The organism is Streptomyces sp. CNT372 (assembly GCF_000377145.1).
This window is the reverse complement of sequence record NZ_KB897784.1, coordinates 1-41,843: the sequence shown is the minus strand read 5'-3', so window position 1 is coordinate 41,843 and position 41,843 is coordinate 1. Positions and strand designations below refer to the sequence as shown.

Below are 41,843 nucleotides of genomic sequence, written 5' to 3'. Positions count from 1 at the left end.
CGATACTGGGATTGAACCAGTGACCTCTTCCGTGTCAGGGAAGCGCTCTCCCGCTGAGCTAATCGTCCGTGGAGGTGGAGACGGGATTTGAACCCGTGTAGACGGCTTTGCAGGCCGTTGCCTCGCCTCTCGGCCACTCCACCCGGAGTGCGGGGGTCCGGGAAGATCCCCCGTTTCTCGAGCGGACGACGAGATTCGAACTCGCGACCCTCACCTTGGCAAGGTGATGCTCTACCAACTGAGCCACGTCCGCCTGTCGTTTCCCGGTCCGCTTGCGCGTCCCGGCGACGTGTTGAACTCTAGCGGATTCCGGGGCCAGGACAAAAACGCGTTTGTGCAGCGTGCTGAGGTATGTGCCCGTCACGGCAGCTCACGGGCCGCCGCACCGCCCGCGCCCGACCCCCGCGTTCCGCCCGGTCCTACACTCGCAGACGTGCACGACCTCGCTCCCCTCGCCCGCTTCGGGCCCCTCGTCGCCACGGATCTCCGGGACGTCACCAGCGACCCCGCGGCCCTGGACTCCGCCGGTTTCTGGGCGGTGTCCGCCGACTTCGAGGGGCGGCTGACCTGCGCCCGCTTCGGCGATGTGCGCCGCGCGCCGGTGCCCGAGCCCGTCCCCGGCCGCTGGCGCGGACCCGCCGCCGAGGACTGGGTGTCGTCCCTCGACCGCGCCGCGTACACGGCGGGTGTGCGCCGGATCCGGGAGCACATCGCGGCCGGCGAGGTCTACCAGGCCAACCTCTGCCGCATCCTCTCCGCCCCGCTGCCCGAACCGGAGCGCGCGGACGTCGACGAGCTGACCGCCCTGCTCGCCCGGGGCAACCCGGCGCCCTACGCCGGAACGATCCGCCTCCCCGCGCACGGTGTGGAGATCGCCACCGCGTCCCCCGAGCTCTTCCTCCGCCGCACCGGCCGCACCGTCGAGTCCGGCCCGATCAAGGGCACCGGCCGCACCGCGGGGGACCTGCTGGAGAAGGACCACGCCGAGAACGTGATGATCGTGGACCTGGTCCGCAACGACCTCGGCCGGGTCTGCGCCACCGGCAGCGTCACCGTCCCCGCCCTCTGCGCCGTCGAGGAGCACCCCGGCCTCGTCCACCTGGTCTCCACGGTCCGCGGCGAGCTGGCCGCCACGGCCGGCTGGCCCGGACTGCTGGCCGCCGCCTTCCCGCCCGGCTCGGTCACCGGCGCCCCCAAGTCCAGCGCCCTGCGGATCATCGACGCCCTGGAGACCGCCCCCCGGGGCCCCTACTGCGGCGGCATCGGCTGGGTCGACGCCGACCGGGGAACCGGCGAGCTGGCGGTCGGCATACGCACCTTCTGGCTCGACCGGACCGCCCCCGGCGGCCCCGCCGTCCGCTTCGGCACCGGCGCCGGGATCACCTGGGGCTCCGACCCGGACCGTGAGTGGGCCGAGACCGAACTCAAGGCGTCCCGGCTGCTCGCGATAGCGTCGGGCGCGTACCGGGCGAGCGGAAGGACTGCGGGATGAGGATCTGGGTCGACGGCGGGCTCAAGGACGCCGGGAACGCCCTGGTGTCCGTGCTGGACCACGGCATGACCGTGGGCGACGGCATCTTCGAGACCGTGAAGGCGGAGCACGGGCGGCCCTTCGCTCTCACCCGCCATCTGGAGCGGCTCACCCGCTCCGCCCGGGGCCTCGGCCTGCCCGAGCCCGACCACGACGAGGTCCGCCGCGCCTGTGAGGCCGTCCTCGCCGCCAACCCGGTGCCGCTCGGCCGGCTGCGGATCACCTACACCGGCGGGCTCTCCCCTCTCGGTTCCGACCGCGGCACCGCCGGTCCCACCCTCGTGGTCGCCGTCGGCGGGACCACCCGCCGCCCCGACACCACCGCCGCCGTCACCGTCCCCTGGACCCGCAACGAGCGCGGCGCCCTGACCGGCCTCAAGACCACCTCGTACGCGGAGAACGTGGTCGCCCTCGCCCGCGCCCATGAACACGGTGCCTCCGAGGCCCTCTTCGCCAACACCGTGGGGCGGCTCTGCGAGGGCACCGGCTCCAACGTCTTCCTCGTCCTCGACGGCGAACTGCACACCCCGCCCGTCGCCTCCGGCTGCCTCGCCGGTATCACCCGCGCCCTGACCGTCGAGTGGACCGGCGCCCGGGAGACCGACCTCCCCCTGGACGCCCTGTACGCGGCGGAGGAGATCTTCCTGACCTCCACCCTGCGCGACGTCCAGGCCGTCGTCCGCGTCGACGACCGCGAGCTCGCACCCGGGCCCGGCCCGGTCACCGCCAAGGCCATGCGCGTCTTCGAGGAACGCGCCGCCGCGGACCCGGACCCGCGCTGACCCGAACCCACCGGGTGGTGTCAGGCGGGCCCCGGGCAGGTAGAAAGTCCTCGATGACCACAACTCTGCGGCCCACCGGGCCGATTCGGCAGGACCCGGTCGGCGGCCGGGCGCGCGACTACGACGTGTGCGTGAACGGCCGCCGGGTCGGCGGCGTCTCGCTCGCCGCCGACCCCGCTCCCCGGGGGCGCCCCCTCGGCCGCGTCCGGGACCTGCGGATCGACGAGCCGGACCGGCGCCGGGGCCGGGGCACGGTCGCGGCCCTCGCCGCCGAGGAGGTGCTGCGCGGCTGGGACTGCCCCGAGGCCCGCGCCACCGTGCCCGCCGACGCGGAGCCCGCCCTGCGGATGGCGGTCGCCCTCGGCTGGACCGAACGCGGCCGCACCATGGTCAAACAGCTCACCGGCCCCGCCCCCGGCCTCCCCGCCGGCACCGAGGCGCGCCCCATGGACCGGGCCGCCTTCGACCGCTGGCGCGCCCACGCGGTCCGCCAGTACGCCCGTGACTGGATCTCCGCCGGCGTCCCCGAGGACGAGGCCCTCGCCCGCTCCGAGACGGTCCACGCCCAGCTCCTGCCCGAGGGTCCCGCCACCCCCGGCGTCCGCCTCCACCACCTCCACGCGGACGGCGCCGAGGTGGGCCACCTCTGGGTCGCCGACCGCGAGACGGAGGCGGGGGAGCGGGAGGCGTACGTCTACGACGTCGAGGTGGCCGAGGCCCACCGCGGCCGGGGCCACGGGCGGACCCTGATGCTCCTCGCCGAGCGGATCGCCCACGAGGCGGGCCACGGCGCCGTCGGACTCCATGTCTTCGCGGGCAACACCCCGGCCGCCACCCTGTACGCGTCCCTCGGCTACCGCACCACCCACCGCAACTTCACCAAACGGCTGCTCTGAGTCCCGGCGGTGCGCCGGGGGGCCGGCTACGGCTGCCCGGCGCCCAGCAGCCGGTCCACGATCTCCTCGATCCGGGCGCGCAGTCCCTCCTGGCTCTTGCCCCCGTCCAGCCGGACCCCGTCGACCTCGTACGTCGGCGTGCCCGTCACCCCGATCGCCTTGCCCTCGGCCTGGTCGGCGTCGACCGCCAGGATGTGCCGGCCGTCGATGAGCGCGGTGTCGAACTCCTCCGCGTCCAGGCCCAGTTCACGCGCGACCTCCAGCAGGACCGGCTCCCCGTGCTCGCCCAGCTCCGCCGTGCGCGCCAGCACCGCCTCCGCGTACGCCCAGCCCTTGCCCTGCTCGGCGGCCTCCTCCGCGGCCTGGGCGGCGGCGAAGGCGTGCTTGTGCTTCACGAGGGGGAAGTGCCGCAGCCGCAGCTCGATCCGGTCGCCGTACCGCTCACGCAGCGCGCGGACGTCGTCCAGGGCGCTGCGGCAGTCGGGGCACTGGAGCTCGCACCAGACGTCGACGACGACGGGGCGGGCGGTGGTGGAGTCGCTCATGGCCCCAGTCTTCCAGCAGCGCGGGCGGCCGCCGAACGAGGACCCTGCGGGGCCCCTGAGGAGGAGGCCGCCCCGGAGATCCCCCTGAGCCGGGCCCCGGCCGTGGCCCCGAGCGGGCCGGACGGTGCAGGATGGAGAGGACGACGCAGGGACGGCGGGGTGCGGCCGCACCGCAGCCGCACCCTCGCCCGCCGAGCCTGGAGGACCGGATGCTTGCCGAGACCATCTTTTCCGCGGTGTCCGCCGCCGGCCTGGGCATCGCCGCCGTGACGGCCTACCGCAGGCGCTTCCTGGCCGCGACCCGGATCGCGGCCTACTCGCTCATCCCCGTGGGCCTGGTCCTCACGGGCGCCGTGCAGTGGGCCTTCGACACGGCCTTCAGCGTCTCCGCGTGGGTGGGCTTCGGCCGGCTCGGCGGGGCATGGCTGCTCTTCATGACCACCCGCCTCGCGGAACGCCGGCGCGGGGTGCCGACCCGCAAGGAGCGCCGGGCCGCCGCGGCGGGCGGCGGGAACGAGGCCGTCGAGCCCCGCGCCTCGGCCCCCTCCCTGGGCACCGGCGCCCGGCCCGCCACCCCGCAGGCCCGCCCGCAGACCCCCGAGAAGCAGCAGGCCGCCGCGGACGACGACTTCAGCGACATCGAGGCGATCCTCAAGAAACACGGCATCTGAAGGCCCGTCCCGTCGGTCGCCTACGGCAGGAGCTTCAGGCCCTCGGGCGGGTCGATCCCGAACCCCTCGGCCACCACCCGCCGGGCCTCCTCCTCGGTCGACAGCTCCCGTGTCACCACCCGGCCGTCGGCCCAGGTCTCGGTCAGCCGCCGCCCGTCGAGCGCCCGGTGCACCTCCTCGGCCGTGTGCTGAAGATACGGGCGGTTGCTGAACGGCGACCGGGGGTTGGTGGCCACATGCCAGTTGATCACCTCGTAGTCCGGCCGTTCGAAGGGCTCCACGGTGAAGGCGTACTGGTTCTCCCAGGACCCGGCGCCGGCGTCCCGGTGCTGGAGCACCCAGAGCGTCAGCGGTCCGTCGTGCGGGGCGTGCACCAGCCGGTGGCGCCGCCGCCCCGAGGAGAACTCGGTGTCCGGGACCAGCGGCACCGCCTCCAGCAGCGAGCCGGGCGCCCCGAAGCCGACGTCGGCCAGATACGGGTGCTCCTCCCCGGGCACCCGGACCAGCAGCGCCATATGCGTACGCGGCCTGCTCTCCAGGGTCTCGGCGCCCATGACCACCCGGGCCGCCAGCCCTGTCACCCGGAAGCCGATCGTCTCCAGGGCGGCGGCGTAGAGGGTGTTGTGCTCGTAGCAGTAGCCGCCGCGACGGCTGTCCAGCAGCTTGGCCACCAGGTCCGGCATGGCCAGCGAGGGGGCGGCGCCGCCCAGGGCGTCGAGGTTCTCGAAGGGCACGGCGTGGATGTGGGCGCGGTTGAGGCCGCGCAGGGTCGCGGCGTCCGGCCGGGGCGGGGCGGTCCACCCGATGCGGGCGAGATAGTGGCCGAGATCGAATTCAGCGTTGGCGGGCATGGGAGCCACGCTAGGCATCCGCCCGGACGCGGGCACCCGTCCCCGGTCGGGGTTCGTCTGGTTCTCCGGACCTCCGCCGACGGTCCCGGACCCGCTCCGGGGCCCGCCGGGCCGGCCCGGGTCCACATCGTGGGCTCGCGCTCGAACGCCGACCGTTCGCGCTGCGGAAAGTGGTGAACCGCCTCGCCGTGAGGGCGTTTTGGGGGATTTCGCCGCCTCCGGCTGCGCCATCATCCCCTGGAGATGCTCGATACCTCACGGGGGCAGCCCCCCGCACCGACCCCGGAGCCCCGCGGATGCCTGTTCGCGCTCTCCCAGCCGCCCCTGATGATCTTCCTGACGGTGATCGGCGTCCTGCTGCTGATGGCCGCCGTGCACGACCTGCTGCTGCTCTAGCCCGGTCTTCAACCCGTGCGGCGGGGGGTCAGCCCGCCGCGGCCTCCCTGCGCCGTGCCCGGTAGGCCGCGACATGGAGGCGGTTGCCGCAGGTCCGGCTGTCGCAGTAGCGCCGCGAGCGGTTCCGCGACAGGTCCACGAAGGCCCGCCCGCAGTCCGGCGCCTCGCAGCGCCGCAGCCGCTCCTGCTCGCCGGCCACGACGATGAACGCCAGGGCCATCCCGCAGTCCGCCGCGAGATGGTCGGCGACGGAGGCGCCCGGGGCGAAGTAGTGGACATGCCAGTCGTAGCCGTCGTGGTCGGTGAGCTGCGGTGTCGTACCGGCGGCGGCGACGAGCTGGTTGATCAGCCGGGCGGCGGTACGGCTGTCGGGTGCGGCGAACACCTCGGCGAACCGGGCGCGGACCTGCTGGATCGCCTTCAGGTCCCGCTGTGCGAGCTCGTTCACATCGCTGACGTGGTGGCTGCGGACGAATTCCTCGAGCGCCCTGATGTCCGGGAGTCCGTCCTCCCGGCCGTCCTCGGGCGCGGTGTTCACCAGATCGACGACGGTGTCGAGGGCGATACGGGTGTCGTGGGGAATCAGCACGATTCGCTCCCTGGGCTGCCGCGGGCCGGTGCCCGCCGAATTGCGCCGACTCTAGCGGTTCGTGCCCCGAACGCAGCAGCGCCGCCATCACGGTGGATTCCGTGACGGCGGCGCCCGCCGCGTCCTACAGGGGACTTTCCGCGCGGCGCCGTCTCCCCGAGACGGACGGCGCCGTGCGGCCCAGCGCCTGGCTCAGCTTTCGGCCAGGATGTGCGAGAGCTCGGTGTCGAGGTCGAAGTGCCGGTGTTCGGTGCCGGGCGGCACCGCGGCGTCGGTCCGCTTGAGGAAGGATTCCAGGGCCCGCGCCGGGGCCTCCAGCAGGGCTTCGCCTTCCGGGGAGCTGAGGGCGATGCAGACGACGCCCTGACCGTGGCTGCGGGACGGCCAGACACGGACGTCGCCGGTGCCGGTGGGGCGGTGCAGCCCCTCGGCGAGAAGGTCGCGGGCGAAGACCCATTCGACCGTCTCTTCGGCTCCGGTGTGGAAGGTGGCGTGCACGGCATAGGGATCGGCCGTGTCATACCGCAGGCCCGCGGGTACAGGCAGTGAGGACTCGCTCGATACAACGAGGCGCAGGTGCAGCTCGCAGCTGACCGTGGTGTTCATAAGCGCCAGGGCCTTTCGCTCAGTGTGCGCTCGGGGATTCGCACGTCGGCGAAATCGACATGCCACCTACGGTGCCGTTGTAAACCCCTCTGCCCGTTTTGTGATCCTTCAAGTCGCCCGTACGGCGGTGTATCACCTGGCGTTATTCGGCCATACCGGTGATCCCGCCGGATCCGGTAGGTTGGGGGTCATGCATGCGGAGAGTAACGAGCGGGCAGGGGCCGTCGCGGGGACGACGGCCACCGGCACCGTGACGGGGGACGTGACGACGGGACCGGCGCGGCCGGCGGACCCGGCGGGGGAGACGGAGGCCGAGAGGCCGCTCGGTTCGCGGGCGCCGCACTTCATCAAGCGCTCCAGAACCCTGCACATCAGCTGGCAGGTCGGCGTCTTCGTGGTCGGCCTCGCGGTCGTCTGCGCGGGCGCGGCCATGCTGGTGCTGCCCGGCCCCGGCTGGGTGGTGATCTTCGCGGGCATGGCGATCTGGGCGACCGAGTTCGTCTGGGCGCAGCTCGTGCTGCGCTGGACCAAGCGCAAGGTCACGGAGGCCGCCCAGCGTGCCCTCGATCCCAAGGTCCGCCGCCGCAACATCATCCTCACGAGCATCGGCCTGGTGATCGCCGGAGCTCTGTGCGCGCTGTACTTCTGGAAGTTCGGACTGGCCCTGCCGTGGAAGATCGACGAGTGACCGACCGCTGATCGCGAAGTGGTGCTGGGCACCCGCTGACATGCGGTAATGTGTGCGGTGCGCCCGGGCGATTAGCTCAGTGGGAGAGCGCTTCGTTCACACCGAAGAGGTCACTGGTTCGAACCCAGTATCGCCCACCCGGACCGAGGGCCCCGAGGACATCGTCCTCGGGGCCCTCGGCGTTCCCCGGCCGCCCCGGCTAGCGCATGCCGGCGAGGGTCCGCCGCAGCCGGCGGGCGTCCCGCAGGCGCCGCTCGTAGGTCGCGCCGACCGCGAGCAGCAGCAGACCGGCGAGGGCCGGGGGCAGCCAGCGGGGGAGGACGCCCACGGCCTGGACCACGTACGGGGCCAGCTCGTGCACCCCCACCAGGGCCAGCACCGTGCCGCCCACCAGCAGCGGGGCCCGCAGCCGCAGCCGCGCACCGGCGAGGGTGACGGCCAGGGCCGCCACACCGAGCAGCAGTGGGCGCTGCCAGTCCTCGTCGCCCCACACCCGCAGCAGGCTCGGCACCGCTGTGACCAGCAGTCCCGGGGCGTACGCGGTCCACGAGGAGGCCGCCGGGTCGCGGCGCATCCGCAGGTATCCCACGGCCAGAGCGGGCACGGTCACCGGCAGGGTGTACGCCTCGGGCGCGGTGACCTCGGAGTCGTACAGCCGGAACCAGGCAGCCGCCAGGAACAGCGCGGCGGCGGTCCACCCGGCGACCGGGCGGCGTTCCGGGCGGACAGCCGTGCCCGCCGCGATCACCCCGCACAGTGCCAGGACGAGGGCGAGGGGGGCGGGGCCGCCGCCCGCGGCCAGTCCGACCGCCAGGACGGCGGCGACCACCGAGGCGCCCTCGACGGTGACGGCCACCGGGTTCCCGCCCAGCCGGGCGCCGGCGAGGGCGGCCAGGACGGGGACGGCGAGCAGCACGAGCGCGCTGCCCGTCGCGGCGAGCCCGGCCGCTCCCGCGACCGCTCCCGCCAGACCGGTCGCCGCCAGGACGGCCGCGCCGGCCGCCACGGAGGAACGCCCGGATCCGGACGCACGGACCGCTCCGGCGGCCAGCGCCGCGACCAGCGTCCCGAGGACGGCGAAGGTGGCGGGCCGGGTGCCGAGCGCGAGCAGGGCGGCGCTCACGCAGGTGGCCAGCCCGCACACCAGCGCGGCGACGGTGGGGGCCGTCGCCCCGAACGGGGTCGCCGCCCGGGCGACCCCGGACCGGCCCAGGCCCCACGCGGTCGCGGCCAGCGCGACGATGAGCTGCCACACCACGGCGCTTGCGTAGCCGAGCCCCGCGACCGGCGGCACGACCAGCGCGGCCGCCCACCCGAGAGCGACGGCCCCGGCCGCCGCGGCGTTCTGGAGCGCGGGCCGGCGCTGCGGCGCGGGAGGGACGGTGTGCGCGGCGGGCGCGCCGCCCGGGTGCGCGGGACCGGCTGCGCCGCGCGGCGGCACCGGCGTGGCGCCCCGGTCCGGCCGGGCGGCCCCGTCGCCGGGCGGCGCCCATGCCGGGAGGGCCGAGGGGCGGAGGGACAGCAGGGCGCAGGCCGCCGTCAGCAGGAGCAGGACCACCAGGACGGACGCGGTCGAGGCCGAGGTGAGGGGGATGCCGAGGGCCGAGGCCGCGCGGGCGTCGCGGGGAGGGCCCTGCCAGACGGAGGCGAGGCGGGAGGCCGGGCCCACCAGGGCGAGGAGGGTCAGGGGGAGGGCGGTCAGGGCGGCCGCCGCGTGGATCACGGCCGAGGCGAGACCCAGGCCGCGCAGGACCCCGCGCGGCAGGACGGGCCGCGCCGCCGCGAGCAGCGCCGAGCCGCAGAGCAGGTACACGACCACCGGCCAGCCGTCCGGCAGACCGGCGCCAGCGATCCCGCCCGCCGCCGTGACCGCGGCCAGCCCCGCGGTCGTCGACAGGGCGACCGCGGCCGCCCGTATCCGCCACGCCGTGAACAGCGCCAGTCCGGCCGCGCCCAGCAGCAGCGCGCCCGGCTCGAGCGCCGCCACCGGAGCGCCGGCCGCCACCGAGGTCGCGCCCCCGATCAGCAGGACCAGCACACCCCACACCGCCGCGGCCGTGCCCGCGACCCCGCGTACCACCACCGGCCGCGCCCACAGCACCACCGCCACGTCGAGCGCGGCCGTCGCCAGCAGCGCCCACTCCACCGGCGGGCCCGCCACCGCGTCCGACAGCGCCCACAGCGGCAGCGCGAACTGGCCGGCGCACGCCGCCGCCGGCAGCGGCGTGCGCAGCCGGGGGAACGCCAGCCCCTGCGCCGTCCACAGCGCCGCCAGCACCGCGCACGCCCACGCCGTGTACGCGAGGCCGTCCGCGTCCGCGAAGGCCACCCGGTGCAGGGCGTACGCGTCGAGCAGTGACAGCACCAGGGCCAGGACGCCCACGGCCTCGGCCGTCGAGGTCAGGCCCCGGCGCAGCAGCGCGGCGGGGGTGGCGAACGCGGCCAGCGTCACCGTGCCGAGCACGGCCGCGCGCCCGCCGATCCCCAGGTGGCCCCAGCTGACCAGCGTGAACGCGATGGCCGCGACCGCCAGCAGCACACCGCCCAGGGTCAGCAGCACATGCTGGGCACCCGGTCCCGAAGCCGGCCGGGCCGCCGCCTGAGTGCCCTGCGGCGGCCACGGGCCGCGCGGCGGAGCGGACGCGCGGGGCGGGCCGTACGGCCCGGGGGCCGCCGGGCGCGCGGCGGCCGCCTGGCCCATCGCGGCCAGCAGCCAGGCACGGCGGGCGAGCAACTGCGCCCGGCGTGCGTCCAGTCGGCGCAGTTCGCCGTCGATCGCCGACAGTTCCTCGGCGGGTGGTGGTGCGTGTCCCATGCGCCGAAGTGTGGACCCGCACACCCGTGCGGTCATGGGGCGGAGTACTCACTTCCCGCATGAGTACGGGGCGGGGCGGGGCATCCGGCCCCCCGCACCCGCACACTGGGGGCATGGACTGGTGCCGCTACCGCTTCCGCAGCGTCTGGGACCTGCCCGCCCCGCCGCCGGCGGTCTACCGGGTGCTGGAACGGCCCGGGGAGTACCCCCGCTGGTGGCCCGAGGTACGCGAAGTCGCCCCCGCCGACGCCGAGTCCGGCACCGCCCGCTTCCGCTCCCTGCTGCCCTACGACCTGTACGTCACCGCCCGCGCCCGGCGCCGCGACCCCGGGGCGGGGGTCCTGGAGGTCGCCCTGGAAGGCGATCTGGAGGGCTGGTCCCGCTGGACCCTGACCCCGCACGGCGGCGGCACCCGGGCCCTGTACGAACAGGAGGTCGTCGTCCGCAAACCGCTGATGAGACGCCTCGCTCTGCCCTGCCGGCCGCTGTTTTGGGCCAACCACGCCCTGATGATGCGCAGCGGGCGGCGCGGACTCGCTGCCTGGCTCGAAGCGGTTTGAACGAAGGGCTCGCGGCCCTGTATGGTTCAGTGCGTTCCCGGGCGATTAGCTCAGCGGGAGAGCGCTTCGTTCACACCGAAGAGGTCACTGGTTCGATCCCAGTATCGCCCACCAGCCGAGAGGCCGGTCCGTCCCACGGACCGGCCTCTCGCACGTTCGCGGGCCCGTGAGGCGGCGCTCACGCCGCGGCCGGCAGCTCCGGGCGCAGCGGCCACGCCGTGTCCACCGGCTCCGGTGTCCCGCTGCGCGCGAACCACGCCTGGAGGCCCCGCGCCTGGGCCGCGTGCCACACCGCCTGGAGGGTGTGGAGCTCCGCCGTCGACAGCCGTTCCAGCCGGCCCGAGAAGCGCCGTCCGACCGCCCGGACGACCTCCATCGCCGCCAGCGCGTCCGCCGCCGCGTCATGGGCGCCGTCCAGCACCACCTCGTACTGCGCGCACAGATCGGTCAGGGTGCGCCGGCCCTTGCGGTACCGGTCCAGATGCTTGTCCAGCACCCGGGGATCCAGCACGCACAGCGGCGCGTGGTCCAGATAGCGGGCCAGCGAGGACGCCCGGTGACGGCGCAACTCCCGGTCCAGGATGGTCAGATCGAACGGCGCGTTCATCACCACCAGGGGACGCGAGGCCGCGCACTGGTCCGCGAGCGCCCGCGCTATCTCCTCCATCACCGGGGACGGCCAGCGGCCGTTGCGCTGCAGATGATCCTCCGTCAGCCCGTGCACCTCCGTCGCGGCGGCGGGTACGGGCACCCCCGGGTTGACCAGCCACCGTGTGATGCGCGGCCGTCCGCCGGGTGTGTCCTGGACGACGACGGCGGCCGACACGATCCGGTCCTCCTCGACGTCCACTCCGGTTGTCTCCGTGTCAAATGCGGCCAGCGGGCCGTCGAACCAGTGCGTCATCGCCGAACTCCTCGCACACGCTTGGCAGATGGGAGCGAACCTGCCCGAAGCGGTGATACCCGGACTGTTTGCGCCTCACGCCGGCCGGTCACAACACAGGTGACGGGGAAGGACATTGACATGGCGCTCGCCCAGCCCGAACCGGGAGGGCCGGCACCCGCGGGCGGGAGGCGCCCCCAGCCGCAGCGGGCCGCCGCGCCCCTGCGCGGAGCACTCGCCACCACCGCCTGCATGGAGACCCTTCAGGTGGGCTATCTGCACGCCGTCGCCGCCGCGGCCGGCTGCTCCCTCTCCCAGCCGTTCCCGGACAACGGCATCGACTGGCACGTCAGCCACGGCTCCGCCGCCCACCTCGTCGACGACGAGGTCACCATCAAGGTCCAGCTCAAGGCCACCTACCAGCTCCCGCCCCACCCGCCCGGACCCGCGTTCTCCTTCACGCTGGACAACGACCACCTGGTGAAACTGGCCCGCACCCCGGTCTCGGTCCACAAGATCCTCGTCGTGATGATCGTGCCGAGGACGAGGGAGGAGTGGCTGCGCGCCGGACACGACCGGCTCGATCTGCGCCACTGCTGCTACTGGACCAACCTCGCCGGGCATCCCGTCACCGGCGCGCGCCGGACCACCGTGCGCGTCCCCACCTCGCGGATCTTCGACGACCGGGCGCTCTGCGAGATCATGACGCGCGTCGGCGCGGGAGGGAGACCCTGATGCACCGGCCCTTCGACGAGCACCACCGCCGCGCGCCTGCCCCCGGCCGCTTCTCCGTACCCCCGCCCGGCCGCCCGCACCCCGCCGGCGCCCCCGGCCCCTGGGGCGACCGCACCGCACCCGACCCCGCCCAGATCGACCCCGCCGTCCTCGGTGCCCTCCTCGACCGGCACGGCTGGCGGCGGCGCGGGGGCGCCCCCGGCCGCTACAGCCGCTGGACCCCGCCCGGCCCCGCCGCTAACGGCACCAGCCTGCTGGTCCCCGAGGACCGCGCCTTCCCCGACTGCGAGGACCTCATCGGCGAGGCCCTCGCCGCCCTCGCCCGCTGCGCCGCCCCCTCCGCCCGGGAGGTCCTCGTCTCCCTCGCCGTCCCGAGCGACGAGATCCGCTGGTGGCGCGACATCCCCGAGGGCCCCTCCGGTACGGTCTCCTGGACCGCAGAGGAGCAACTGCGCACGGCGGTACGGCAGATGCTCATGGCCGGTGCCCTCGCCGCCCGCGGACCGGCCGGCTATCACGGCGCACGCCACCGCAGAGCCGCGCTCGCCACCCTGTCCGGCGTCCTCGTCCAACCCGCCACCGGTGGCCGCGCACTCACCGCCTTCGTGCCCGTCCGCTCCGGCCGCGCCGTCGCCGTCCGCCTGTGCCACGCCCTCCAGGCCGCCCGCGAAGCCGTCGACTACCGGCGGGCTGCCGGTGGCATGGAGGCCTTCGACGCCGCCGTCCGGGCCGGGGTCAGCAGGGAGCTGACCGAGGCCGTGATCGCGCTGGTGCGCGGCACGGAGGGCGCGCGGATCGCCGTGGACTGGGCGCCCGCGGCCGGGGTGCCCCGGGGCTGTGCCGCCCGGATGGAACCCGTCGAGTTCTCCGCGGGCGACCTCGCCACCCTGCGCGCGGCGTCGGCGCGCTACCTCCAGGAGGAACCGTCCGTCCCCGTCCGGCTCACCGGCACCGTCGTCCGGCTGCGCCGCACCGACCCGCGCGGTCCCGGGACCGTACGGCTGCGGGTGCTCGCCGGGGCGGAGGTCTCCCACGTGCGGGTCGTCCTCGACGACGACGCCTACCGCGCCGCCGGACGGGCCCACCTCGCCGGGCTCCCCGTCCGGGTCGCCGGGCGGCTGGAGAGCAGCGGCGGCTTCCGGCGGCTGGCCGACCCCGGCCGGGTCACCGCCGTCCGCGTGGACGAGGCCGAACGGGACCGGCTGATGAAGGCCCTGCGCGAGCACCCGGACCCCGGCCCCTACGGCGAGGACGCCGGCCACGACCCGGACGACGGGGACGACGCGGACGGCCCGGACGACGGGGACGACGGGGACGACGCGGACGGCCCGGACGGCGATCACCATGGCCGGGGCGCGGGCGCGTAACCGTTTCGCGGGCGCCCCCACCGGCTCGGTACGATTCCAGGTGCGCGAGCCGTACCCGGCCGCGCACCAGCCTTCAGTCAGGAGAGACCGGTGTCAGACGTCCGTGTGATCATCCAACGCGATTCCGAGCGGGAAGAACGCGTGGTGACGACGGGCACTACCGCCGCCGAGCTCTTCGCGGGCGAGCGCAGCATCGTCGCCGCCCGGGTCGCGGGCGAGCTGAAGGACCTCACCTACGAGGTGCGCGACGGCGAGCAGGTCGAGCCCGTCGAGATCACCTCCGAGGACGGCCTGAACATCCTGCGCCACTCCACCGCGCACGTCATGGCCCAGGCCGTGCAGGAGCTGTTCCCCGAGGCCAAGCTGGGCATCGGCCCGCCGGTCAAGGACGGCTTCTACTACGACTTCGACGTCGAGCGGCCCTTCACCCCGGAGGACCTCAAGGCCGTCGAGAAGAAGATGCAGGAGATCCAGAAGCGCGGCCAGCGTTTCTCCCGCCGCGTGGTCACCGACGAGGCCGCGCGCGAGGAGCTGGCGGACGAGCCGTACAAGCTGGAGCTGATCGGGCTCAAGGGCTCGGCCTCGTCCGACGACGGCGCGGACGTCGAGGTCGGCGCGGGCGAGCTGACCATCTACGACAACCTCGACGCCAAGACCGGCGAGCTGTGCTGGAAGGACCTCTGCCGGGGCCCCCACCTGCCCAGCACCCGCGCCATCCCGGCGTTCAAGCTGATGCGCAACGCCGCCGCGTACTGGCGCGGCAGCGAGAAGAACCCGATGCTCCAGCGGATCTACGGGACCGCCTGGCCGTCCAAGGACGAGCTGAAGGCCTACCTCGACTTCCTCGCCGAGGCGGAGAAGCGCGACCACCGCAAGCTCGGCAACGAGCTGGACCTCTTCTCCATCCCCGAGGAGATCGGCTCCGGCCTCGCGGTCTTCCACCCCAAGGGCGGCATCATCCGCCGGGTCATGGAGGACTACTCGCGCCGCCGGCACGAGGAGGAGGGGTACGAGTTCGTCTACACCCCGCACGCCACCAAGGGGAAGCTCTTCGAGGTCTCCGGGCACCTCGACTGGTATGCCGAGGGCATGTACCCGCCCATGCAGCTCGACGAGGGCGTGGACTACTACCTCAAGCCCATGAACTGCCCGATGCACAACCTGGTCTTCGACGCGCGCGGCCGCTCCTACCGTGAACTGCCGCTGCGCCTCTTCGAGTTCGGCACGGTGTACCGGTACGAGAAGTCCGGCGTGGTGCACGGCCTGACCCGAGCCCGGGGCTTCACCCAGGACGACGCGCACATCTACTGCACCAAGGAGCAGATGGCTCAGGAGCTGGACCGCACGCTCACCTTCGTCCTCAACCTGCTGCGCGACTACGGTCTGAACGACTTCTACCTGGAGCTGTCCACCAAGGACCCGGAGAAGTTCGTCGGGTCGGACGAGGTCTGGGAGGAGGCCACCGAGACGCTGCGCCAGGTCGCCGAGAAGCAGGGCCTGGAACTCGTCGCGGACCCGGGCGGCGCCGCGTTCTACGGCCCGAAGATCTCCGTGCAGGCGCGGGACGCGATCGGCCGGACCTGGCAGATGTCGACCGTCCAGCTCGACTTCAACCTGCCCGAGCGCTTCGGCCTGGAGTACACCGGTCCGGACGGCACCAAGCAGCGTCCGGTCATGATCCACCGCGCGCTCTTCGGCTCGATCGAGCGCTTCTTCGCGGTCCTGCTGGAGCACTACGCGGGCGCGATGCCGCCGTGGCTGGCCCCGGTCCAGGCGGTCGGCATCCCGATCGGCGACGCGCACGTGGAGTACCTCCAGGCGTTCGCGGCGGACGCGAGGAAGAAGGGCCTGCGGGTGGAGGTGGACTCCTCCTCGGACCGGATGCAGAAGAAGATCCGCAACCAGCAGAAGCAGAAGGTCCCCTTCATGGTCATCGTCGGCGACGAGGACATGAACGCGGGCACGGTCTCCTTCCGCTACCGCGACGGCTCCCAGGAGAACGGCATCCCGCGCGAGGACGCCCTCGCCAAGCTGGCCGACGTGGTGGAGCGCCGCGTCCAGGTCTGATCCGACCCGTCCGTACCGAGGGGCGGCCCTGTCCGGGGCCGCCCCTCGGCACGTACCCGTGACGAATATGCTGGCCCGCATGACGACTGAGCCGGAGCAGCAGATCGGGGTCGGGACGCCTGACGCGTTCCAGCGCCTGTGGACGCCTCACCGCATGGCGTACATCCAGGGCGAGAATAAGCCCACCGGCCCGGGGGCCGGGGACGGCTGCCCGTTCTGCTCGATTCCGGAGAAGTCCGACGAGGACGGTCTGATCGTGGCCCGCGGTGAGCGCGTCTACGCCGTGCTCAACCTCTACCCCTACAACGGCGGGCATCTGATGGTGGTGCCCTACCGCCATGTCGCCGACTACACCGAGCTGGACGAGGCGGAGACCGCCGAACTGGCCCTGCTGACCAAGCAGGCGATGACCGCGCTGCGGGCCGCGTCCGGCGCCCACGGCTTCAACATCGGCCTCAACCAGGGCGCGGCGGCCGGCGCCGGGATCGCCGCGCATCTGCACCAGCACATCGTGCCCCGCTGGGGCGGCGACACCAACTTCATGCCGGTGATCGGCGCGACGAAGGTGCTGCCGCAGCTCCTGGGGGACACCCGGGCGATGCTCGCCGCCGCCTGGCCCCTCTGACCGGCCCCGACGCGACGCGGTGCGGCGGCCCGCCGGGCCACCGCACCATGAAGGTCACGCGTCGTACACGTCCGCCTTGCCCGGGGACGCTTCCTGCACCGCGCCGCTGACCGTCAGGGAGCGGCTGTCGAAGCGCGAGGTGTCCACGCCGTTCTCCTGGAGGACCTTCAGGGCGGCCGCGTGGGCCACCCGCAGTACGGGGGTGGCCGCCCGCAGCGCGTCGTCCGCCATGAAGCGGTGGCGCCACGGCTTCTCCGCCCAGGCGTGCCGCAGTCCGAAGGGCTCCGGGAGCACCAGCTTGCCGCCGAGGAAGTCCAGCAGCGGCGGGTACCAGGTGAACGGGGCCCGCACCGCGAGGCGGACCACCTCGGGGGTGTCCACCAGCGGCAGGGACCGCTCCGTGGTCTCCCAGAAGCGGACCGTCTTGCTCACCGTGACCGTCTTCGGCGCGGGCTTGGTGGTGAAGAGGGAGTGGACGGGGCCCAGCGCGTGGCCGGTGACCTCGACGCGCAGGGTCTCGTGGAGGACGGTCACCGTGATCAGCATGGTGATCACCAACTGGCCGTCCCAGAGGGTGAACTGCACGCCCAGATAGTGCCGGTCGCCGCCGCCGAACTGCTGGTGGTTGCAGATCCGCTGTATCTCGTGGCCGCGGACCTGGAACGCCTCCACGTCCTGGCCGTCCGGGCGGGTGACGGCGGCCGCGTTCTCGCCGACGGGGGAGACGATCCAGTGCTTGACCGAGGGCGGCGGGAAGCCGCCCGAGTTCAGCGGGCCGCGCTCCAGGAGCTTGAGCTTGTCGTGGATGGCACGGATGACGTCCCAGCTCCGGAACTGGTTGATCTCCTTGGCGGGGTCGGCGGAGACCAGTTCCTCGGCCATCTGCCAGCTCCCCCAGCGGGTGCCCATGCCGAGTATCCCCTTGGGGCCCGCGTAGAAGACCACGTTGGAGTGCTGTTCGGCGGTGAGCTTCTGCAGGCCCTGGCGGAGCTGCTCGCGGGCCGCGTCGTCCGGGTTGCCGGGGACCGCGTCGGGCACCTTGGCGCCGACGCCGCCGCCGGAGAGCAGGCTCTCCCAGCGTTCCCGCAGGTCCTTGGCGCTCGCCTCGCAGATCCGCTTCGCCAGCACCCAGCCGATCACAGGCGCGACGATCATGCCCCGCAGGTAGTAGCCCCAGAAGCCGGAGAACGGCAGCCGCCAGAGCATGATCACCGCGAGCGCGCCCAGGCCCACCAGCAGGGCGGTGCCGACGGCGCCGGCCCGCTTGTTCTGGCCGCCGGCGAGGGTGCGCCGCAGCTGGAACACGCCGATCCAGAGCAGCAGGCCGGGCAGGAAGAGGAGTCCGCACAGGGCCATGACGGCGGTCAGCCGGCCGTCCCGCTCGCGGCGGATGCGGGTGGCGGCCAGGCAGTGCTCGACCACGCTCTGCGGGTCGGAGCCGAAGGACTGGATCAGCGAGCCGCGTGCCCCGCCCAGCATCCGCACCTGCACGGCGCGGGAGAAGGCCTCGCCGAGGTTGGGCTCGAAGAGGGAGAACTTGCCCTTCTTCACCTCGGACTTGTGCCACTCGCTGTTGGCCTTGAGGATCTCGTCCACCGGGCTGTCCCGGTAGGCGGCCGAGGCGAGGGCATGGGTCGCCGCGGTCTGTCCGGCCGACCCCATGAGCGGGACCTGTGCCCCGGGTGTGAAATCGAATCCGTCTGCCACTGCCGCCCCCATCGCCGCATACCCGTGCACTGCGGCCTGTTCCCGACTGCCGCGCCCCGCACACCTGGTGAGCTGGGCACCTCAGGGTATCGGGGGAGGGGGGCCTGCGGCAGGGCACTTCGCGCCGTGCCCCACCGGACGGGTGCGCCGGCGGGGCACGGCGGGCTCAGCGTGCGCCCGTGCCCGCCTCCGCGCGCATCCGGTCCGCGACCTGCGGCGGCATGGGTTCGTGGCGGGCGTAGGAGCGGCTGAAGCGGCCCGTTCCGTGGGAGAGGGAGCGCAGGTCGACGGCGTACCTGCCGATCTCCAGTTCCGGTACCTCGGCCCGTACCAAGGTGCCCGCGTCGCCCGTCTGTTCGGTGCCGACGACCCGGCCGCGGCGGCCCGAGAGGTCACTCATCACCGCGCCCACGTAGTCGTCGGGGACCAGGACGCGCACCTCGGCGACCGGCTCCAGCAGTTCGATCCGGGCCCCGGCCGCGGCCTCCCGCAGGGCGAGCGCGCCGGCGGTCTGGAAGGCGGCGTCCGAGGAGTCGACGGAGTGGGCCTTGCCGTCGCGCAGGGTGACCCGGACGTCGACCAGGGGGCAGCCGGCGGAGACGCCCCGGGCCGCCTGGGCGCGGACGCCCTTCTCGACGGAGGCGATGAACTGCCGCGGCACCGCCCCGCCGACGACCTTGTCGACGAATTCGAGGCCGGAGCCGGTGGGCAGGGGTTCCACGTCGAGTTCGCAGATCGCGTACTGGCCGTGCCCGCCGGACTGCTTCACATGCCGGCCCCGGCCGGCCGCGCCCGTGCCGAAGGTCTCGCGCAGCCCGACCCGGTGCGGCACCACGTCGACCCGGACCCCGTAGCGGCCGCCGAGGCGCTCCAGGACGACCTCGGCGTGGGCTTCGCCCATGCACCACAGGACGACCTGGTGGGTGTCGGGGTTCTGTTCGACGCGCAGGGTCGGGTCCTCGGCGGCCAGCCGGGCCAGACCCTGGGAGAGCCGGTCCTCGTCGGTCTTGCTGTGTGCCTCGATCGCCAGGGGGAGCAGCGGGTCGGGCATGGTCCACGGCTCCATGAGCAGCGGGTCGTCCTTGGCGGACAGGGTGTCGCCGGTCTCGGCACGGGAGAGCTTGGCCACGCAGGCGAGGTCGCCCGCGACGGCGTGCGGCAGCGGGCGCTGCTGCTTGCCGAAGGGGGAGGTCAGCGCGCCGACGCGTTCGTCGACGTCGTGGTCCTCGTGGCCCCGGTCGGTGAGGCCGTGGCCGGAGACGTGCACGGTCTCGTCGGGGCGCAGGGTGCCGGAGAAGACGCGGACCAGGGAGATCCGGCCGACATAGGGGTCGGAGGCGGTCTTCACGACCTCGGCGGCGAGCGGCCCGCCGGGGTCGCAGGTGAGCGCGGGGCGCGGGCTGCCGTCGGGTGCGGTGACCTCGGGGCAGGGGCGTTCCAGCGGAGTGGGGAACCCGCGGGTGATCAGGTCGAGGAGTTCGACGGTGCCCAGGCCCTGGCCGGCGCCGTCGGCGGCGGGCGCGGCGGCGAGGACGGGGTGGAAGGTGCCGCGGGCGACCGCCTTCTCCAGGTCGCCGACGAGGGTCCCGAGGTCGATCTCCTCGCCGCCGAGGTAGCGGTCCATCAGGGTCTCGTCCTCGCTCTCCGCGATGATCCCCTCGATGAGCCGGTCGCGGGCGTCCCGGATCAGGGCGGACTGGGCCTCGTCGGGCGGGTCCTCCCGGCGCTCGCCCGTGGTGTAGTCGAAGATCTTCCGGGTCAGCAGCCCGACCAGGCCGGTGACGGGACGGTGGCCGTCGGCGTGCTCCGCTCCGTACTGGGGGAGGCAGAGGGGCAGGACCGCGTCCGGGTCGTCGCCGCCGAAGATCCGGGCGCAGACGGCGGTGAGTTCGTCGAAGCCGGTGCGGGCGGTGTCCAGGTGGGTGACCACGATCGCGCGCGGCATACCGACGGCGGCGCACTCGTCCCACACGGCGCGGGTCGCCGCGGCGACCGCGTCCGCCTCCTGCGCGGCGGAGACGACGAAGAGGGCCGCGTCCGCCGCGCGCAGACCGGCCCTGAGTTCACCGACGAAGTCGGCGTATCCGGGCGTGTCCAAGAGGTTGATCTTGCAGTCGCCCCAGGCGAGGGGGACGAGGGAGAGCTGTACGGAACGCCGGCGGCGGTGTTCGATCTCGTCGTGGTCGGAGAGGGTGCCGCCGTCCTCGACCCGGCCGGCCCGGGTCACCGCTCCCGCGGTGAGGGCCAGGGCCTCGACGAGGGTGGTCTTGCCCGATCCGCTGTGGCCGACCAGCACCACATTCCGTACCGCTGCGGGGTGGTCGGCCGTTACCGCTCTGCCGGCGGCTCCGGGGTGTCCGCGTGAGGTGTCGCCCATGATCGTGCCTCCCGATCCGGTGCACGGAGAGGTGGAGGGAGCCGCGGGCGCGGGGTCCGGGGCTCCGGTCGGGCGCCCGCGGTGGTGGTCCTTCGAGCTTTCCACCGTCCCCGCGGCGCGTCCATACGGCGGACGGCCCGGCGCCCCTGGGCCCCGCGCCCCTGTGCCGGGCGGGGCGGATGCGGCGCCCTTGTGCCGGGCGGGGCGGATGCGGCGCCCGGGTCCCGCCACTGCGGCCCGCGGGGCGTGACTACGATGGGCCACCCGGTGGCCGTTGGGGCCACGCGGGACACCGGACCTCGGGAAGACCATGCTGAACAAGTACGCGCGTGCCTTCTTCACGCGTGTCCTCACACCGTTCGCCGCGTTCCTGCTCCGCCGGGGAGTCAGCCCCGACGCGGTGACCCTCGTCGGCACCGCCGGCGTGATGGCGGGTGCGCTGGTCTTCTTCCCCCGTGGCGAGTTCTTCTGGGGCACGATCGTCATCACGCTGTTCGTCTTCTCGGACCTGGTCGACGGGAACATGGCCCGCCAGGCGGGGACCTCCAGCCGCTGGGGCGCCTTCCTGGACTCCACCCTGGACCGGGTCGCCGACGGCGCGATCTTCGGCGGGTTCGCGCTCTGGTACGCGGGCACGGGCGACAACAACATGATGTGCGCGGTGGCGATCTTCTGTCTGGCGAGCGGCCAGGTGGTCTCGTACACCAAGGCGCGCGGCGAGTCGATCGGCCTGCCCGTGGCCGTGAACGGTCTCGTCGAGCGGGCCGAGCGCCTGGTGATCTCCCTGGTCGCGGCAGGTCTGGCCGGGCTGCACGGCTTCGGCGTCCCCGGCATCGACGTGCTGCTGCCGATCGCGCTGTGGATCGTCGCCGTCGGCAGCCTGGTGACCCTGGCCCAGCGGGTGGTGACCGTGCGGCGCGAGTCCGCCGAGGCGGAGGCGGCGGCCGCGCAGGACGGCACCGCCGCGGCGCCCCGGAACGGAGCCGATGCCTCGTGATCCGCGACCGTCTCACCGACTCCCTCTACGGCCTCGGCTGGAGCGCCGTGAAGAAGCTCCCCGAGCCGGCCGCCGTCCGCCTCGGCCGGACCATCGCGGACACCGTCTGGAAGCGGCGCGGCAAGGGTGTGCTGCGGCTGGAGTCCAACCTCGCCCGGGTCGTCCCGGACGCGACGCCCGAGCGCCTGGCCGAGCTGTCCAAGGCGGGTATGCGCTCCTACATGCGCTACTGGATGGAGTCCTTCCGGCTGCCCGCCTGGGACCAGGAGCGCGCCCGCAGCAGCTTCGACCCCAAGGACGTCCACCACCTCACCGAGGGCCTGGACCGGGGCAAGGGCGTGATCCTGGCCCTGCCGCACCTGGCCAACTGGGACGTCGCCGGGATCTGGGTGACCCGCGCCCTCGGCGTCCCCTTCACCACCGTCGCCGAGCGCCTCCGGCCGGAGAGCCTGTACGACCGGTTCGTGGCCTACCGGGAGAGCCTCGGCATGGAGGTGCTGCCGCACACCGGCGGGGCCGCGTTCGGCACCCTCGCCCGGCGGCTGCGCGACGGCGGGCTGGTCTGCCTGGTCGCCGACCGGGACCTGTCCGCCTCCGGCACCGAGGTCGAGTTCTTCGGCGCCACCGCCCGGATGCCCGCGGGCCCCGCGCTGCTCGCCCAGCAGACCGGCGCCCTGCTGCTGCCCGTCACCCTCTGGTACGACGAGACACCTGTGATGCGGGGCCGTGTCCACCCGGCGATCGAGGTCCCGGAGTCGGGCACCCGGGCCGAGAAGACGTCGCGGATGACACAGGCCCTCGCGGACGCGTTCGCCGGGGGCATCGCCGAGCACCCGGAGGACTGGCACATGCTGCAACGGCTCTGGCTGGCAGACCTGGAGGAGCGCCCCGCGTGAAGATCGGCATCGTCTGCCCGTACGCGTGGGACGTGCCGGGCGGCGTCCAGTTCCACATCCGCGACCTCGCCGAGCACCTGATCCGGCTGGGCCACGAGGTCTCGGTGCTCGCGCCGTCCGACGACGACACCCCGCTGCCGCCGTACGTGGTCTCCGCGGGCCGCGCCGTGCCCGTCCCGTACAACGGCTCGGTCGCCCGGCTGAACTTCGGCTTCCTCTCCGCCGCGCGCGTCCGGCGCTGGCTGCACGACGGCACCTTCGACGTCATCCACATCCACGAGCCGGCCTCGCCCTCCCTGGGGCTGCTGTCCTGCTGGGCGGCGCAGGGGCCGATCGTGGCCACCTTCCACACCTCCAACCCGCGCTCCCGGGCGATGATCGCGGCCTATCCGATCCTCCAGCCGGCCCTGGAGAAGATCAGCGCCCGGATCGCGGTCAGCGAGTACGCGCGCCGGACCCTGGTGGAACACCTCGGCGGTGACGCGGTGGTCATCCCCAACGGCGTGGACGTGGGCTTCTTCGAGAAGGCCGAGCCCAAGAGCGCCTGGCAGGGCAACACCCTGGGGTTCATCGGCCGCATCGACGAGCCGCGCAAGGGCCTGCCCGTCCTGATGAAGGCACTGCCCGCGATCCTGGCGGAGTGCCCGGACACACGGCTGCTGGTCGCCGGCCGCGGCGACGAGGAGGAGGCGGTCGCCTCCCTGCCCGCAGAGATGCGCTCCCGGGTGGAGTTCCTGGGCATGGTCAGCGACGAGGACAAGGCGCGGCTGCTGCGCAGCGTGGACGTGTACGTGGCGCCGAACACCGGGGGCGAGAGCTTCGGCATCATCCTCGTCGAGGCGATGTCCGCGGGCGCGCCGGTCCTCGCCTCCGACCTGGACGCCTTCGCCCAGGTCCTGGACCAGGGCGCGGCGGGCGAGCTGTTCGCCAACGAGGACGCCGCCGCCCTCGCGGACGCCGCGGTCCGGCTGCTGCGCGACCCGGCGCGGCGGGAGGAGTTGCGCAGCCGGGGGAGCGCGCACGTGCGGCGCTTCGACTGGTCCACGGTCGGCGCGGACATCCTCGCCGTCTACGAGACCGTCACGGACGGCGCGGCCTCCGTCGCCGCCGACGAACGCACCGGCCTGCGCGCCCGCTTCGGCCTGGCGGCCCGCGACTGACCCGGGGGGCGTGCCAGGGCCGGGCCCGGGTCCGAAATCAGGGCCGGGGCCCGGGACCCGGGCCGGTGCCCGGCCGCCGCACGGGATGGGGCGTCGGCCCCTCCGGTACGGCCCCCGCACGGGAGCCCCGGTCCCGCACGGGATGCGGCGCCGGCCACCGGGTACCCGGCCCCGGTACGGCCCCGGTACGGCCCCCGCACGGGAAGCGCCGGTCCCGGGGCCCGGCCCCGCGCCGGAGCCGGCCCCGCCGTGAGAGGTAACGTTGCCGCCCGTGAGCACCCTGATCTGGATCGTCGTCGCCCTGGTCGCCGTCGGCATGTACCTGAGCTGGACCGCCGGGCGTCTCGACCGTCTGCACGCCCGGATCGACGCCGCCCGCGCCGCCCTCGACGCCCAGCTGCTGCGCCGCGCCTCCGTGGCGCAGGAGCTCGCCACCTCCGGCGTCCTCGACCCCGCCGCGTCGATCGTCCTCTACGAGGCCGCCCATGACGCCCGGCAGGCCGAGGAGGAGCAACGGGAGGTCGCCGAGAGCGAGTTGAGCGCCGCGCTGCGCGCGGTCTTCGGCGAGACGGAACAGGTCGAGGCGGTGCGCGCGGTGCCCGGCGGCGAGGACGCGGCCGACGAACTCGCCCAGGCGGTACGGCGCGTCCCCATGGCCAGGCGCTTCCACAACGACGCCGTGCGGGCCGCCCGCGCCCTGCGCCGGCACCGCACGGTGCGCTGGTTCCGGCTGGCGGGCCACGCCCCGTTCCCGCTGGCCTTCGAGATGGACGACGAGCCCCCCACCGCCCTCGCCGACCGCCCGGCCTGAACCCGTCACCGGCGGCCCGACACCCGGCCGCAACGCCCCCCTCGCCCGCTCCGCACCTGCACAGCCCGGAAAAACGATCCACCGCCTCACCATTGGCCCTTGATGTGGACTGGTCCCGCCCGGTTCCATCGGTGACGCTCCACACCGTCGTCACCGAATGAGGTCCCCCGTGTCCGTCAACCCCACCCCGCAGTCCACCGAAGCCCCGGCGACCGGCACCTCCCGCGTCAAGCGCGGCATGGCCGAGCAGCTCAAGGGCGGCGTGATCATGGACGTCGTCACGCCCGAGCAGGCGAAGATCGCCGAGGACGCGGGCGCCGTCGCGGTCATGGCGCTGGAGCGGGTCCCGGCGGACATCCGCAAGGACGGCGGCGTGGCCCGGATGTCCGACCCGGACATGATCGAGGGCATCATCGAGGCCGTCTCCATCCCGGTCATGGCCAAGTCCCGGATCGGCCACTTCGTCGAGGCCCAGGTCCTCCAGTCCCTCGGTGTGGACTACATCGACGAGTCCGAGGTGCTGACCCCGGCCGACGAGGTCAACCACTCCGACAAGTGGGCCTTCACCACCCCGTTCGTCTGCGGCGCCACCAACCTGGGCGAGGCCCTGCGCCGGATCGCCGAGGGCGCGGCCATGATCCGCTCCAAGGGTGAGGCCGGCACCGGCAACGTCGTCGAGGCCGTCCGCCACCTGCGCCAGATCAAGAACGAGATCGCCCGCCTGCGCGGCTTCGACAACAACGAGCTGTACGCCGCCGCCAAGGACCTGCGCGCCCCCTACGAGCTCGTCAAGGAGGTCGCCGAGCTGGGCAAGCTCCCCGTCGTCCTCTTCTCCGCCGGCGGTGTGGCCACCCCCGCGGACGCCGCCCTGATGCGCCAGCTCGGCGCCGAGGGCGTCTTCGTCGGCTCCGGCATCTTCAAGTCCGGCGACCCGGCCAAGCGCGCCGCCGCCATCGTGAAGGCCACCACCTTCTTCGACGACCCCAAGATCGTCGCCGACGCCTCCCGCAACCTGGGAGAGGCCATGGTCGGCATCAACTGCGACACCCTCCCCGAGGCCGAGCGCTACGCGAACCGGGGCTGGTGATGACCTCACCGCTCATCGGCGTCCTCGCCCTCCAGGGCGACGTACGCGAGCACCTGATCGCCCTGGCCGCGGCGGACGCCGTGGCCAGGCCGGTCCGGCGGCCCGAGGAACTGGCCGAGGTCGACGGCCTGGTGATCCCCGGCGGCGAGTCCACGACCATGTCGAAGCTGGCCGGCCTCTTCGGGATGACCGGCCCGCTGCGCGAGCGGATCGCCGCCGGCCTGCCCGTCTACGGCACCTGCGCCGGCCTGATCATGCTCGCCGACAAGATCCTCGATCCCCGGTCCGGCCAGGAGACCTTCGGCGGAATCGACATGATCGTCCGCCGCAACGCCTTCGGCCGCCAGAACGAGTCCTTCGAGGCGAGCGTCGAGGTCACCGGCGTCGGCCCGGTCGAGGGCGTGTTCATCCGCGCCCCCTGGGTGGAGTCCACCGGCGCCGAGGTCGAGGTGCTCGCCGAGCACGACGGCCATGTCGTCGCCGTCCGCCAGGGTCGGCTGCTCGCCACCTCGTTCCACCCGGAACTCACCGGCGACCACCGGATGCACGGCCTCTTCACGGACATGGTGCGCGCCGCCGGGTGACCCGATCCCGGTAGGATCTCTCGGGTTCGTTCAGTAAAGGGTTACGCGAAGGAGACAGGCAGATGTCCGGCCACTCTAAATGGGCTACGACGAAGCACAAGAAGGCCGTGATCGACGCCAAGCGCGGCAAGCTCTTCGCGAAGCTCATCAAGAACATCGAGGTCGCGGCGCGTACCGGCGGTCCGGACCCGGAGGGCAACCCGACGCTGTTCGACGCCATCCAGAAGGCGAAGAAGCAGTCCGTCCCGAACAAGAACATCGACTCCGCGGTCAAGCGCGGCGGCGGTCTCGAGGGCGGCGGCGTCGACTACGAGACGATCATGTACGAGGGTTACGGCCCGAACGGCGTCGCGGTCCTCATCGAGTGCCTCACGGACAACCGCAACCGTGCCGCCTCCGACGTGCGCGTCGCCATGACCCGCAACGGCGGCTCGATGGCCGACCCGGGCTCGGTGTCCTACCTGTTCAACCGCAAGGGCGTCGTGGTCGTCCCCAAGGGCGAGCTGACCGAGGACGACGTCCTCGGCGCGGTCCTGGACGCGGGCGCCGAGGAGGTCAACGACCTCGGCGAGAACTTCGAGGTGCTCAGCGAGGCCACCGACCTGGTCGCGGTCCGCTCCGCCCTCCAGGAGGCCGGCATCGACTACGACTCGGCCGAGGCCAACTTCGTCCCGACCATGCAGGTCGAGCTGGACGAGGAGGGCGCGCGCAAGATCTTCAAGCTGATCGACGCGCTGGAGGACAGCGACGACGTGCAGAACGTCTTCGCCAACTTCGACGTCTCCGACGAGGTCATGGAGAAGGTCGACGCCTGACGCGCCCTCAGGGCGCCGCGTCTGCCGTGCTGTGGGACGGGCCGGCGGGGACACACCCCCGCCGGCCCGTCCGCGCGTTGTCGGTGCGAGCCGATAGCCTGCACGAACAGAGGAGCGGACAGCGGGTGAGCGGTCCGCGACCGCGCGGAAGGAGGGGGCCGTCGTGCGTGTGCTGGGAGTGGACCCGGGGCTGACCCGGTGCGGCGTCGGCGTCGTCGAGGGGGTCGCCGGCCGGCCGCTGACCATGCGCGGCGTCGGTGTCGTCCGCACCCCGTCCGACGAGGAGCTGGGCCGGCGGCTGGTCGGCATCGAGCGGGGCATCGAGCAGTGGCTGGACGAGCACCGGCCGGAGATCGTCGTCGTGGAGCGGGTGTTCAGCCAGCACAACGTGCGCACGGTGATGGGCACCGCCCAGGCCTCCGCCGTCGCCATGCTCTGCGCCGCCCGCCGCGGACTGCCCGTCGCCCTGCACACCCCGAGCGAGGTCAAGGCGGCCGTGACCGGCAGCGGCCGGGCCGACAAGGCCCAGGTCGGCGCCATGGTCACCCGGCTGCTGCGGCTGGACGCCCCGCCGAAGCCCGCCGACGCGGCGGACGCCCTCGCCCTCGCCATCTGCCACATCTGGCGCGCCCCCGCCCAGAACCGCCTCCAGCAGGCCGTGGCCGCGCACCGCGCCACCCTCTCCCCGAAAGGCCGGACCGCATGATCGCCTTCGTGAGCGGCCCCGTCGCCGCCCTCGCCCCCACCACCGCGGTGATCGAGGTCGGCGGGATCGGCATGGCCGTCCAGTGCACCCCGGACACCCTCTCCGCCCTCCGGATCGGGCAGGACGCCCGCCTGGCCACCTCCCTGGTCGTCCGGGAGGACTCCCTCACCCTCTACGGCTTCGCCGACGACGACGAGCGCCAGGTCTTCGAGCTGCTCCAGACCGCGAGCGGGGTCGGCCCCCGGCTCGCCCAGGCGATGCTCGCCGTCCACCGGCCCGACGCCCTGCGCCTGGCCGTCGCCACGGGGGACGAGAAGGCCCTCACCGCCGTCCCCGGCATCGGCAAGAAGGGCGCCCAGAAGCTGCTGCTGGAGCTGAAGGACCGCCTCGGCGAACCCCTCGGCACCGCCGGGCCCGCGATCGGCGCCGCCGTCTCGCAATCCTGGCGCGACCAGCTCCACGCGGCCCTCCTCGGCCTCGGTTACGCGACCCGGGAGGCGGACGAGGCCGTCGCCGCCGTCACCCCGCAGGCGGAGGCGGCGGGCGCCGACCCGGCGGTCGGCCCGCTGCTGAAGGCGGCCCTCCAGAGCCTCAACCGGGCTCGCTGACCGGGCCCCCTTACCGACCACCCGCCCCCTCCACCCGCAGAGCACCGCGCCCCCTCCACCCGCAGAGGCAGACACCGTGAACCGGGACGACCAGACCGCCGCCGACACCGAGACCCGCCTCGTCGGCCCCGCCGCCGACGGCGAGGACCAGGCCGTCGAGGCGGCCCTGCGCCCGAAGTCCCTCCAGGAGTTCGTCGGCCAGGAACGCGTCCGCGAGCAGCTCGACCTCGTCCTCAGGGCGGCCCTCGCCCGGGGGGCCACCGCCGACCATGTGCTGCTCTCCGGCGCCCCGGGCCTCGGCAAGACCACCCTGTCCATGATCATCGCGGCCGAGATGGGCGCCCCCATCCGGATCACCTCCGGCCCCGCCATCCAGCACGCCGGCGACCTCGCGGCCATCCTCTCCTCCCTCCAGGAGGGCGAGGTCCTCTTCCTTGACGAGATCCACCGGATGTCCCGGCCCGCCGAGGAGATGCTCTACATGGCGATGGAGGACTTCCGGGTCGACGTGATCGTCGGCAAGGGCCCCGGCGCGACCGCCATCCCGCTGGAGCTGCCCCCGTTCACCCTGGTCGGCGCCACCACCCGGGCCGGGCTGCTGCCGCCTCCGCTGAGGGACCGTTTCGGCTTCACCGCGCACATGGAGTTCTACGAGCCCGCCGAGCTGGAGCGGGTGATCCACCGCTCCGCCCAGCTGCTCGACGTCCGCATCGACGCCGAGGGCGCCGCCGAGATCGCCGGCCGCTCCCGGGGCACCCCGCGCATCGCCAACCGCCTGCTGCGCCGGGTCCGCGACTACGCGCAGGTCAAGGCGGACGGGCGGATCACCCGGGAGATCGCCGCCGCGGCCCTCGGGGTGTACGAGGTCGACACCCGGGGCCTGGACCGCCTGGACCGGGCCGTCCTGCGGGCGCTGCTGAAGCTCTTCGGCGGCGGACCGGTCGGCCTGTCCACGCTCGCGGTGGCGGTGGGGGAGGAGCGGGAGACCGTGGAGGAGGTCGCCGAGCCCTTCCTCGTCCGCGAGGGCCTGCTGGCCCGCACGCCCCGGGGGCGGGTGGCCACCCCGGCGGCGTGGGCGCACCTCGGGCTGGTGCCGCCGCAGCAGGCCCCCGGCGCAAGCGGACAACAGGGTCTGTTCGGGGCGTGACGGCGAGGAGACTCGCCGGGTGCGGAACCACGGTGCGATGCTGGGCGTTGTTCCAGTGATGCGGACTCGCTTAGACTCCGCCGATGCCGCCCTTCCAGGGACGGCGTGCCCACCCCCGTAGATCAGGCCGTTCGTCAGCGCGGTCGTGCGAAGGACTTCCCCGCCGTGGATATCTTGACCCTCCTCCCCTTCATCGTGCTCATCGGGGCCATGTTCCTGATGACCCGCTCCGCCAAGAAGAAGCAGCAGCAGGCCGCTCAGATGCGCGACTCGATGCAGCCCGGCACCGGCGTGCGGACCATCGGTGGCCTCTACGCGACCGTCAAGGAGGTCAACGACGACACGGTCCTCCTGGAGGCGGCCCCCGGCGTCCACCTCGTCTTCGCGAAGAACTCCATCGGTGCCGTCCTCGCGGACGAGGAGTACAACCGCATCGTCCACGGCGACGACGAGACCACCGTCGTCCCCGACGACGCCTCCTCCCTGACGGGCGGCGCCGGCGACGCCGAGCGGATCGACCTCGGCAAGAAGGACGCGGACGACGCCGCGCCGAAGGACGCCGAGGCCGAGAAGACCGACCACGCCGAGAAGACCGACGGCAGGGACGACCGCACCGACGGCGGGACCGACGCGAAGTAGCCACGACCGGGGACCGCGGGCGGCGCCGACCGGCGCCGAGCGGTCCCCGGAGCGTGCCGACGCATCTCGGGGGATGGTCCCCACACCACTTCGTGGCCGCCTCGGCGCACACCCGGTGCAGGCGGTTGGACAGGGAGAATCGAGAAGGTGGCAGCACCGAACAGGGGCCGAAAGCCCACGGGGGCTCAGGGCAGGCCGGGGCGCACCCTGGTCTTGATCCTGATCGCCATGGTCGCGCTCGCGGGCGGGATGTTCTGGTCAGGACATACCACGCCGCGTCTGGGCATCGACCTGGCGGGCGGTACGTCCATCACGCTCACGGCGAAGAACCAGCCGGGCGCGCCCAACGCGATCAACCCGACCAACATGGACACCGCGGTCGGCATCATCGAGCGTCGCGTCAACGGCCTGGGCGTCTCCGAGGCCGAGGTCCAGACGCAGGGCGAAGAGAACATCATCGTCAACATCCCCAAGGGGACCAACAGCGAGCAGGCACGGAAGCAGGTCGGCACCACCGCCCAGCTGTACTTCCGGCCCGTGCTGACGGTGGCGCCCGGCGCACCCGCGGCCGACCAGCCCGCCCCGAGCCCGAGCGCCTCGGAGTCCGGCAAGCCCGAGTCCGGCAAGCCCTCCGGGGAGCCGTCCGGAGAGCCCGGCGACAAGGCGAGCGACCAGCCCGAGGCGAACGCGCCCTCCTCCTCGCCCACCACCCAGGGCCGCGCGGTCACCGAGGGCCTCAAGGCCCCGGCCGCCAGCCCCTCCCCGTCCGGCTCCGGCGAGCCCGAGGCGTCGAAGAGCCCCGACGGCTCCGAGAGCCCCGCGCCCAAGCCGTCCGACGACCCCGCGCCGGCGGCGCTGGAGAAGAAGTTCGCGGAGCTGAACTGCGCCGACGACAAGGCGCGCGGCAAGCTCGGCGAGGGCGTCAAGCCGGGTGACACCACGGTCGCCTGCGGCAAGAACAGCGCCGACCAGTGGGAGAAGTACATCCTCGGCCCGGCCGAGGTGGACGGCAAGGACGTCGACGACGCCAAGGGCGAGCTCGACCAGCAGCGTGGCCTGTGGAAGGTCACCATGCAGTTCACCGACGAGGGCGCCAAGAAGTTCTCCACCATCACCAGCCGCCTGTCGCAGCAGCAGCCCCCGATGAACCAGTTCGCCATCGTCCTCGACAGCGAAGTGGTCTCGGCCCCGCAGGTGAACCAGACCCTCAGCGCCAGCGCCGAGATCACGGGTGACTTCACCCAGGAGTCCGCGCAGGACCTGGGCAACATCCTGTCCTACGGCGCCCTGCCGCTCACCTTCCAGGAGTCCAGCGTCACCACCGTGACCGCGGCCCTCGGCGGCGAGCAGCTCCAGGCCGGTCTGATCGCGGGCGCCATCGGCCTCGTGCTGGTCATCGTGTACCTGGTCGTCTACTACCGCGGCCTGTCCTTCATCGCCATCCTCAGCCTGCTGGTCTCGGCGATCCTGACGTACACGCTGATGTCACTCCTCGGCCCGGCCATCGGCTTCGCGCTGAACCTCCCGGCCGTCTGCGGCGCCATCGTGGCCATCGGTATCACCGCGGACTCGTTCATCGTGTACTTCGAGCGCATCCGGGACGAGATCCGGGAGGGCCGGACCCTGCGTCCGGCCGTGGAGCGGGCCTGGCCGCGCGCCCGGCGCACCATCCTGGTCTCCGACTTCGTGTCGTTCCTCTCCGCCGTGGTGCTCTTTATCGTCACCGTCGGCAAGGTGCAGGGCTTCGCCTTCACGCTGGGCCTGACCACCCTGCTCGACGTCGTCGTGGTGTTCTTCTTCACCAAGCCGCTGATGACGCTGCTGGCCCGCCGGAAGTTCTTCGCGGACGGCCACCCGTGGTCCGGCCTCGACCCGACGCGGCTCGGTGCCAAGCCGCCGCTGCGCCGCGGCCGCCGTGTCTCCGTCCCCACCGACCCGAAGGAGGCGTGAGATGTCGCGACTCGGCAATCTCGGCGCCCGGCTGTACCGCGGTGAGGTCGGCTACGACTTCGTCGCCAAGCGCAGGTTCTGGTACGGCGTCTCGATCCTGATCACCATCACCGCCATCGTGGGCCTCGCGGTCCGCGGCCTGAACATGGGCATCGAGTTCAAGGGCGGCGCCGTCTTCACCACCCCGAAGGCGGAGGTCTCGGTCTCCCAGGCCCGGGAGGTCGCCGAGGAGGCGTCCGGCCACCTGGCCATCGTCCAGGAGCTGGGCACCGGCGGTATGCGCATCCAGGTCAGCGAGCTGGACACCGCGCAGGCCGACCGGGTGCAGACGCAGCTCGCCGAGGAGTTCGGCGTCGACCGCGAGAAGATCAACGCGGAGCTGGTCGGCCCGAGCTGGGGCGAGCAGATCGCCAACAAGGCGTGGACGGGCCTCGGGGTCTTCATGATCCTGGTGGTGATCTATCTGGCGATCGCCTTCGAGTGGAGAATGGCGATCGCGGCCCTGATCGCCCTGATCCACGACATCACCATCACCGTCGGCATCTACGCCCTGGTGGGCCTGGAGGTCACCCCGGGCACGGTGATCGGTCTGCTGACCATCCTGGGCTATTCGCTGTACGACACGGTGGTCGTCTTCGACTCCCTGAAGGAATCCTCGAAGGACATCACCAAGCAGACCCGCTGGACCTACAGCGAGATCGCCAACCGCTCGATCAACAGCACCCTGGTGCGCTCGATCAACACCACGGTCGTCGCCCTGCTGCCGGTCGCCGGACTGCTGTTCATCGGTGGCGGTGTCCTCGGGGCCGGCATGCTGAACGACATCTCGCTGTCGCTCTTCGTGGGTCTCGCCGCCGGTGCGTACTCCTCGATCTTCATCGCCACGCCGCTCGTCGCCGACCTCAAGGAGCGCGAGCCGCAGATGAAGGCCCTGAAGAAGCGCGTCCTCGCCAAGCGGGCGGCCTCGGCCGCCAAGGGCGAGACCGCTGAGCGGGACTCCGGGGACGCGGTGGACGGGCAGGACCCCGCCGACGACGGCACGGCGACCGCCGGCGCGGTCGTCGGCCCGCGGGGACGCAACCGGGGTCCGACGGGCGGCCGCCGCCGGTGAGCGCGCACGGCACGGAGAACGCGGACGCCACCCGGGAGCTGCTCCTCAGCCGCATCCGGGACGTGGCCGACTACCCGAAGCCGGGCGTGATGTTCAAGGACATCACCCCGTTGCTGGCGGACCCGGTGGCCTTCACGGCGCTCACCCAGGCCCTCACCGGCATCTGCGAGCGCCACTCGGCCACCAAGATCGTCGGTCTGGAGGCGCGCGGCTTCATCCTGGCCGCACCGGTGGCCGTCCGCGCGGGCATCGGCTTCGTCCCCGTCCGCAAGGCGGGCAAGCTCCCCGGGGCGACGCTGGCCCAGGCGTACGAGCTGGAGTACGGCACCGCCGAGATCGAGGTGCACGCCGAGGACCTGAACGCGGGCGACCGCGTCATGGTCATCGACGACGTCCTCGCCACCGGCGGCACCGCCGAGGCCTCGCTGCAGCTGATCCGGCGGGCCGGGGCCGAGGTCGCGGGCGTCGCGGTCCTGATGGAGCTCGGCTTCCTCGGCGGCCGGGCCCGTCTCGGCGAAGCGCTGGACGGGGCCCCGCTGGAGGCCCTGATCACGCTCTGATCACGCTCTGAACCCGGCACCGAGCAGGTTCCGGGCACACCGGAACACCACCGGCGGCCGGCGCGCACCGCGCGCCCGCCCCGGTCCTGGGCGCCCCGGGGGAGACCCCCGGGGCGCCCCGGCGTTCCCGCCGGCAGGACCCCGCGATTTCCGGCCACACCACCCCGGCCGTGACCGGGCGGCGGAGGCCCGGGCGCCGGGCCGGCGGCCGGGCACGCACCCGGACGGCCGGATCGATACCATGGGCTTTCCGGGCCTGACCGGGGGACCCGGAACCGCACGAGGAGCGCCCTTGCCAGACGAGGCCCAGCCCGCCGCCGCGCAGGCCGATCAGAAGCCCGAGCGGGCCGCGGCATCCCCGCCCGCGAAGCCCGGGCCGAAGCCCGCGGCACCCGAGGTGAGCCCGGTCCCGGTGACCGCGCCCAAGCCCATGCCGCCCAGCGGCTCCCGCGGGGTCGGGTCCTCCAGCCGTGTGCGCGCCCGTCTCGCCCGTCTCGGAGTGCAGCGCTCGTCGCCGTACAACCCGGTCCTCGAACCGCTGCTGCGGATCGTGCGCGGCAACGACCCCAAGATCGAGACCTCCACCCTGCGCCAGATCGAGAAGGCGTACCAGGTCGCGGAGCGCTGGCACCGGGGGCAGAAGCGCAAGAGCGGCGACCCGTACATCACGCATCCGCTCGCCGTCACCACCATCCTCGCCGAGCTGGGCATGGACCCGGCGACGCTGATGGCCGGGCTGCTGCACGACACCGTCGAGGACACCGAGTACGGCCTCGACCAGCTCCGCCGTGACTTCGGCGACTCGGTCGCCCTCCTCGTGGACGGCGTCACCAAGCTGGACAAGGTCAAGTTCGGCGAGGCCGCGCAGGCGGAGACCGTGCGCAAGATGGTCGTCGCGATGGCCAAGGACCCCCGGGTGCTGGTCATCAAGCTCGCCGACCGCCTGCACAACATGCGCACCATGCGGTACCTCAAGCGGGAGAAGCAGGAGAAGAAGGCCCGCGAGACGCTGGAGATCTACGCCCCGCTGGCGCACCGCCTCGGCATGAACACCATCAAGTGGGAGCTGGAGGACCTGTCGTTCGCGATCCTCTACCCCAAGATGTACGACGAGATCGTCCGCCTCGTCGCCGAGCGTGCCCCCAAGCGCGACGAGTACCTCGCCATAGTGACCGACGAGGTCCAGTCCGATCTGCGCGCGGCCAGGATCAAGGCGACCGTCACCGGGCGGCCCAAGCACTACTACAGCGTCTACCAGAAGATGATCGTCCGCGGCCGGGACTTCGCGGAGATCTACGACCTGGTCGGCATCCGCGTCCTCGTCGACACCGTCCGCGACTGCTACGCGGCCCTCGGCACGGTCCACGCCCGCTGGAACCCGGTTCCGGGGCGGTTCAAGGACTACATCGCGATGCCCAAGTTCAACATGTACCAGTCGCTGCACACGACGGTCATCGGGCCCAACGGCAAGCCGGTCGAACTCCAGATCCGCACCTTCGACATGCACCGCCGGGCCGAGTACGGCATCGCCGCGCACTGGAAGTACAAACAGGAGACGGTCGCCGGCACCTCCAAGGTGCGCACCGACGTGCCGCGCGCGGCCAAGGGCAGCGCCGGCCACGACACGGTCAACGACATGGCCTGGCTGCGGCAGTTGCTCGACTGGCAGAAGGAGACCGAGGACCCGGGCGAGTTCCTGGAGTCCCTGCGCTTCGACCTCTCCCGCAACGAGGTCTTCGTCTTCACGCCCAAGGGCGATGTCATAGCGCTCCCGGCGGGCGCGACCCCGGTGGACTTCGCCTACGCGGTCCACACCGAGGTCGGGCACCGCACCATAGGGGCGCGGGTCAACGGGCGGCTGGTGCCGCTGGAGTCGACCCTCGACAACGGCGACCTGGTGGAGGTGTTCACCTCCAAGGCCGAGGGCGCCGGACCCTCCCGGGACTGGCTCGGCTTCGTCAAGTCGCCCCGGGCGCGCAACAAGATCCGCGCCTGGTTCTCCAAGGAGCGCCGGGACGAGGCGATCGAGCAGGGCAAGGACGCCATCGTCCGGGCCATGCGCAAGCAGAACCTGCCGATCCAGCGGATCCTCACCGGCGACTCCCTGGTGACCCTGGCCCACGAGATGCGCTACCCGGACATCTCCTCGCTCTACGCGGCGATCGGCGAGGGCCATGTCGCCGCCCAGGGCGTCGTCCAGAAGCTGGTGCAGGCCCTCGGCGGCGAGGAGGCGGCCAACGAGGACATCGCCGAGTCCACCCCGCCGTCCCGCAGCCGTGCCAAGCGCCGCAAGAGCGCCGACCCGGGTGTGGTGGTCAAGGGCGTCGAGGACGTCTGGGTGAAGCTGGCCCGCTGCTGCACCCCGGTGCCCGGCGACCCGATCATCGGCTTCGTCACCCGCGGCAGCGGTGTCTCGGTCCACCGGGCGGACTGCGTCAACGTGGACTCCCTCTCGCAGCAGCCCGAACGCATTCTCGACGTCGAGTGGGCGCCCACCCAGTCCTCCGTCTTCCTGGTCGCCATCCAGGTCGAGGCGCTGGACCGCTCCCGGCTCCTCTCGGACGTCACCCGGGTCCTGTCGGACCAGCACGTCAACATCCTCTCGGCGGCCGTGCAGACCTCCCGGGACCGGGTGGCCACCTCGCGCTTCACCTTCGAGATGGGCGACCCCAAGCACCTCGGCCACGTCCTCAAGGCGGTCCGGGGCGTGGAGGGCGTCTACGACGTGTACCGCGTGACCTCGGCCCGCAGGCCGTAGACACCGGGCCGGAGACACCGGGCCGGAGACACGGCAGGCCCGGACATACGCCGGCCCGGACATACGCCGGCCCGGACATACGCCGGCCCGGACATACGGCGAGGGCCCCGCACCGACCGGTGCGGGGCCCTCGCCGGGTGCCGGCGCGCCGGGCGCGTCAGCCGCCGAACTCCTGAAGGCCCTTGAGGGCCTGGTCCAGCAGGGCCTGGCGGCCCTCCAGCTCCTTGGCCAGCTTGTCCGCCTTGGCGTTGTTGCCCGCCGCGCGGGCCGTGTCGATCTGAGCGCGGAGCTTGTCGACCGCCGCCTGGAGCTGACCGGTCAGACCCTCGGCACGCGCCCGCGCCTCCGGGTTCGTCCGGCGCCACTCCTTCTCCTCGGACTCCTGGATCGCACGCTCCACGGCGTGCATCCGGCCCTCGACCTTGGGACGGGCGTCCCGCGGTACGTGGCCGACGGCCTCCCAGCGCTCGTTGATCGACCGGAACGCGGCCCGCGCCGCCTTCAGGTCGGTCACCGGGACCAGCTTCTCGGCCTCCGTGGCGAGCTCCTCCTTGAGCTTGAGGTTCTCGGCCTGCTCGGCGTCCCGCTCGGCGAAGACCCCGCTGCGGGCGGCGAAGAAGATGTCCTGGGCGCCGCGGAAGCGGTTCCACAGGTCGTCCTCCGCCTCGCGCTGCGCGCGGCCGGCGGCCTTCCACTGCGCCATCAGGTCCCGGTAGCGGGCCGCCGTGGGCCCCCAGTCCGTGGACCCGGACAGCGCCTCCGCCTCGGCGACCAGGCGCTCCTTGGTCTGCCGGGCCTCCTCGCGCTGCGCGTCCAGCGAGGCGAAGTGCGCCTTGCGGCGCTTGGAGAAGGCCGAGCGGGCGTGCGAGAAGCGGTGCCACAGCTCGTCGTCCGACTTCCGGTCGAGACGCGGCAGCCCCTTCCAGGTGTCCACCAGCGCACGCAGCCGCTCGCCCGCGGCGCGCCACTGCTCGCTCTGCGCCAGCTCCTCGGCCTCGGCGACCAGCGCCTCCTTGGCGTGGCGTGCCTCGTCGCTCTGCTTGGCGCGCTGGGCCTTGCGCTCCTCGCGGCGCTTCTCGACCGTCGCCACCAGGGCGTCGAGACGCTTGCGCAGCGCGTCCAGGTCCCCGACGGCGTGGTGCTCGTCCACCTGCCGGCGCAGATGGTCGATCGCGGTCTGGGCGTCCTTCGCGGACAGGTCGGTCGTCTTCACCCGGCGCTCGAGGAGGCCGATCTCGACCACCAGGCCCTCGTACTTGCGCTCGAAGTAGGCCAGCGCCTCCTCGGGGGTGCCGGCCTGCCACGAACCGACGACCTGCTCGCCCTCGGCAGTACGCACGTACACGGTGCCCGTCTCGTCGACACGGCCCCACGGGTCGCTGCTCACAGCGCCTCCTCAACCTGATGCCCGCGAGGGAGTTCGTCCCCGGGCATCGTCCACAGTTTCCCGGACGGGCCTCGCCCGCCGCCCGCGGCGCGTTTCAGTCCGCCGCGCCGCACACCGCCCAATCTAGGCGACCGGCCGCCCGGCTGTCCGCACCCAGCGCGACCGAATTCACCGCTCCGCGCCCCTGCCCGGGGCGTGGAGCGGGGGGCGGGCCTCACACCTTGGGAACGGACGCCTTCTCGATGGTGACGGCCTTCTTCGGCGCCCCGTCGGTCGCGCCGCCCTCGACACCGGCCTTGCCCACGGCCTCCAGGTTCGTGAGGCTCTCCGCGTCCAGCGTGCCGAACGGCGTGTACGAGGGCGGCAGCTTGCTGTCCTTGTACACCAGGAAGAACTGGCTGCCGCCGCTGCCCGGCTGCCCGGTGTTCGCCATCGCGACCGTGCCCGCCTTGTACGTCACCGCGCCGTCGGCGCCCGGCTTCCCGAGGGAGTCCAGGTTCTCGTCCGGGATGGTGTAGCCGGGGCCGCCCGTGCCGTCACCCTTGGGGTCGCCGCACTGGAGGACGAAGATCCCGGCGGTGGTGAGGCGGTGGCACTTGGTGCCGTCGAAGTAGCCCTTGTCGGCGAGGGACTTGAAGGAGTTCACCGTGTGGGGCGTCTTCGCCGCGTCCATCGCGATCGCGATGTCGCCCTCGTTGGTCTTCAGGTCGAAGGAGTACTTCGCCTTCTTGTCGATCGTCATCTTCGGCCCCGGGGCCTTGCTCTCCGACGGGGAGGGCGACGGCGTGGGGTCGGAGGCCGCCGAGTCGTCCTTCTTCCTGCCGTCGTCGTCGCCGAAACCGAGGGCGTACACCGCGCCGCCGCCGACGAGGACCACGGCGAGCGCCGAGGCGATGACCGCGTTGCGCTGCCTGCCCTTGCGGCGCGCCTCCTCCCGGCGCTTCTGCTGCCGCTCGAACTTCTCCCGGGCGAGCTGCCGCCGCCGCTGATCGCTGGTGACCACCGGTGTCTTCTCCTTGAGGTGTGTGCTGGGTCCGTCGGGCCGGGGCCTGGGCCGGTCCCGGGTGTGCACGCCGCGTCATGCCGACCGCCGGGCTTGCCCGTACCGTATACGGGTTGGCTGTGTGATGAGCAGCGCCGGTAGGCTCTGATCTGCCGCATTCCACGCGGCCGCGCCCCGTGCCGGCCCGCGTGCGACCGATGTGCGGCCGACGTGCCGACCGAACTGAGGACGATCGTGCTTATTGCCGGGTTCCCCGCCGGGGCCTGGGGGACCAACTGCTATCTGGTCGCCCCCGCCGCAGGCGAGGAGTGCGTGATCATCGACCCGGGCCACCAGGCCGCCCAGGGAGTCGAGGAGACGCTCAGGAAGCACCGTCTGAAGCCCGTCGCCGTCGTCCTCACCCACGGCCACATCGACCATGTCGCCTCCGTCGTCCCCGTCTGCGGCGCGCACGACGTCCCGGCGTGGATCCACCCCGAGGACCGCTACATGCTGAGCGACCCGGAGAAGGCCCTCGGCCGCTCCATCGGGATGCCCCTCATGGGCGAGCTGACCGTGGGGGAGCCCGACGACGTCCATGAGCTGTCCGACGGCACGGCGCTGGAACTGGCCGGAATGGAGTTCTCCGTCGCGCACGCGCCGGGCCATACCAAGGGGTCGGTGACCTTCCGGATGCCCGAGGCCGCGGACGTGCCGTCCGTGTTCTTCTCGGGCGACCTGCTGTTCGCCGGCTCCATCGGGCGTACGGACCTGCCGGGCGGCGACATGGACGACATGCTCCGCTCGCTCGCCCGCGTGTGCCTGCCCCTCGACGACTCCACCGTGGTCCTCTCCGGCCACGGCCCCCAGACGACCATCGGCCGCGAGCGAACCACCAACCCGTATCTGCGCGAGGTGGCCGCCGGCCCCGGGAGCACCCAGGGCGCTCCCCGACGAGGAATGTGACGAGGGAAACGTCCCGTGACGACTTTCCAGGCCCCCAAGGGCACCTACGACCTGATCCCGCCGCGTTCCGCGACCTTCCTCGCGGTCCGTGACGCCATCGCCACTCCGCTGCGGAACTCCGGCTACGGCTACATCGAGACCCCCGGCTTCGAGAACGTGGAGCTGTTCGCGCGCGGTGTCGGGGAGTCGACCGACATCGTCAGCAAGGAGATGTACGCCTTCGAGACCAAGGGCGGCGACCGCCTCGCGCTGCGCCCGGAGGGCACCGCCTCCGTGCTGCGGGCGGCCCTGGAGGCCAACCTGCACAAGGCCGGCAACCTGCCGGTCAAGCTCTGGTACTCGGGCTCCTACTACCGATACGAGAAGCCGCAGGCCGGCCGCTACCGCCACTTCTCCCAGGTGGGCGCCGAGGCGATCGGCACCGAGGACCCGGCCCTGGACGCCGAGCTGATCATCCTGGCCGACCAGGCGTACCGCTCGCTGGGGCTGCGGAACTTCCGCATCCTGCTCAACTCCCTGGGCGACCGCGAGTGCCGCCCGGTCTACCGCGAGGCCCTCCAGGGCTTCCTGCGCGACCTGGACCTCGACGAGGACACCCGCCGCCGGGTCGAGATCAACCCGCTGCGCGTCCTCGACGACAAGCGCTCCGAGGTGCAGAAGCAGCTCGTCGGCGCGCCCAGGCTGCGCGACTACCTGTGCGAAGCCTGCAAGGCGTACCACGAGGAGGTCCGCGCCCTGCTGACCACCGCCGGTGTGGTCTTCGAGGACGACGTGAAGCTGGTCCGCGGGCTCGACTACTACACGCGCACCACCTTCGAGTTCGTCCACGACGGCCTCGGCTCGCAGTCGGCGGTGGGCGGCGGCGGCCGCTACGACGGCCTCTCCGAGATGATCGGCGGCCCCGCGCTGCCGTCCGTCGGCTGGGCCCTCGGCGTGGACCGCACGGTCCTCGCCCTGGAGGCCGAGGGCATCGCCCTGGAGATCCCGTCCGCCACCAGCGTCTACGCGGTGCCGGTCGGCGAGGAGGCCCGGCGGGTCCTCTTCGGCGTGGTCACCGAGCTGCGCCGGGCGGGCGTGGCGGCGGACTTCTCGTACGGCGGCAAGGGCCTCAAGGGCGCCATGAAGAACGCGAACCGCTCCGGCGCCCCGTACGCCCTGGTCGCCGGCGAGCGCGATCTGGCGGCGGGCGTGGTGCAGCTCAAGGACATGGAGTCCGGCGAGCAGCAGGCGGTGCCCCTGGAGACCGTTGTCTCCCAGCTGAGGGCGAAGTTCGCCTGAGACTGGCGGCATCCGCAAGAATGGCTGCTCCAGTACGGCTGCCCCAGCCACCGGCGAAACGAGGGAACGCGACATGACCTCTGCGACTGCCCACGACGCGCCCGCCGGCGCCCAGGACGGCCCCGGCAGGGGGACGATCGGTGCGAGCCGGGCGCTGGGGTGGCTGCTGGTGGTCACGGGGGCGGCGGGTCTGCTGGCGGCGTGGGTGATCACGCTGGACAAGTTCAGGCTGCTGGAGGATCCGGGGTTCACCCCGGGGTGCAGTCTGAACCCGGTGGTCTCGTGCGGGAACATCATGAAGAGCGAGCAGGCGTCGGTGTTCGGGTTCCCCAACCCGATGCTGGGGCTGGTCACCTACGGGATGGTCGTCGCGATCGGCATGGGCCTGGTCGCGGGGGCCCGGTACCGGAAGTGGTTCTGGCTGGGGCTGAACGCCGGCTGCCTCTTCGGGGTCGGGTTCTGCACCTGGCTGATGCAGCAGTCCCTGTACGAGATCAACGCCCTGTGCCTGTGGTGCTGCCTGGCGTGGGCCGGGACCATCGTCATGTTCTGGTACGTGACCTCGCACAACGTGCGCAGCGGGGTGCTCCCGGCGCCCGCCGGGGTGCGTTCCTTCTTCGGGGAGTTCACCTGGGTCCTGCCCGTGCTGCACATCGGGATCATCGGCATGCTGATCCTGACCCGCTGGTGGGACTTCTGGACCTCCTGAT

The 41,843-nt window shown here is 73.0% G+C and carries 39 protein-coding genes and 4 tRNA genes; 31 read left to right on the top strand and 12 right to left on the bottom strand.

All coding sequences use genetic code 11. The annotated features are described in order from the left end of the window. Positions 1-69: 69 nt before the first annotated feature. Both C593_RS0119090 and C593_RS0119085 read right to left on the bottom strand, forming a co-directional pair. Positions 70-143 (bottom strand) — tRNA-Cys (locus C593_RS0119090). A gap of 37 nt (positions 144-180) precedes the next feature. Next, positions 181-253: transfer RNA gene (locus tag C593_RS0119085), tRNA-Gly, on the bottom strand. Between the two features lie 180 nt (positions 254-433). Here C593_RS0119085 and C593_RS0119080 point away from each other — a divergent pair. From C593_RS0119080 to C593_RS0119070, 3 genes are read left to right on the top strand one after another with little or no spacing between them, the layout of a single operon-like run. Next, on the top strand, positions 434-1,492 hold the full coding sequence (locus C593_RS0119080) for a chorismate-binding protein (protein ID WP_018848909.1): 1,059 nt from the start codon (positions 434-436) through the stop codon (positions 1,490-1,492). Then, positions 1,489-2,313 (top strand): aminodeoxychorismate lyase, encoded by an 825-nt coding sequence (locus tag C593_RS0119075; protein WP_018848908.1) that lies wholly within the window; start codon positions 1,489-1,491, stop codon positions 2,311-2,313. Before C593_RS0119080 ends, C593_RS0119075 begins: the two co-directional genes overlap by 4 nt. A gap of 53 nt (positions 2,314-2,366) precedes the next feature. Further along, positions 2,367-3,209: a GNAT family N-acetyltransferase gene (locus tag C593_RS0119070; protein ID WP_018848907.1), complete on the top strand. Its 843-nt coding sequence runs from the start codon at positions 2,367-2,369 to the stop codon at positions 3,207-3,209. A gap of 26 nt (positions 3,210-3,235) precedes the next feature. Here C593_RS0119070 and C593_RS0119065 read toward each other — a convergent pair whose 3' ends face one another. Next, positions 3,236-3,754 carry a DsbA family protein gene (locus C593_RS0119065; protein WP_018848906.1) on the bottom strand — a complete coding sequence of 173 codons (519 nt, stop codon included), beginning with the start codon at positions 3,752-3,754 and terminating at the stop codon, positions 3,236-3,238. Positions 3,755-3,963: 209 nt separating this feature from the next. Between C593_RS0119065 and C593_RS0119060 the strand changes: the two genes are divergently transcribed. Then, positions 3,964-4,425 (top strand): hypothetical protein, encoded by a 462-nt coding sequence (locus C593_RS0119060; RefSeq protein ID WP_018848905.1) that lies wholly within the window; start codon positions 3,964-3,966, stop codon positions 4,423-4,425. A 20-nt stretch (positions 4,426-4,445) separates the two neighbouring features. Here the strand turns inward: C593_RS0119060 and C593_RS0119055 are convergent, their stop codons facing one another. After that, on the bottom strand, positions 4,446-5,276 hold the full coding sequence (locus tag C593_RS0119055) for an arylamine N-acetyltransferase (RefSeq protein ID WP_018848904.1): 831 nt from the start codon (positions 5,274-5,276) through the stop codon (positions 4,446-4,448). A 243-nt stretch (positions 5,277-5,519) separates the two neighbouring features. Between C593_RS0119055 and C593_RS33390 the strand changes: the two genes are divergently transcribed. Next, on the top strand, positions 5,520-5,672 hold the full coding sequence (locus C593_RS33390) for a hypothetical protein (RefSeq protein ID WP_018848903.1): 153 nt from the start codon (positions 5,520-5,522) through the stop codon (positions 5,670-5,672). Positions 5,673-5,700: 28 nt separating this feature from the next. On the opposite strand, the gene C593_RS0119045 is transcribed toward C593_RS33390, so the two are convergent. Together C593_RS0119045 and C593_RS0119040 are read right to left on the bottom strand one after the other, a co-directional pair. Then, positions 5,701-6,261, bottom strand: a complete 561-nt coding sequence (locus C593_RS0119045; protein ID WP_018848902.1) for a CGNR zinc finger domain-containing protein — start codon at positions 6,259-6,261, stop codon at positions 5,701-5,703. Positions 6,262-6,453: 192 nt separating this feature from the next. Next, complete coding sequence (locus C593_RS0119040; RefSeq protein WP_003959770.1) at positions 6,454-6,867, bottom strand: SsgA family sporulation/cell division regulator; 414 nt, start codon at positions 6,865-6,867, stop codon at positions 6,454-6,456. Positions 6,868-7,057: 190 nt separating this feature from the next. Here C593_RS0119040 and C593_RS0119035 point away from each other — a divergent pair, with 190 nt between their 5' ends. Further along, positions 7,058-7,555, top strand: coding sequence for a TIGR02611 family protein (locus C593_RS0119035; protein WP_018848901.1), 498 nt, complete (start codon positions 7,058-7,060; stop codon positions 7,553-7,555). A gap of 65 nt (positions 7,556-7,620) precedes the next feature. Then, positions 7,621-7,692, top strand: a tRNA-Val gene (locus C593_RS0119030). Between the two features lie 62 nt (positions 7,693-7,754). Here C593_RS0119030 and C593_RS0119025 read toward each other — a convergent pair. Beyond that, complete coding sequence (locus C593_RS0119025) at positions 7,755-10,370, bottom strand: SCO7613 C-terminal domain-containing membrane protein (protein ID WP_018848900.1); 2,616 nt, start codon at positions 10,368-10,370, stop codon at positions 7,755-7,757. Positions 10,371-10,483: 113 nt separating this feature from the next. On the opposite strand from C593_RS0119025, the gene C593_RS0119020 reads away from it, so the two are divergent. Together C593_RS0119020 and C593_RS0119015 are read left to right on the top strand one after the other, a co-directional pair. Further along, positions 10,484-10,930: an SRPBCC family protein gene (locus C593_RS0119020; RefSeq protein ID WP_018848899.1), complete on the top strand. Its 447-nt coding sequence runs from the start codon at positions 10,484-10,486 to the stop codon at positions 10,928-10,930. 39 nt (positions 10,931-10,969) lie between these two features. Next, positions 10,970-11,044 (top strand) — tRNA-Val (locus tag C593_RS0119015). Positions 11,045-11,108: 64 nt separating this feature from the next. On the opposite strand, the gene C593_RS0119010 is transcribed toward C593_RS0119015, so the two are convergent. After that, on the bottom strand, positions 11,109-11,834 hold the full coding sequence (locus C593_RS0119010) for a 3'-5' exonuclease (protein WP_018848898.1): 726 nt from the start codon (positions 11,832-11,834) through the stop codon (positions 11,109-11,111). A 120-nt stretch (positions 11,835-11,954) separates the two neighbouring features. Here C593_RS0119010 and C593_RS0119005 point away from each other — a divergent pair, with 120 nt between their 5' ends. From C593_RS0119005 to C593_RS0118990, 4 genes are all read left to right on the top strand, one after another. Continuing rightward, positions 11,955-12,548, top strand: coding sequence for a DUF4365 domain-containing protein (locus C593_RS0119005; protein ID WP_018848897.1), 594 nt, complete (start codon positions 11,955-11,957; stop codon positions 12,546-12,548). After that, positions 12,548-13,915: a hypothetical protein gene (locus C593_RS0119000; protein WP_018848896.1), complete on the top strand. Its 1,368-nt coding sequence runs from the start codon at positions 12,548-12,550 to the stop codon at positions 13,913-13,915. The genes C593_RS0119005 and C593_RS0119000 overlap by 1 nt, the downstream gene beginning before the upstream one ends. Before the next feature lie 90 nt (positions 13,916-14,005). After that, positions 14,006-15,982 (top strand): threonine--tRNA ligase, encoded by a 1,977-nt coding sequence (thrS, locus tag C593_RS0118995; RefSeq protein ID WP_026277840.1) that lies wholly within the window; start codon positions 14,006-14,008, stop codon positions 15,980-15,982. 67 nt (positions 15,983-16,049) lie between these two features. Next, complete coding sequence (locus C593_RS0118990) at positions 16,050-16,607, top strand: HIT family protein (RefSeq protein WP_018848894.1); 558 nt, start codon at positions 16,050-16,052, stop codon at positions 16,605-16,607. Positions 16,608-16,661: 54 nt separating this feature from the next. On the opposite strand, the gene C593_RS0118985 is transcribed toward C593_RS0118990, so the two are convergent. After that, complete coding sequence (locus C593_RS0118985) at positions 16,662-18,326, bottom strand: hypothetical protein (RefSeq protein WP_037746359.1); 1,665 nt, start codon at positions 18,324-18,326, stop codon at positions 16,662-16,664. A 154-nt stretch (positions 18,327-18,480) separates the two neighbouring features. Further along, on the bottom strand, positions 18,481-20,691 hold the full coding sequence (locus tag C593_RS0118980) for an elongation factor G-like protein EF-G2 (RefSeq protein ID WP_026277838.1): 2,211 nt from the start codon (positions 20,689-20,691) through the stop codon (positions 18,481-18,483). Positions 20,692-21,001: 310 nt separating this feature from the next. On the opposite strand from C593_RS0118980, the gene pgsA reads away from it, so the two are divergent. From pgsA to relA, 15 genes are all read left to right on the top strand, one after another. Beyond that, on the top strand, positions 21,002-21,688 hold the full coding sequence (gene pgsA / locus C593_RS0118975) for a phosphatidylinositol phosphate synthase (RefSeq protein WP_018848891.1): 687 nt from the start codon (positions 21,002-21,004) through the stop codon (positions 21,686-21,688). After that, complete coding sequence (locus C593_RS0118970) at positions 21,685-22,584, top strand: phosphatidylinositol mannoside acyltransferase (protein ID WP_018848890.1); 900 nt, start codon at positions 21,685-21,687, stop codon at positions 22,582-22,584. Before pgsA ends, C593_RS0118970 begins: the two co-directional genes overlap by 4 nt. Further along, positions 22,581-23,744 carry a glycosyltransferase family 4 protein gene (locus tag C593_RS0118965; RefSeq protein ID WP_018848889.1) on the top strand — a complete coding sequence of 388 codons (1,164 nt, stop codon included), beginning with the start codon at positions 22,581-22,583 and terminating at the stop codon, positions 23,742-23,744. Before C593_RS0118970 ends, C593_RS0118965 begins: the two co-directional genes overlap by 4 nt. A 316-nt stretch (positions 23,745-24,060) precedes the next feature. After that, positions 24,061-24,555, top strand: a complete 495-nt coding sequence (locus tag C593_RS0118960) for a hypothetical protein (protein WP_051093731.1) — start codon at positions 24,061-24,063, stop codon at positions 24,553-24,555. A 238-nt stretch (positions 24,556-24,793) separates the two neighbouring features. Then, positions 24,794-25,642: a pyridoxal 5'-phosphate synthase lyase subunit PdxS gene (gene pdxS / locus C593_RS0118955; RefSeq protein ID WP_486591158.1), complete on the top strand. Its 849-nt coding sequence runs from the start codon at positions 24,794-24,796 to the stop codon at positions 25,640-25,642. Continuing rightward, a complete protein-coding gene (pdxT, locus tag C593_RS0118950) occupies positions 25,642-26,226 on the top strand; it encodes a pyridoxal 5'-phosphate synthase glutaminase subunit PdxT (protein ID WP_018848886.1) in 585 nt (194 codons plus the stop codon). The genes pdxS and pdxT overlap by 1 nt, the downstream gene beginning before the upstream one ends. Before the next feature lie 62 nt (positions 26,227-26,288). Beyond that, positions 26,289-27,041, top strand: coding sequence for a YebC/PmpR family DNA-binding transcriptional regulator (locus C593_RS0118945; RefSeq protein WP_026277835.1), 753 nt, complete (start codon positions 26,289-26,291; stop codon positions 27,039-27,041). A gap of 163 nt (positions 27,042-27,204) precedes the next feature. Next, positions 27,205-27,747, top strand: coding sequence for a crossover junction endodeoxyribonuclease RuvC (gene ruvC / locus C593_RS0118940; RefSeq protein WP_018848884.1), 543 nt, complete (start codon positions 27,205-27,207; stop codon positions 27,745-27,747). Beyond that, positions 27,744-28,355 carry a Holliday junction branch migration protein RuvA gene (gene ruvA, locus C593_RS0118935; RefSeq protein WP_018848883.1) on the top strand — a complete coding sequence of 204 codons (612 nt, stop codon included), beginning with the start codon at positions 27,744-27,746 and terminating at the stop codon, positions 28,353-28,355. Before ruvC ends, ruvA begins: the two co-directional genes overlap by 4 nt. 76 nt (positions 28,356-28,431) lie before the next feature. Next, positions 28,432-29,502 carry a Holliday junction branch migration DNA helicase RuvB gene (gene ruvB / locus C593_RS0118930; RefSeq protein WP_018848882.1) on the top strand — a complete coding sequence of 357 codons (1,071 nt, stop codon included), beginning with the start codon at positions 28,432-28,434 and terminating at the stop codon, positions 29,500-29,502. A 165-nt stretch (positions 29,503-29,667) separates the two neighbouring features. Then, positions 29,668-30,141: a preprotein translocase subunit YajC gene (yajC, locus tag C593_RS0118925; RefSeq protein ID WP_026277834.1), complete on the top strand. Its 474-nt coding sequence runs from the start codon at positions 29,668-29,670 to the stop codon at positions 30,139-30,141. A gap of 147 nt (positions 30,142-30,288) precedes the next feature. Then, positions 30,289-32,091, top strand: a complete 1,803-nt coding sequence (gene secD, locus C593_RS0118920; protein ID WP_199790061.1) for a protein translocase subunit SecD — start codon at positions 30,289-30,291, stop codon at positions 32,089-32,091. A gap of 1 nt (position 32,092) precedes the next feature. Continuing rightward, positions 32,093-33,202 (top strand): protein translocase subunit SecF, encoded by a 1,110-nt coding sequence (gene secF / locus C593_RS0118915; protein WP_018848879.1) that lies wholly within the window; start codon positions 32,093-32,095, stop codon positions 33,200-33,202. Beyond that, a complete protein-coding gene (locus tag C593_RS0118910; RefSeq protein ID WP_018848878.1) occupies positions 33,199-33,762 on the top strand; it encodes an adenine phosphoribosyltransferase in 564 nt (187 codons plus the stop codon). Before secF ends, C593_RS0118910 begins: the two co-directional genes overlap by 4 nt. Before the next feature lie 430 nt (positions 33,763-34,192). After that, entirely contained in the window at positions 34,193-36,520 is a 2,328-nt protein-coding gene (gene relA / locus C593_RS0118905; protein WP_486591157.1) for a GTP pyrophosphokinase, read from the top strand. 157 nt (positions 36,521-36,677) lie between these two features. On the opposite strand, the gene C593_RS0118900 is transcribed toward relA, so the two are convergent. Together C593_RS0118900 and C593_RS0118895 are read right to left on the bottom strand one after the other, a co-directional pair. Further along, the gene (locus C593_RS0118900) at positions 36,678-37,907 is read right to left on the bottom strand and encodes a DUF349 domain-containing protein (protein WP_018848875.1); all 1,230 of its coding nucleotides are present in this window, start codon (positions 37,905-37,907) and stop codon (positions 36,678-36,680) included. 214 nt (positions 37,908-38,121) lie between these two features. Then, positions 38,122-38,910: a peptidylprolyl isomerase gene (locus C593_RS0118895; protein WP_018848874.1), complete on the bottom strand. Its 789-nt coding sequence runs from the start codon at positions 38,908-38,910 to the stop codon at positions 38,122-38,124. 234 nt (positions 38,911-39,144) lie between these two features. Here C593_RS0118895 and C593_RS0118890 point away from each other — a divergent pair, with 234 nt between their 5' ends. From C593_RS0118890 to C593_RS0118880, 3 genes are all read left to right on the top strand, one after another. Next, a complete protein-coding gene (locus tag C593_RS0118890; RefSeq protein WP_026277831.1) occupies positions 39,145-39,855 on the top strand; it encodes an MBL fold metallo-hydrolase in 711 nt (236 codons plus the stop codon). A gap of 15 nt (positions 39,856-39,870) precedes the next feature. Then, positions 39,871-41,133 carry a histidine--tRNA ligase gene (gene hisS, locus C593_RS0118885; RefSeq protein WP_018848872.1) on the top strand — a complete coding sequence of 421 codons (1,263 nt, stop codon included), beginning with the start codon at positions 39,871-39,873 and terminating at the stop codon, positions 41,131-41,133. 73 nt (positions 41,134-41,206) lie between these two features. Continuing rightward, positions 41,207-41,842, top strand: coding sequence for a vitamin K epoxide reductase family protein (locus tag C593_RS0118880; protein ID WP_018848871.1), 636 nt, complete (start codon positions 41,207-41,209; stop codon positions 41,840-41,842). Position 41,843: the final 1 nt, after the last annotated feature.

What these genes read in the sequence shown, in the direction of transcription:
- C593_RS0119075 (WP_018848908.1), top strand. Translation starts at nt 1,489, where the DNA reads ATGAGGATCTGGGTCGACGGCGGGCTCAAGGACGCCGGGAACGCCCTG.
- C593_RS0119070 (WP_018848907.1), top strand. Translation starts at nt 2,367, where the DNA reads ATGACCACAACTCTGCGGCCCACCGGGCCGATTCGGCAGGACCCGGTC.
- C593_RS0119065 (WP_018848906.1), bottom strand. Translation starts at nt 3,754, where the DNA reads ATGAGCGACTCCACCACCGCCCGCCCCGTCGTCGTCGACGTCTGGTGC.
- C593_RS0119060 (WP_018848905.1), top strand. Translation starts at nt 3,964, where the DNA reads ATGCTTGCCGAGACCATCTTTTCCGCGGTGTCCGCCGCCGGCCTGGGC.
- C593_RS0119055 (WP_018848904.1), bottom strand. Translation starts at nt 5,276, where the DNA reads ATGCCCGCCAACGCTGAATTCGATCTCGGCCACTATCTCGCCCGCATC.
- C593_RS33390 (WP_018848903.1), top strand. Translation starts at nt 5,520, where the DNA reads ATGCTCGATACCTCACGGGGGCAGCCCCCCGCACCGACCCCGGAGCCC.
- C593_RS0119040 (WP_003959770.1), bottom strand. Translation starts at nt 6,867, where the DNA reads ATGAACACCACGGTCAGCTGCGAGCTGCACCTGCGCCTCGTTGTATCG.
- C593_RS0119035 (WP_018848901.1), top strand. Translation starts at nt 7,058, where the DNA reads ATGCATGCGGAGAGTAACGAGCGGGCAGGGGCCGTCGCGGGGACGACG.
- C593_RS0119025 (WP_018848900.1), bottom strand. Translation starts at nt 10,370, where the DNA reads ATGGGACACGCACCACCACCCGCCGAGGAACTGTCGGCGATCGACGGC.
- C593_RS0119020 (WP_018848899.1), top strand. Translation starts at nt 10,484, where the DNA reads ATGGACTGGTGCCGCTACCGCTTCCGCAGCGTCTGGGACCTGCCCGCC.
- C593_RS0119010 (WP_018848898.1), bottom strand. Translation starts at nt 11,834, where the DNA reads ATGACGCACTGGTTCGACGGCCCGCTGGCCGCATTTGACACGGAGACA.
- C593_RS0119005 (WP_018848897.1), top strand. Translation starts at nt 11,955, where the DNA reads ATGGCGCTCGCCCAGCCCGAACCGGGAGGGCCGGCACCCGCGGGCGGG.
- C593_RS0119000 (WP_018848896.1), top strand. Translation starts at nt 12,548, where the DNA reads ATGCACCGGCCCTTCGACGAGCACCACCGCCGCGCGCCTGCCCCCGGC.
- C593_RS0118990 (WP_018848894.1), top strand. Translation starts at nt 16,050, where the DNA reads ATGCTGGCCCGCATGACGACTGAGCCGGAGCAGCAGATCGGGGTCGGG.
- C593_RS0118985 (WP_037746359.1), bottom strand. Translation starts at nt 18,326, where the DNA reads ATGGGGGCGGCAGTGGCAGACGGATTCGATTTCACACCCGGGGCACAG.
- C593_RS0118980 (WP_026277838.1), bottom strand. Translation starts at nt 20,691, where the DNA reads ATGGGCGACACCTCACGCGGACACCCCGGAGCCGCCGGCAGAGCGGTA.
- pgsA (WP_018848891.1), top strand. Translation starts at nt 21,002, where the DNA reads ATGCTGAACAAGTACGCGCGTGCCTTCTTCACGCGTGTCCTCACACCG.
- C593_RS0118960 (WP_051093731.1), top strand. Translation starts at nt 24,061, where the DNA reads ATGTACCTGAGCTGGACCGCCGGGCGTCTCGACCGTCTGCACGCCCGG.
- pdxS (WP_486591158.1), top strand. Translation starts at nt 24,794, where the DNA reads ATGGCCGAGCAGCTCAAGGGCGGCGTGATCATGGACGTCGTCACGCCC.
- pdxT (WP_018848886.1), top strand. Translation starts at nt 25,642, where the DNA reads ATGACCTCACCGCTCATCGGCGTCCTCGCCCTCCAGGGCGACGTACGC.
- C593_RS0118945 (WP_026277835.1), top strand. Translation starts at nt 26,289, where the DNA reads ATGTCCGGCCACTCTAAATGGGCTACGACGAAGCACAAGAAGGCCGTG.
- ruvA (WP_018848883.1), top strand. Translation starts at nt 27,744, where the DNA reads ATGATCGCCTTCGTGAGCGGCCCCGTCGCCGCCCTCGCCCCCACCACC.
- secF (WP_018848879.1), top strand. Translation starts at nt 32,093, where the DNA reads ATGTCGCGACTCGGCAATCTCGGCGCCCGGCTGTACCGCGGTGAGGTC.
- relA (WP_486591157.1), top strand. Translation starts at nt 34,193, where the DNA reads ATGCCGCCCAGCGGCTCCCGCGGGGTCGGGTCCTCCAGCCGTGTGCGC.
- C593_RS0118880 (WP_018848871.1), top strand. Translation starts at nt 41,207, where the DNA reads ATGACCTCTGCGACTGCCCACGACGCGCCCGCCGGCGCCCAGGACGGC.